General features: G+C 69.2%; 48 protein-coding genes and 1 pseudogene. 19 read left to right on the top strand and 30 right to left on the bottom strand.

Annotated elements, in window-relative coordinates; genetic code table 11:
• Nucleotides 1-92: 92 nt before the first annotated feature.
• From DER72_RS00005 to DER72_RS00020, 4 genes and pseudogenes are all read left to right on the top strand, one after another.
• Nucleotides 93-560, top strand: a pseudogene (locus tag DER72_RS00005) (ABC transporter permease); the annotation flags it as partial.
• Nucleotides 561-626: 66 nt separating this feature from the next.
• On the top strand, nt 627-1625 hold the full coding sequence (gene yejK / locus DER72_RS00010; protein ID WP_110067964.1) for a nucleoid-associated protein YejK: 999 nt from the start codon (nt 627-629) through the stop codon (nt 1623-1625).
• A gap of 168 nt (nt 1626-1793) precedes the next feature.
• Nucleotides 1794-2270, top strand: coding sequence for a hypothetical protein (locus DER72_RS00015; protein ID WP_110067965.1), 477 nt, complete (start codon nt 1794-1796; stop codon nt 2268-2270).
• The gene (locus tag DER72_RS00020) at nt 2231-3124 is read left to right on the top strand and encodes a GGDEF domain-containing protein (RefSeq protein WP_110067966.1); all 894 of its coding nucleotides are present in this window, start codon (nt 2231-2233) and stop codon (nt 3122-3124) included. Before DER72_RS00015 ends, DER72_RS00020 begins: the two co-directional genes overlap by 40 nt.
• On the opposite strand, the gene trxC is transcribed toward DER72_RS00020, so the two are convergent.
• The 5 genes from trxC to DER72_RS16100 all read right to left on the bottom strand — a co-directional run bounded on the left by trxC (nt 3039) and on the right by DER72_RS16100 (nt 6984).
• Entirely contained in the window at nt 3039-3476 is a 438-nt protein-coding gene (gene trxC, locus DER72_RS00025) for a thioredoxin TrxC (protein ID WP_110067967.1), read from the bottom strand. The two genes, DER72_RS00020 and trxC, sit on opposite strands and share 86 nt — an antisense overlap.
• Before the next feature lie 18 nt (nt 3477-3494).
• Nucleotides 3495-3740 carry a rhodanese-like domain-containing protein gene (locus DER72_RS00030; RefSeq protein WP_258306125.1) on the bottom strand — a complete coding sequence of 82 codons (246 nt, stop codon included), beginning with the start codon at nt 3738-3740 and terminating at the stop codon, nt 3495-3497.
• 75 nt (nt 3741-3815) lie between these two features.
• Nucleotides 3816-6221, bottom strand: coding sequence for a DNA polymerase II (locus tag DER72_RS00035; protein ID WP_258306126.1), 2406 nt, complete (start codon nt 6219-6221; stop codon nt 3816-3818).
• A 5-nt stretch (nt 6222-6226) separates the two neighbouring features.
• The gene (locus DER72_RS00040; protein ID WP_110067969.1) at nt 6227-6529 is read right to left on the bottom strand and encodes a DUF1294 domain-containing protein; all 303 of its coding nucleotides are present in this window, start codon (nt 6527-6529) and stop codon (nt 6227-6229) included.
• Nucleotides 6530-6738: 209 nt separating this feature from the next.
• Nucleotides 6739-6984: a hypothetical protein gene (locus DER72_RS16100; protein WP_181395570.1), complete on the bottom strand. Its 246-nt coding sequence runs from the start codon at nt 6982-6984 to the stop codon at nt 6739-6741.
• A 282-nt stretch (nt 6985-7266) separates the two neighbouring features.
• On the opposite strand from DER72_RS16100, the gene acnB reads away from it, so the two are divergent.
• The 3 genes from acnB (at nt 7267) to DER72_RS00060 (ending at nt 12554) form a co-directional block, all read left to right on the top strand.
• A complete protein-coding gene (gene acnB, locus DER72_RS00050) occupies nt 7267-9870 on the top strand; it encodes a bifunctional aconitate hydratase 2/2-methylisocitrate dehydratase (protein WP_110067970.1) in 2604 nt (867 codons plus the stop codon).
• Between the two features lie 216 nt (nt 9871-10086).
• Entirely contained in the window at nt 10087-10575 is a 489-nt protein-coding gene (rraA, locus tag DER72_RS00055) for a ribonuclease E activity regulator RraA (protein ID WP_110067971.1), read from the top strand.
• Between the two features lie 95 nt (nt 10576-10670).
• The gene (locus DER72_RS00060; protein WP_110067972.1) at nt 10671-12554 is read left to right on the top strand and encodes a glycerophosphodiester phosphodiesterase family protein; all 1884 of its coding nucleotides are present in this window, start codon (nt 10671-10673) and stop codon (nt 12552-12554) included.
• A gap of 96 nt (nt 12555-12650) precedes the next feature.
• Here the strand turns inward: DER72_RS00060 and ggt are convergent, their stop codons facing one another.
• Nucleotides 12651-14486 (bottom strand): gamma-glutamyltransferase, encoded by a 1836-nt coding sequence (ggt, locus tag DER72_RS00065; RefSeq protein ID WP_110067973.1) that lies wholly within the window; start codon nt 14484-14486, stop codon nt 12651-12653.
• 233 nt (nt 14487-14719) lie between these two features.
• On the bottom strand, nt 14720-17092 hold the full coding sequence (ppsA, locus tag DER72_RS00070) for a phosphoenolpyruvate synthase (protein ID WP_110067974.1): 2373 nt from the start codon (nt 17090-17092) through the stop codon (nt 14720-14722).
• A gap of 270 nt (nt 17093-17362) precedes the next feature.
• On the opposite strand from ppsA, the gene DER72_RS00075 reads away from it, so the two are divergent.
• On the top strand, nt 17363-18196 hold the full coding sequence (locus DER72_RS00075; RefSeq protein WP_110067975.1) for a pyruvate, water dikinase regulatory protein: 834 nt from the start codon (nt 17363-17365) through the stop codon (nt 18194-18196).
• Here the strand turns inward: DER72_RS00075 and DER72_RS00080 are convergent.
• A complete protein-coding gene (locus tag DER72_RS00080; protein WP_110067976.1) occupies nt 18193-19398 on the bottom strand; it encodes a CaiB/BaiF CoA-transferase family protein in 1206 nt (401 codons plus the stop codon). The two genes, DER72_RS00075 and DER72_RS00080, sit on opposite strands and share 4 nt — an antisense overlap.
• A 173-nt stretch (nt 19399-19571) precedes the next feature.
• Nucleotides 19572-20753 (bottom strand): acyl-CoA dehydrogenase, encoded by a 1182-nt coding sequence (locus DER72_RS00085; protein WP_110067977.1) that lies wholly within the window; start codon nt 20751-20753, stop codon nt 19572-19574.
• Nucleotides 20754-21076: 323 nt separating this feature from the next.
• Between DER72_RS00085 and DER72_RS16105 the strand changes: the two genes are divergently transcribed.
• The 3 genes from DER72_RS16105 to DER72_RS00095 all read left to right on the top strand — a co-directional run bounded on the left by DER72_RS16105 (nt 21077) and on the right by DER72_RS00095 (nt 23342).
• Nucleotides 21077-21220, top strand: a complete 144-nt coding sequence (locus tag DER72_RS16105) for a hypothetical protein (RefSeq protein ID WP_181395571.1) — start codon at nt 21077-21079, stop codon at nt 21218-21220.
• A gap of 73 nt (nt 21221-21293) precedes the next feature.
• Nucleotides 21294-22148 carry a MoxR family ATPase gene (locus DER72_RS00090; protein WP_110067978.1) on the top strand — a complete coding sequence of 285 codons (855 nt, stop codon included), beginning with the start codon at nt 21294-21296 and terminating at the stop codon, nt 22146-22148.
• 3 nt (nt 22149-22151) lie between these two features.
• Entirely contained in the window at nt 22152-23342 is a 1191-nt protein-coding gene (locus DER72_RS00095) for a VWA domain-containing protein (RefSeq protein ID WP_110067979.1), read from the top strand.
• A 29-nt stretch (nt 23343-23371) separates the two neighbouring features.
• Here DER72_RS00095 and DER72_RS00100 read toward each other — a convergent pair whose 3' ends face one another.
• The gene (locus tag DER72_RS00100; RefSeq protein ID WP_110067980.1) at nt 23372-23824 is read right to left on the bottom strand and encodes a hypothetical protein; all 453 of its coding nucleotides are present in this window, start codon (nt 23822-23824) and stop codon (nt 23372-23374) included.
• A gap of 242 nt (nt 23825-24066) precedes the next feature.
• Between DER72_RS00100 and DER72_RS00105 the strand changes: the two genes are divergently transcribed.
• The 3 genes from DER72_RS00105 to DER72_RS15995 all read left to right on the top strand — a co-directional run bounded on the left by DER72_RS00105 (nt 24067) and on the right by DER72_RS15995 (nt 26721).
• Nucleotides 24067-25788, top strand: a complete 1722-nt coding sequence (locus DER72_RS00105) for a proline--tRNA ligase (protein ID WP_110067981.1) — start codon at nt 24067-24069, stop codon at nt 25786-25788.
• Nucleotides 25789-25801: 13 nt separating this feature from the next.
• Nucleotides 25802-26455 carry a lytic transglycosylase domain-containing protein gene (locus DER72_RS00110; protein WP_309064146.1) on the top strand — a complete coding sequence of 218 codons (654 nt, stop codon included), beginning with the start codon at nt 25802-25804 and terminating at the stop codon, nt 26453-26455.
• 89 nt (nt 26456-26544) lie between these two features.
• Nucleotides 26545-26721 carry an EAL domain-containing protein gene (locus DER72_RS15995; protein WP_146209022.1) on the top strand — a complete coding sequence of 59 codons (177 nt, stop codon included), beginning with the start codon at nt 26545-26547 and terminating at the stop codon, nt 26719-26721.
• Here DER72_RS15995 and DER72_RS00115 read toward each other — a convergent pair.
• The 5 genes from DER72_RS00115 to rfaH all read right to left on the bottom strand — a co-directional run bounded on the left by DER72_RS00115 (nt 26705) and on the right by rfaH (nt 29790).
• Entirely contained in the window at nt 26705-27862 is a 1158-nt protein-coding gene (locus DER72_RS00115; RefSeq protein ID WP_181395572.1) for a PqqD family protein, read from the bottom strand. The genes DER72_RS15995 and DER72_RS00115 overlap by 17 nt on opposite strands.
• Before the next feature lie 44 nt (nt 27863-27906).
• Nucleotides 27907-28236, bottom strand: a complete 330-nt coding sequence (locus DER72_RS00120; protein WP_110067984.1) for a hypothetical protein — start codon at nt 28234-28236, stop codon at nt 27907-27909.
• A 228-nt stretch (nt 28237-28464) separates the two neighbouring features.
• On the bottom strand, nt 28465-28578 hold the full coding sequence (gene ccoM / locus DER72_RS16550; RefSeq protein WP_309064147.1) for a cytochrome c oxidase subunit CcoM: 114 nt from the start codon (nt 28576-28578) through the stop codon (nt 28465-28467).
• Between the two features lie 128 nt (nt 28579-28706).
• Nucleotides 28707-29216, bottom strand: coding sequence for a peptidylprolyl isomerase (locus DER72_RS00125; RefSeq protein ID WP_110067985.1), 510 nt, complete (start codon nt 29214-29216; stop codon nt 28707-28709).
• A 37-nt stretch (nt 29217-29253) separates the two neighbouring features.
• On the bottom strand, nt 29254-29790 hold the full coding sequence (rfaH, locus tag DER72_RS00130) for a transcription/translation regulatory transformer protein RfaH (protein ID WP_110067986.1): 537 nt from the start codon (nt 29788-29790) through the stop codon (nt 29254-29256).
• A gap of 174 nt (nt 29791-29964) precedes the next feature.
• On the opposite strand from rfaH, the gene DER72_RS00135 reads away from it, so the two are divergent.
• Nucleotides 29965-31332 (top strand): MFS transporter, encoded by a 1368-nt coding sequence (locus DER72_RS00135; protein ID WP_110067987.1) that lies wholly within the window; start codon nt 29965-29967, stop codon nt 31330-31332.
• Between the two features lie 37 nt (nt 31333-31369).
• On the opposite strand, the gene DER72_RS00140 is transcribed toward DER72_RS00135, so the two are convergent.
• Nucleotides 31370-33202 (bottom strand): SEC-C metal-binding domain-containing protein, encoded by a 1833-nt coding sequence (locus DER72_RS00140; protein WP_110067988.1) that lies wholly within the window; start codon nt 33200-33202, stop codon nt 31370-31372.
• Between the two features lie 308 nt (nt 33203-33510).
• Between DER72_RS00140 and DER72_RS00145 the strand changes: the two genes are divergently transcribed.
• The 3 genes from DER72_RS00145 to DER72_RS00155 all read left to right on the top strand — a co-directional run bounded on the left by DER72_RS00145 (nt 33511) and on the right by DER72_RS00155 (nt 37108).
• Entirely contained in the window at nt 33511-35454 is a 1944-nt protein-coding gene (locus tag DER72_RS00145) for a DNA topoisomerase III (protein WP_110067989.1), read from the top strand.
• Nucleotides 35451-36467 carry a ketopantoate reductase family protein gene (locus tag DER72_RS00150; RefSeq protein ID WP_110067990.1) on the top strand — a complete coding sequence of 339 codons (1017 nt, stop codon included), beginning with the start codon at nt 35451-35453 and terminating at the stop codon, nt 36465-36467. The genes DER72_RS00145 and DER72_RS00150 overlap by 4 nt, the downstream gene beginning before the upstream one ends.
• A 74-nt stretch (nt 36468-36541) precedes the next feature.
• Entirely contained in the window at nt 36542-37108 is a 567-nt protein-coding gene (locus DER72_RS00155) for a hypothetical protein (protein ID WP_181395573.1), read from the top strand.
• Between the two features lie 111 nt (nt 37109-37219).
• On the opposite strand, the gene ppc is transcribed toward DER72_RS00155, so the two are convergent.
• The 5 genes from ppc to cysM are packed head-to-tail and all read right to left on the bottom strand — an operon-like array spanning nt 37220 to nt 45430.
• Nucleotides 37220-39868: a phosphoenolpyruvate carboxylase gene (gene ppc, locus DER72_RS00160; protein ID WP_110067991.1), complete on the bottom strand. Its 2649-nt coding sequence runs from the start codon at nt 39866-39868 to the stop codon at nt 37220-37222.
• Nucleotides 39865-40794 (bottom strand): nucleoside triphosphate pyrophosphohydrolase, encoded by a 930-nt coding sequence (mazG, locus tag DER72_RS00165; protein ID WP_110067992.1) that lies wholly within the window; start codon nt 40792-40794, stop codon nt 39865-39867. The genes ppc and mazG overlap by 4 nt, the downstream gene beginning before the upstream one ends.
• A complete protein-coding gene (gene relA, locus DER72_RS00170; RefSeq protein WP_110067993.1) occupies nt 40791-43067 on the bottom strand; it encodes a GTP diphosphokinase in 2277 nt (758 codons plus the stop codon). Before relA ends, mazG begins: the two co-directional genes overlap by 4 nt.
• The gene (gene rlmD, locus DER72_RS00175) at nt 43060-44532 is read right to left on the bottom strand and encodes a 23S rRNA (uracil(1939)-C(5))-methyltransferase RlmD (RefSeq protein WP_110067994.1); all 1473 of its coding nucleotides are present in this window, start codon (nt 44530-44532) and stop codon (nt 43060-43062) included. The genes relA and rlmD overlap by 8 nt, the downstream gene beginning before the upstream one ends.
• A 1-nt stretch (nt 44533) precedes the next feature.
• Nucleotides 44534-45430, bottom strand: a complete 897-nt coding sequence (cysM, locus tag DER72_RS00180) for a cysteine synthase CysM (protein WP_110067995.1) — start codon at nt 45428-45430, stop codon at nt 44534-44536.
• 116 nt (nt 45431-45546) lie between these two features.
• Here cysM and DER72_RS00185 point away from each other — a divergent pair, with 116 nt between their 5' ends.
• Complete coding sequence (locus DER72_RS00185) at nt 45547-48228, top strand: ATP-binding protein (RefSeq protein WP_110067996.1); 2682 nt, start codon at nt 45547-45549, stop codon at nt 48226-48228.
• Here DER72_RS00185 and acpS read toward each other — a convergent pair.
• The 9 genes from acpS to DER72_RS00230 form a co-directional block, all read right to left on the bottom strand.
• The gene (gene acpS, locus DER72_RS00190; RefSeq protein ID WP_110067997.1) at nt 48225-48602 is read right to left on the bottom strand and encodes a holo-ACP synthase; all 378 of its coding nucleotides are present in this window, start codon (nt 48600-48602) and stop codon (nt 48225-48227) included. The genes DER72_RS00185 and acpS overlap by 4 nt on opposite strands.
• A gap of 3 nt (nt 48603-48605) precedes the next feature.
• Nucleotides 48606-49424 (bottom strand): pyridoxine 5'-phosphate synthase, encoded by an 819-nt coding sequence (gene pdxJ / locus DER72_RS00195; protein WP_110067998.1) that lies wholly within the window; start codon nt 49422-49424, stop codon nt 48606-48608.
• Nucleotides 49425-49461: 37 nt separating this feature from the next.
• Nucleotides 49462-50163, bottom strand: a complete 702-nt coding sequence (recO, locus tag DER72_RS00200; RefSeq protein WP_110067999.1) for a DNA repair protein RecO — start codon at nt 50161-50163, stop codon at nt 49462-49464.
• A gap of 6 nt (nt 50164-50169) precedes the next feature.
• A complete protein-coding gene (gene era, locus DER72_RS00205; RefSeq protein WP_110068000.1) occupies nt 50170-51069 on the bottom strand; it encodes a GTPase Era in 900 nt (299 codons plus the stop codon).
• Nucleotides 51066-51770, bottom strand: a complete 705-nt coding sequence (gene rnc, locus DER72_RS00210; RefSeq protein WP_110068001.1) for a ribonuclease III — start codon at nt 51768-51770, stop codon at nt 51066-51068. Before rnc ends, era begins: the two co-directional genes overlap by 4 nt.
• 79 nt (nt 51771-51849) lie before the next feature.
• Entirely contained in the window at nt 51850-52653 is an 804-nt protein-coding gene (lepB, locus tag DER72_RS00215; RefSeq protein ID WP_110068002.1) for a signal peptidase I, read from the bottom strand.
• 27 nt (nt 52654-52680) lie between these two features.
• Entirely contained in the window at nt 52681-54498 is a 1818-nt protein-coding gene (gene lepA, locus DER72_RS00220) for a translation elongation factor 4 (RefSeq protein ID WP_110068003.1), read from the bottom strand.
• 158 nt (nt 54499-54656) lie between these two features.
• Complete coding sequence (locus tag DER72_RS00225) at nt 54657-56081, bottom strand: DegQ family serine endoprotease (protein WP_110068004.1); 1425 nt, start codon at nt 56079-56081, stop codon at nt 54657-54659.
• Nucleotides 56082-56191: 110 nt separating this feature from the next.
• Complete coding sequence (locus DER72_RS00230; protein WP_110068005.1) at nt 56192-57184, bottom strand: MucB/RseB C-terminal domain-containing protein; 993 nt, start codon at nt 57182-57184, stop codon at nt 56192-56194.
• Nucleotides 57185-57187: the final 3 nt, after the last annotated feature.

Genomic DNA, 57187 nt, shown 5'->3' on the forward strand with positions numbered 1-57187 from the left:
ATGACCTGCCTCCCTCAATAGTGGCTCTGTGTTGTTGCCCTACCTCAACATAACCCACGACGTTGAGGTGGGGCAGGTCAATCCATGATGTCTACTGGGAGATCGTGCTCGGCTACGTGGGGGCGGCGGCCACCAAGTCCATCGTCCTGGGGCTGATCGTGCTGGCCACCGCGCGGCTGTTCGTGCCCTACTCCATCGCGCATCCGCTGATGATGGTGCTCTTCCTGCTGCTCACCGCGGTCACCTTCAGTCTGCTGGGCTTCATCATCGGCATCTGGGCCGACGGCTTCGAGAAGCTGCAGCTGGTGCCGCTGCTGGTGATCACCCCACTCACCTTCCTCGGCGGCACCTTCTACTCCATCGACATGCTGCCGCCCTTCTGGCAGGCGGTGACCCTGGCCAACCCGGTGGTCTACCTGGTCAGCGGCTTCCGCTGGAGCTTCTACGGCATCAGCGACGTCAGCCCGGTGATCAGCCTCGCCATGATCCTGCTGTTCCTGACCGCGGCACTCGCGGTGGTGGAGCGGATCTTCCGCACGGGGTACCGGCTCAAGCCGTGATCGGGTATCGACTCGCGAGCCGGCCGGGTATCATCGCCGCCCTCGCCCACTCTCGCAGGAGGCCCCATGCCGATCCTCAACGCCATCGTCCATCGTATCGAGAAACCCGGTGACGCCACGGCCAGGCTGGTCGCGGCCGAGGCGACGCTGCCCCACACCGATACCCTGGACGCCCTGCTGGAGGGACTCAACAAGGCCTACCACGGCAAGGGCAAGGCGTGGGGCCACTTCGCCGTTGAAGGCACCGAACAGGCGTCGCCGCTGGCCGCGGAGCTGGCCGACTACCTGGCCGATGGCCGCGACTTCGTCGCCCTGACCCGGGCCATCGGCGAGCGCCTGACCACCCTGCTCGATGCCCACCTCTCGGTATCCGGTGACCTGGTCGTGCTGGAGACCCGATTCGGTGACGGGCACTTCCTCACCCTCGCCCTGCTCCACCACCGCGAAGGCTTCGCGGTGGACCCGCAGCTGGCCCTGGTGCCGGCCCGCCAGCTCAACCTGGCCCAGATGAGCCTGGCGGCCCGCATCGACCTCGCCCAGTGGCAGGCCGGAGACTCGCGACAGTACCTCTCCTGGACCCGCGACCGGGGAGGCAAGGCCCTGGCCGAAGGATTTGCCGCCCTGCTCGGCGCCGTGGAGGGCGTGGACGCCTCCGGCGAGACGCGCACCCTGCTCAAGGCGTTCAGCGACTACGTGGAGAAGGAGGACCTGGCCGAGGAAGCGAGCCGCGAAAAGACGTCTGCGCTGATCGACTATGCCAGCGACCAGGCCAGCCGCGGCGAGCCCATCACCCTGGAGGAGCTCTCGGAGGTGCTCGATGAGCAGCAGCCCAGGGCCTTCTATGACCACATTCGTCATGCCGACTACGGCCTCTCTCCGGAGATCCCGCCAGACCGCAAGACCCTCAACCAGTTTCGCCGCTTCACCGGCCGCGCCGCGGGGGTCTCGATCAGCTTCGATTCCCACCTGCTGGGCTCCAGCGTGGAGTATGACGAGGCCACCGACCGGTTGATCATCAAGCAGGTACCCAAGCAGCTGAGGGAACAGCTCAAGCGCCAGGGCTGAGCGCTCTCATCCTCCCTCTGTAGGCGATGGCTTACAGCCAATGTAGGCAATTGCTGGCACTTGCCGTCCACCGCTGGCAGCCCCGGGCTTTCAGGGCCAAGCTGCACCAGATAACCAAGCGATGAGGCCACGGTGCTCGTGACGAGCCCGGTACGCGAGGCATCTGGCATGCGGCAACTGGTCGGAGAAGCAGGTCTGCTGAACTGGCAGGCGGAGTTCAGGGACCCGGCACTGGAGGCACTGTTCAAGCGCTCGATCCTGGCACACCACGCCTGCCAGCTGCGCCTGGCACTGTGCCTGATCGCCGGGCTCTTCCTGGCCTTCGCCGTGGCGGACTACAGCGTGCTGGGGCTCGGGGGGGACTTCGCCACCCTGCTCATCGCTCGCCTGGCCACCGTGGCCGCCTGCCTGGCCGTAGCGCTGGCGGTGTGGCGCAGGCCGGCGGTGGCCCACCGGGTGCTGCCCATCAACCTGGTCAGCCTGCTGTGCCTCTCCGTCGTACTGATGACCATCCTGCTGCGCCCCATCCATACCGGCATCCACGTCGCCTCCCTGGTGGTGGCGAGCATGGCGTTCTACCTCTTCCTCCCAACCGGCTGCCCTGGATGCTGGTCGGCAACGCCTATCTGCTGGTCGGTTTCCTGACCGTTTCGCTGGTGGGCTCCAGCCTGCCACCGATGCTGGTGATGACCAGCCTGCTGCTGCTGCTGTTCGTCAATCTGCTGGGCTGGCTGACGATCCTCCATCTCAAGCGCCTCAAGCGCGAGCAGTTCGCACTCCTGCTGGAAGAGCGGCATATCAATCGCCGCCTCAAGGAGGAGATCCGCGAACGCAAGGAACTGGAGGCACGCCTGCGCTACATGGCCTGTACCGATGGCCTGACCGGCGTGGCCAATCGGCGGCATGTCTTCGAACTGGCCGGCCAGGAGCTGCGTCGTGCCCGGCGCGACGGCACGCCGCTGTCGATCTGCATGGTCGATGTGGACCTGTTCAAGCGGCTCAACGACCTCCACGGCCATGCCGTAGGCGACATGGTGCTCACCAGCGTGGCCGGCTGCTGTCGGTCGGTGCTGAGGGAGTGCGACATTCTCGGCCGCTACGGCGGCGAGGAGTTCGTGATCGTGCTGCCGCTGGCCGACCTCGCCACCGCGGCGGCCGTGGGCGAGCGGCTGCGCCGCAGGGTCAGCGGCCTGGCGCTGCCGATGCTGGGCCAGCAGGCCCAGCTGAGTGTCACCGTGGGCATCAGCCAGATCGCGCCTGGAGAGTCACGCCTTGACCCTGTGCTGCTGCGCGCCGACCGGGCCCTCTATGCCGGCAAGGCGCGCGGCCGCAACCGCGTGGTGGTGGCCGGCTCCCCCCCGAAGGGCAGGCACTTTGACTTCCCCACCACGCTGTGGCTGCCGGAGCTAGCCGCTATGCCAGATGCGGAGATAGCCACTGACGAAGCTGAGGCCCCTGTAGCAATCCCGGCTGACGAGCCACCTCCTGGCCGTTCCTGAACACGATCAGGGTGGGAATGCTGCGGATGCCGAAGCGCCCGGCCAGGGGCTGCTGGGCCTCGGTATCGAGCTTGGCGAAGCGCATGCGCGGCTCCAGTTCGCGAGCCGCCTCGGCAAAGATCGGCGCCATCATCTTGCAGGGGCCGCACCAGGCGGCCCAGAAGTCCACCACCACCGGCAGCTCGCTGCGCTCCACCAGGGCGCGGAAGTTGGCCGACGTCAGCTCGACCGGCTCGCCGGTAAACAGCGCCTGCTTGCACCGACCGCACTTCGGGCCGTCGTGCAGGCGCGCCTGGCTGACGCGATTGATGGCGCCGCAGTGCGGGCAGCCGAGGGTCAGGGCGTCGGACATGGGGGCTCCGGGTCGGGGTCATTGATCTCGACTATGGCACTTGGCTCCTCCCCCTTCAAGCGTCACCGCATCGTGCCGCGGGCCATGAAGCCTGCCATGCCCGACGAGGGCCGCCAGCGCCCCACGATTGCCGCCACCGCAGTGGCAAACGATGGGAGCCTGCTTGTCGGGAGCCACCTCGCCGATGCGCATCTCCAGGGTGCCGCGACTGACGTTCGTGGCCCCTTTCATGTGCCCTGCCTCGAACTCCTCCCTGTCACGCACAGGCGGTAGTGGCGCTGCTCGCCGGCGGCGGCATCCTGATCGCTCTCTGACATCCAACCTGACGGCCCTTCCGGCTCAGAACAGCCCCAGCTGGCGGTCGATCAGGCTGGCGAAGTCGTCGCCGACGAAGGGCAGGATGGCGTCGGCCACCGGCTGGAGCTGGCGGGCCAGGTAGTGGTCGGTGTCGATGGGCGAGCGGTGGGCCTCCAGGGGCTCGGGGCCGGCCAGGGTCATCACGTAGCGGATCCAGCCGCCGTGCTGGTACTGGCGCGGCCTGCCCAGGCGGTCGTTCTCGGCATCGGCGAGCCTGGCCGCCCGCACGTGGGGCGGCACGTTGCGGCGGTAGTCATCCAGGCGCCGGCGCAGCCGCTTGCGATAGACCAGCCGCTCATCGAACTCCCCCGACCGGGCCCGCGCCAGGAAGGCCTGAACGTAGTCGCGCACGTACTCCCGCCAGGGCTCGCCGGTGAAGACCCGCCGGTAGAGCTCCTGCTGGAACGCCTTGGCAAGCTCCGTCCAGTCGGTGCGCACCGTCTCGAGCCCCTTGAACACCAGCCGCTTCTGGCCCTCCGCATCCCGCACCACCCCCGCATAGCGCTTCTTGCTGCCCGCCTCGGCGCCGCGGATGGTGGGCATCAAAAAGCGCCGATAGTGGGTCTCGAACTGCAGCTCCAGGGCACTCGCGAGGCCATACGCCTCGGCCAGGTGCTCACGCCACCAGGCGTTGACCTGTTCCACCAGCCGATGGCCGATCGCGGCCGCCTCCGCTTCCTCGCAGGGGCGCCCCAGCCAGACGAAGGTGGAGTCGGTGTCACCGTAGATAACGGTATACCCTTCACCCTCGATCAGCTCCCGGGTGCGGTGCATGATGGCGTGGCCGCGCATGGTGATCGAGGAGGCCAGCCGCGCATCGAAGAAGCGGCACCCCTTGGAGCCCAGCACCCCATAGAAGCTGTTCATGATGATCTTGAGCGCCTGGGAGAGCGGCGCATTGCCGGCACGCTTGGCGGCCTCGCGCCCGACCCATACCCCCTCGACGATGGCCGGCAGGGCGTGGCGGGTGCGCGAGAAGCGCGCGCCGCGAAAGCCCGGCACCGAGGCGGCGTCCGAGGGGTCGGCGAGCCCCTCCACCAGCCCCGCCGGGTCGATCAGGAAACTGCGGATGATCGAGGGGTAGAGGCTCTTGAAGTCGAGCACCAGCACCGAATCGTAGAGGCCTGGGCGGGAGTCCATCACGAAGCCGCCCGGGCTCTCGGCGTCCTCTCCCTCGCCGAGGCTCGGCGCCACCAGGCCCAGGCGATGCAGCCGCGGCAGGTAGAGGTGGGTGAAGGCCGCCACCGAGCCGCCGCTGCGGTCGGCGGGCAGGCCGGTCACCGCGGCCCGCTCGAGCAGGAAGTCCAGCAGTTCGGCCCTGGCGAAGATCCGCGTGACCAGCTCGCAGTCCTGGAGGTTGTAGCGGGCCAGCGCCGGCTTGTCCTCGGCGAACAGGCGCAGGATCTCGTCCAGGCGCTGGTAGGGGTTGTCGATCGCCTTGCCCTCGCCGAGCAGTTCCCGGGCCACGCTCTCCAGGCTGAAAGAGGGGAAGTGCCAGGTGGCCGAGCGCAGCGCCTCGATGCCGTCGATGATCAGCCGCCCGGCGGTAGCGGCGAAGAAGTGGTTGGGCTGATGGCCATGGGCGCGCCATTCGAGCTCGCTGCCCCCGCGGCCGAGCCTGAGCGGCACGCCGAGCCGCTCGGCGTGGTCGCGCAGCACCCGCAGGTCGAACTGCACCAGGTTCCAGCCGATGATGGCGTCGGGGTCATGCTCGGCGAACCAGGCGTTGAGGCGCCGGAGCAGCTCGGCGCGACTCGCGCAGTACTCGAGCGCAAAGTCACGCTCGCCCTCCCCGCCGTTGGCCGGCCCCAGCATATAAACCTGGCGCTGCCCGCACCCCTCAAGGGCGATGGAGTAGAGCTCGCCCCGGGCACTGGTCTCGATATCCAGCGATACCGTGCGCAGCCGCGGGCGATAGGCCGGGGCCGGGCGCAGGCGCGCCTCCACCAGGCCGCCCTGTCCATCTACCTTGCCCGTGACCTCGACGGGGGCGGTGATAAAGCGCTCCATCAGGTAGCGCTCCGGCGGGCGGATATCGGCCTCGTAGAGCGCAAGGCCGGCCTCCCCCAGGCGCCGCTCGAGCCGGAGCAGCTGCCGGTACTGTTCGCAGTAGAGCCCCAGCACCGGGCGGTGATGGAAGTCGCGCAGCTCGAGTTCGCGCAGGGTGACGCCTGCTTCGCCGGCCAGCAGCGCCTCAGCCGCCGCGCGCTGCTCGACAGGCAGGAAGGCTACCGAAGGCTGCACCGGCAGGCGCACCTTGAGCGGCCCCTGGTCGGTGGCAAGCCACAGGGTGACCTCGGTGCCCCGGGGGGTCTCCTCCCAGTGGCGGGTCAGGATAAAGCCTTGATAGGTGATGCCCTCACCCCGGGTGCTGCCATGGTGCGTCAACTGCCCTACTCCAGACCCGCCAGCCGACGCAGGCCCAGGGTGGCCTCCGCCGTGGCCAGCCATGCCATCAGGCTGACATTTACCACCACGCAGCCCCACAGGATGGCACCAAAGGGCTGCTTGCGGGTCTTGTGGCGGAAGGCGCGTCGCGCCAACAGCGCCCCGGGCCAGCCCCCTGCCAGGGCCACCAGATGCAGGGTCGACTCGCGAATGCGGCGGCGATCGCGCCGCGCCGCCGCCTTGTCGATGCCGTAGAGGGCCGCGGCCACCAGGCTAGCCGACAGATAGAGCGCCATCAGCAGCAGCATGGGAGAGCCCACTTGGCGTGGCGCCGCCACGACTGCACCACCCGCTGTCGAGGGTCGCGGCGCAGGATAAGCGTATGAGGCCTCTGTGGCATGGTGCCTGTCTCCCTGTCGGCGGTCATTAAGGCCACCATTGTCCTATACAGCAGGGCCGGGCTCTACTGCCCGATCAGCACCTCGAGAACACCCTGCATGGCCTCCCTGATACCGGATCAATCGTAGTGCACCGCCAGCCATATGGTCGCCTCGTCCGGCACCTCATGGCCGCGCACCCGCTCCCAGAGCCAGGTGCGCCCGAAGGGGGCATAGACCAGCACGCCGATGCCGCGGTCACGGGCCAGGGGCAGGATGCGCTCCTCCATGAAGCGATTGTCGATGGCGTAGTCGATGCCGACGGTGTCCAGCGGCAGGCGCTCCTCGGGTCGCACATTGAACAGGCGCTGAAGGAAATCGGGCATCCAAAGGGCCCTTTAGGGCTCCTCTGACCTTAGCAGGCATCCACCGGGGCTTCTTTTCGGGCCCGCCCACACCCGCCTGTGTAACCCGACCCACACGGCGCCGACCAAAGTGCTAGGCCCCATGGGGCGGGGCTTGCTTAACATTGTCGACAGTCTCGCGTAGAATCGCGGCCATCCTGGATGGGGGTATTTGCACCCCCGATTCCCGTGCCAGAGGCATGTTTCGGCGAGGATGGTGCCGATTCGCGTCACTCTGGCTCCACTAGCAATGAGGGCCACACCGTGCTTGAAGCCTATCGCCAACATGTCGAGGAACGCGCCACCGAGGGCGTGCCGCCGAAGCCGCTGAACGCCGAGCAGGTCGCCGCCCTGGTCGAGCTGCTGAAGGCTCCGCCGGCAGGCGAAGAGGAGTTTGTCCTCGACCTGATCACCAACCGCGTTCCGCCGGGTGTTGACGAGGCCGCCTACGTGAAGGCCGGTTTCCTCACCGCCATCGCCAAGGGCGAGGCCGAGTCGCCGCTGATCGACAAGGTTCATGCCGTCAAGCTGCTGGGCACCATGCAGGGCGGCTACAACATCGCCACCTTGGTCGAGCTGCTGGACGATGCCGAGCTCGCCAAGGAGGCCGGCGAACAGCTCAAGCACACCCTGCTGATGTTCGATGCCTTCCACGACGTGGAAGAGCGCGCCAAGGCCGGCAACGCGGTGGCCAAGGAGGTCATGCAGTCCTGGGCCGACGCCGAGTGGTTCCTCGCAAAGCCCAAGCTGGAAGAGAAGATCACCCTCACCGTCTTCAAGGTGCCGGGCGAGACCAACACCGACGACCTCTCCCCCGCGCCGGACGCCTGGTCGCGCCCCGACATTCCGCTGCATGCCAACGCCATGCTCAAGAACGAGCGTGAGGGTATCGAGCCGGAGGAGCCGGGCGTCAAGGGCCCGCTCAAGCAGATCGAGGAAGTGAAGGCCAAGGGCTTCCCGGTCGCCTACGTGGGCGACGTGGTCGGCACCGGCTCCTCGCGCAAGTCGGCCACCAACTCCGTGCTGTGGTTCTTCGGCGACGACATCCCCTACGTGCCCAACAAGCGCGCCGGCGGTTTCTGCTTCGGCGGCAAGATCGCCCCGATCTTCTTCAACACCATGGAAGACGCCGGTGCCCTGCCCATCGAGATGGATGTCTCCAAGCTCGAGATGGGCGACGTGATCGACGTCTACCCCTATGAAGGCAAGGTGTGCAAGCACGGCACCGATGAGGTGCTGACTACCTTCGAACTCAAGACCCAGGTGATCCTCGACGAGGTGCGCGCCGGTGGCCGTATCCCGCTGATCATCGGTCGTGGCCTGACCGGCAAGGCACGCGAGTCGCTGGGCCTGGCGCCTTCCGACGTGTTCCGCCTGCCCGAGCAGCCCAAGGACACCGGCAAGGGCTTCACCCTGGCCCAGAAGATGGTGGGTAAGGCTTGCGGCATGGACGGCGTACGCCCGGGCATGTACTGCGAACCGAAGATGACCACCGTAGGCTCCCAGGACACCACCGGCCCGATGACCCGCGACGAGCTGAAAGATCTTGCTTGTCTTGGTTTCCAAGCCGATCTGGTGATGCAGTCGTTCTGCCACACGGCGGCTTATCCGAAACCGGTCGACGTGGAAACCCACCACACCCTGCCCGATTTCATCATGAACCGCGGCGGCGTCTCGCTGCGTCCGGGCGACGGCATCATCCACAGCTGGCTGAACCGCATGCTGCTGCCCGACACCGTCGGCACCGGCGGCGACTCCCACACCCGCTTCCCGCTGGGCATCTCCTTCCCGGCCGGCTCCGGCCTGGTGGCCTTCGCCGCCGCCACCGGCGTGATGCCGCTGGACATGCCGGAGTCCGTGCTGGTGCGCTTCAAGGGCAAGCGTCAGCCCGGCGTCACCCTGCGTGACCTGGTCCACGCTATCCCCTACTACGCCATCAAGCAGGGGCTGCTGACCGTGGCCAAGGCGGGCAAGAAGAACGCCTTCTCCGGCCGCGTGCTGGAGATCGAGGGCCTCGAGGACCTCACCGTCGAGCAGGCCTTCGAGCTCTCCGACGCCTCCGCCGAGCGCTCCGCCGCGGGCTGTACCATCACCCTCTCCGAGGAGAGCGTCGCCGAGTACCTGAAGTCCAACATCACCCTGCTCAAGTGGATGATCGCCAACGGCTACGGTGACGAGCGCACCATCAGCCGCCGCATCCAGGGCATGGAGGAGTGGCTGGCCAACCCGAGCCTGATGCGCGCCGACAAGGACGCCGAGTATGCCGAGGTCATCGAGATCGACCTCGAGGAGCTCAAGGAGCCGGTACTCTGCGCCCCGAACGACCCGGACGACGCCCGCCTGCTCTCTGAGGTGGCCGGCGAGAAGATCGATGAGGTCTTCATCGGCTCGTGCATGACCAACATCGGCCACTTCCGCGCCGCGGGCAAGCTGCTCGAGAAGCAGCCGGCCGGCAGCCTGAAGACCCGCCTGTGGCTGGCCCCGCCCACCAAGATGGACCAGCACCAGCTGACCGAGGAAGGCTACTACGGCATCTACGGTCGCGCCGGTGCGCGCATGGAGATGCCGGGCTGCTCGCTGTGCATGGGTAACCAGGCACGGGTGGCCGCCAAGTCCACCGTGGTCTCCACCTCCACCCGCAACTTCCCGAACCGCCTCGGTGACGGTGCCAACGTGTACCTTGCCTCCGCGGAGCTGGCGGCCGTGGCCGCCGTGGAAGGCCGCCTGCCCACCGTCGACGAGTACCGCCGCTACATGAGCGAGTTCGATGCCATGGCCGGCGAGATCTATCGTTACATGAACTTCCATGAGATCGAGGAGTATCAGAATGCCGCTTCCAACGTGATTCCCGTCACCCAGGAAGCCTGATACCCTTAGCTTCGACTCCGATGCTCGCAACATCGAATGGCCGCCTGCGCGGCGGCCTGAGCCGATGACAGAAGCGCCCCCAGCAGGGGCGCTTTTTTCATTGGAGGCCCCCATGGCGGCTTGCCAACACCCACCAAAGCCGTCCTGTCAGGGCGAACCGGCTGTGGCATCATCGAGGCATCACGCTTTCCCGCAACCCGAGCAAGGAGCCCCGACGTGAGCCATATCATCACTCCCGATATCTGCGACGCCCATCCCGAGGTCCGCGTCCTGGATCCGATCTTCATCAACTTCGGCGGGCGCGATGCCTTCTGCGGTCCGATCCGCACCGTGAAGTGCTTCGAGGACAACTCCCTGGTCAAGGAAGCGGTGGCCGAGCCCGGCGAGGGCGCCGTGCTGGTGGTGGACGCCGGGGGCTCCCAGCGCTGTGCGATGCTGGGCGACATACTGGCCGAGCAGGCCGCCGACAACGGCTGGTCGGGCGTCATCATGTACGGCTGCGTGCGTGACGTGGACGTGCTGGCCGAGACCGAGCTCGGCGTGCAGGCGCTGGGCGCCCACCCGCGCAGGAGCGAGAAGCGCGGCGAGGGCCAGCGCGACATCCCGGTGACCTTCGCCGGTGTGACCCTCTCGCCCGGCGAGTGGCTCTACGCCGACAACAACGGCATCTTGGTGGCCGATGCGCGCCTGCCGCTGGAGGGCTGAGGCCCGTCTTCTCCCTTACTCCCGGCGGGCGGCCCCTTGCCGCCCGCTGCCCGAGGGTGTCACCCTAGGGCCATGTCCATGACGCCGAACGCCCCATGCTGGCCCTCTCCCAGCTGAGCCGGGACGTGCTGCGCACCCTGCGCGAGCACCTGCGGCCGCTGATCGTCTACCACCTCTTCTTCATCCTGCTGGCCTCGCTGCTGCTGCTGCCGGCGGTGGCCTGGAGCCTGACGCGGCTGCTCGGCCAGTTCGGGCGCCCGGTGATCACCAACGCCGAGCTCATCGACATCCTGATGAGTGCCGGCGGTGCCCTCTGGCTGCTGGCCGCCACCGGCCTCACCTTCCTCGTGCTCTACCTGCAGCAGGCCGGGATGATCCTGGTGGCGGCGCGCCCCAGGGACAACCACGTGCGCCTGGCCTTCGAGGCGCTCTGGTGGACTCTACGCCGCCTGCCGCAGCTGGCGGCCCTGGTGGTGGTCCAGGTGGGCAGCCACCTGCTGCTGGTCACTCCAGTGGCCTTTGCCATCGCCTGGCTCTATGGCACCTTCCTCGGCGGGCTGGACCCCTACTACGTGCAGCGGGTGCGCCCCCCGGCGCTGTGGCAGTTCCTCGCCATCGGCCTGCCGCTGGTGGTGGTCTGGGCGGCCATCGCCGCGACCCTCTACTTCCGCTGGATCCTCGCCCTGCCGCTGGTGGCGCTGGAGGGCCTCTGGCCCCGCCAGGCGCTCCAGCGCAGCCACCGGCTGACCCATGGCCGCAAGGGCCCCATCGCCCTGGCGGTGATCGCCCTGCTGCTGGTCATCATCGCCCTGCCGCTGCTCGCCACCCTGCTCTTCGACCGGCTCTTCACGCCGATGCTGGGGTGGCTGCCCGAGCGCAACGCCGTGCTGGTGCCGGCCACCCTGGCCTACCTCACCGCCTACGTGCTGGTGACCCTGGCCATCACCTTCGTGGGTATCGCCGCCAACGCCCTGCTCTCCGCCTGCCTCACCCTGCGCCTGGCCCACCGCGAGCCGCGCCCCGCGCCACCGCCCAAGGGCGCCCACCCGGGGCGACTGGCCTGGGCGCTGGAGATCGGGGTGATCGCCTTCGCCCTCTCCCAGGCGTGGCTGATCGTCAACAGCTTCGAGCTGCGCGACGAGGTCGCCAACATCGCCCACCGCGGCAGCTCCATGGCCGCCCCGGAGAACACCCTGGCAGCGGTGGAGCGGGCGATCCAGGACGGCGCCGACTATGTGGAGATCGACGTGCGCCTCACCGCCGACGACGAGGTGGTGCTGTTCCACGACCGCAGCCTGACCCGCCTGACCGGCGATCCGCGTAACCTCGGCGAGCTGACCCGGGAGGAGCTGGCCGTCTTCGACGTGGGCAGCTGGTTCGGCGATGCCTTCCAGGGAGAGCGCATCCCGGGGCTCGACGAAACCCTGGCCGCGGTGCGCGGTCGCAATGCCCTGATGATCGACATGAAGCCGGACCCCGGCCGCGAGGTGGCCCTGGTGGAGGGAGTGATCGCCACCCTGCGCGAGGAGTCGGCCCGACGCCAAGCCTGCCACGACGAGGCCGCGGACGCCGAGGCGGCGGCAGCCTGCGGAAGCGTGGACGTGATCGGAGAGACCCGTGTGGCCACCATGTCGGCGGCCCTGGTGGAGGAGATACGCGCCCGGGAGCCCGAGCTCAGGGTGACCCTGCTGGCCCAGCTGATCCTGCCCGGCACCCTGAACCGGCGCGGCTTCGATGCCCTGGGGCTGCGCCATAATCGCATCAGCCAGGCGGAGGTGCGCCTGGCCCGCGACCACGGCTACGAGATCCACGCCTGGACGGTCAATGACCCGGCGCGGATGTCGCAGCTGATCGACCTGGGCGTCGACGCCATCATCACCGACCGCCCCGACCTGCTGGCGACCCTGCTGGCCGAGCGCCGCGAACTCAGCGACGGCGAGCTGCTACTGATCAAGCTGCGCAACTGGCTACGCAGCTAGTCGCAAGCCACAAGCAGTACCCGCCAGCGCCTAGAAATCATCTTGTCGCTGGCCAAAGGCCACCGGGGTTCCTTGTGGCTTGCTCCTTGTAGCTGATCAATCCCCCATCACGATGCCTTCTCTGCGCGGGTCGGCCCCGCCGAAGAAGCCCGTCTCGGTGCGCTGGATCGCCTGCAGCCCGCTGACCAGCTCACGCTCGCTGACCTCGTGGCCACGGGCGTTGAGCGCCTCCAGGGTCGCGGCCGGGAAGCGCCCCTCCTCCAGGAATACCGGCCCGCCCAGGGTGATGGCGTGAGGCAGGTTCAGCGCCTCCTGGGCATCCAGTCCCCAGTCGAGCATCGCCACCAGCGCCTTGGCGGTGTAGTGGATGATCGCCGCCCCGCCGGGGGAGCCGAGGCTCGCCACCAGCTCGCCGCGGCTGTCGCCGTCCCGCGCAAAGACCAGGGTCGGGCTCATGCTGGAGCGCGGCCGCTTGTTCGGCTCCACCCGATTGGCGATGAGATTACCCGCCTCGTCCTCCGGGGTGAAGGAGAAGTCGGTCAGCTCGTTGTTGAGGAGGTAACCGCCGGCAAGGCCGGTGCCGCCATCGGCGAGGATCCGCGAGCCGAAGGCGGCCTCGATGGTGGTGGTCATGGCGATGGCGTTGCCGTGCTCGTCGACGATGCTGATGTGGCTGGTGCCGTACTCCGGCTGCTCGGGCTGGCTGGCCCAGGCGGTCGCGAGCTCGCCCGGATTGCCGGGCTCAGCGCCGCCGCTACCGAGGCTCTCCTCGCCGATGAGCCCCGCACGCAGCGCCAGGTAGTCGGGGGCAAGCATCACCGACCAGTCGCCGCCGGGGGCCTCCACGAAGTCCGGGTCGGCGATGTATCTGCCCCGATCGGCGAAGGCCAGCCGCGACGCCTCGAGGAACTGGTGCAGCCAGGGCTCGCCGGGCACGCCCTCCTCCAGGGGCGTCTCCACCTCGGGCAGGTGCTCCAGGATACCGAGGATCTGCATCACGGTGAGGTGGCCCGAGGAGGGCGGCGGGAAGCCGCAGATCTCGTAGCCTTGCCAGGCGGTGCAGAGCGGGGCGCGCCGCTTCGCCTCGTAGCCGGCCAGGTCCTCCGCGGTGATGGCGCCAGCGCGACTGTGGTGGCCCTGCACCCGGGCCACCAGGTCCTCGGCGATCGGCCCCTCGTGCAGGGCCCGGCTTCCGTGCTCGGCGATCTCGCGCAGGATGGCGGCCAGGGCCGGGTTCTTCAGCGTCACCCCCGCCTCGAGCGGCTCGCCGTTCGGGTAGTAGAAGGCGCCGCCCAGGGGATCGTCACGCAGCGGCTGCTCGCTTTCGAGGCTGGTGGCCAGTCGCGGGCTCACCGCGAAGCCCTCCTCGGCCAGCCGGATCGCCGGGCCGAAGAGCTCCGCCCAGGGCAGCCGACCATGCTCGGCGTGGGCCAGCTCCAGCATGCGCACGGTGCCGGGCACCCCCACCGAAAGTCCGCTGGCGGCGGCCTCCATGAAGGGCAGCGGCTCGCCCTCCTCGTCGAGGAAGAGCTCGCCGTCGACGGCGGCCGGCGCGGTCTCGCGGCCGTCATAGGCGGCCACCTCGTCCCCGTCGTGGTGCATCAAAAAGGCGCCACCGCCGATCCCGCTGGACTGAGGCTCCACCAGGGTCAGCACCATCTGCACCGCCACCGCGGCATCGATGGCGCTGCCGCCGGCCCTGAGCACCTGGTAGCCGGCGTCGGTGGCCAGCGGGTTGGCGGCGGCCACCGCGAAGCGCTCGGTGGCCCAGCCGGGCTTCTCCTGGCTCTCGGAGGCGACCTCGGGGGCGATGGCGGGCAGGTCGTACTGGAAGGCCACCTCGGCCTGGGCCGCCAGCGGCAGGCCCAGCAGGGCGGCGGCGATGGCCGGCACCAGCAGGCGGCGGCGGAAGGGAACGACGGGCAGGTTCATGGACAGGCTCCTTGTCACGATGGGGTCAACGGGAGACTGTCATCATAGACGAAAGACGCCCGGCTGACGGAGGTCGACCGGGCGAGAATAACCTATCAATGTGTTGCGCGGGCTGACCTGGCGACAAGCCCCGCAACGCCGGACCGACGAGGAGGCGCTGTGACCCCCTATATGGTCTCCTACCGGCTTGCCCCCAGCGCCCTCGCAGGCGTTGTGCTGAGCCGGTCTAGCGCTCAGCCCAGGGTTTCCCCGGCAAGCATGAACCAGGTCTCCAGCACCGCATCCGGGTTGAGAGAGACGGAGTCGATGCCCTGTTCCATCAGCCACTTGGCGAGGTCCGGGTGATCCGACGGGCCCTGGCCGCAGATGCCGACGTACTTGCCCTGGGCCTTGCAGGCCTGGATGGCCATGGCCAGCAGCTTCTTGACCGCCGGATTACGCTCATCGAAGAGGTGGGCGACGATACCGGAGTCGCGATCCAGCCCCAGGGTGAGCTGGGTCAGATCGTTGGAGCCGATGGAGAAGCCGTCGAAGTGCTCGAGGAACTCGTCGGCCAGCAGGGCGTTGGCCGGCAGCTCGCACATCATGATGACCTTGAGGTCATGCTCGCCGCGCTTCAGGCCGTTGGCGGCGAGCAGCTCGACCACCTGACGGGCCTCGTCGGGGGTGCGCACGAAGGGCACCATGATCTCGACGTTGGTCAGGCCCATCTCCTCGCGGACCCGCTTCAGCGCCCGGCACTCCAGCTCGAAGCAGGGACGGAAGGTCTCGGAGATATAGCGGGCGGCGCCGCGGAAGCCCAGCATGGGGTTCTCTTCGCCGGGCTCGTAGAGCTTGCCGCCGATGAGGTTCTCGTACTCGTTGGACTTGAAGTCCGACAGGCGCACGATCACCCGCTGGGGGTAGAAGGCGGCGGCCAGGGTGCTGATGCCCTCGACCAGCTTGTCGACGTAGAAGTCCACCGGGCTCGCGTAGCCGGCAATGCGCATGTCGATGGTCTGCTGCAGGTCGGCGGGGAGGCGGTCGTACTCGAGCAGCGCCCTGGGGTGCACGCCGATCATGCGGTTGATGATGAACTCCAGGCGCGCCAGGCCGACGCCGGCATTGGGCAGGCTGGCGAAGCCGAAGGCGCGGTCGGGGTTGCCGACGTTCATCATGATCTTGAAGGGGATCTCGGGCATGGCGTCGACGCTGGTCACGCTGCGGTCGAAGGCCAGCAGCCCCTCATAGACGTGGCCGGTGTCGCCCTCGGCGCAGGAGACGGTGACGTCGCGGCCGTCGGCGAGCACCTCGGTGGCATCGCCGCAGCCCACCACGGCGGGAATACCGAGCTCGCGGGCGATGATCGCCGCGTGGCAGGTACGCCCGCCGCGGTTGGTGACGATGGCCGAGGCACGCTTCATGATCGGCTCCCAGTCGGGATCGGTCATGTCGGTAACCAGGACGTCTCCGCTCTGCACCTTCTCCATGTCCTCCGGGGAGAACACCACCTTGACCGCCCCGCGGCCGATGCGCTGGCCGATGGCACGGCCGGCCACCAGGGTGCGGCCCTTCTCCTTGAGCTGGAAGCGCTCCAGCTTGCCCCCCTCCTGCTGGGAGACCACGGTCTCCGGGCGGGCCTGGACGATGTAGAGCTCGCCGTCGTCGCCATCCAGGGCCCACTCGATGTCCATGGGGCGCTGGTAGTGCTGCTCGATGGTCACCGCCTGGCGGGCCAGGGCCATCACCTGCTCGTCGCTGATGCAGAAGCGGCCACGATCCTTGAGCGGCACGTCCACGGTTTCCACCGACTTGCCGGCGCTGGCCTCCTGGCCATAGACCATCTTGATCAGCTTGGAGCCCAGGTTGCGGCGCAGCACCGCCGGGCGGCCGGCGGCCAGCGTCGGCTTGTGCACGTAGAACTCGTCGGGGTTCACGGCGCCCTGCACCACGGTCTCGCCGAGGCCCCAGGAGGCGGTGACGAAGACCGCATCGCGGTAGCCGGACTCGGTGTCCAGGGTGAACATCACCCCGGACGCGCCGGTCTCGGAGCGCACCATCTTCTGGACGCCGGCGGAGAGCGCCACGTTCTCGTGGGCGTAGCCGCGGTGCACCCGGTAGGAGATGGCACGGTCGTTGAACAGCGAAGCGAACACCTCGTGCACCGCGCGCTTGATGTTGTCGAAGCCCTCGATGTTGAGGAAGGTCTCCTGCTGGCCGGCGAAGGAGGCGTCCGGCAGATCCTCGGCGGTGGCCGAGGAGCGCACCGCCACCTTGAGGTTGGGATGCCGGGCGAGGAGCCGGTCGTAGGCGCCGCGCAGGTGCTGTTCGAAGGCGGGCGGCAACGGCGTGTCGATGATCCACTGGCGGATCTCGGCGCCGGTGCGGGCCAGGGCGGTAACATCGTCCACGTCCAGGGTGGCAAGCGCGGCGTTGATGCGCTCGTTGAGGCCTTCGTGGGAGAGGAATTCGCGGTAGGCGTGGGCAGTGGTGGCGAAGCCGCCGGGCACGGTGACCCCGGCGCCGGCCAGGTTGGAGATCATCTCGCCGAGGGAGGCGTTCTTGCCCCCGACGCGCTCCACATCGTCCATGCCCAGCTCTTCGAACCACAGAATGTAATCGTCCACGGAACCCCCTTGGCTTTCGACGACAGGTGGTCATGCCAGGAGGCATGACGGGATGGTCGGCACTCTACCAAGCGGGGGCCATATTCGCCATTGGTCTAACAGCGAAGACACTGGAGGATTTTTACAAAAATGGGCCCTTTTCGCGGATTCCTGTAGTCGACTAACCAAGTGGCCGGACGGCCGACGCTTGTGGCAGGCGGCGCGGGCACCGACAATAGGCACCGCGTCTTCCACTACCTTTATCTCTCCATTTACCGCGATGACACCGCCATGACCCGTACCGCCTTCTTCATCTCCGATGGCACCGGCATCACCGCCGAGAGCCTGGGCCGCAGCCTGCTGGCACAGTTCGAGAACGTCGAGATCCGCATGGTCACCAAGCCCTACATCGATTCGGTCGAGAAGGCCATGAACCTGGTGGAGGTGATCAACGGCACCGCGGTCCGCGATGGCGAGACCCCGATCATCATCGACACCATCGTCGACAGCACCATCCGCGACGTGATCCGCCAGGCCGAGGGCTTCAAGGTCGACATCTTCTCGACCTTCCTGGAGCCCCTCGAACAGGAGCTCGCCACCCGCTCCAGCTATAGCGTGGGGCGCACCCACGCCATCGGGCAGGACGAGGTCTACATGGACCGCATCCACTCGGTGCACTTCGCCCTGGACAACGACGACGGCGCCCGTACCCACCAGTATGATAAGGCTGATGTGATCCTGGTCGGGGTCTCACGCTGCGGCAAGACCCCCACCTCGCTCTACCTGGCGCTGCAGTTCGGCGTCCGCGCCGCCAACTACCCGCTCACCGAGGATGACCTCGACGAGGATGGCGTCCTCAAGCTGCCGAAGGCCCTGGCGCCCCACCGCCACAAGCTGTTCGGGCTGACCATCGACCCGCGCCGGCTGGCGGCGATCCGCCACGAGCGCCGACCCAACAGCCGCTACAGCTCCATGGACCAGTGCATGCAGGAGGTCGGCCAGGCGGAGGGGCTCTACCGCCAGCTGCATATCCCCTTCATCGACACCACCCGCTTCTCGGTGGAGGAGATCTCCACCCGCATGATCGCCGAGATGGGCCTGACCCGCCGTTTCTCGCCGCGCTAACGCACCACCCCTGCTCTTCTCAGCCGGGCGATATCGTCCGGCGTCAGCCCCATCCCGGCCAGGATGGCATCGCTGTCCTGGCCGAGACGCGGCGGCGCCACCTCGCTGGTGGCGGATTCGCCATCGAAGCGCAGGGGATTGCCCACCTGGGGGACCTCAAGCTCGCCGCGCCGGAGGGTGCGGCGCATGGCGCGGTGCTGCACCTGGGGATCGTCGAACACCTCGGTGAGGGTGTTGATGGGCCCGGCGGGAATGCCGCGCGCCTCCAGCTCGGAGAGCCACTCGTCCCGACCGCGGGTCATCAGGATCGCCTGGATCATCGGCACCAGCACCTCGCGGTTGCCGACCCTCGCCGCGTTGGTGGCGTAGGCCGGGTCATCGGCCCACTCGGGGTGGCCGAGCAGGCGGGCGAAGCGGGCGAACTGGGCGTCGTTGCCCACGGTGAGCACCAGGTGACCATCGGCGCAGGCGAAGGCCTGGTAGGGGACGATATTGGGGTGAGCGTTGCCGTGGCGTTCCGGGTCGCGGCCCGAGACCAGGGCGTTGAGGGCCTGGTTGGCGAGCGTCGCCACCTGGACATCGAGCAGGGCCACGTCCACATGGCGCCCGACCCCGGTGCGCTCACGATCCTGCAGCGCCGCCAGCACCCCCACGGTGGCGTAGAGCCCGGTCGTGACGTCGGTGATCGCCACGCCGGTCTTCATCGGCATGCCGTCGGGCTCGCCGCCGAGGCTCATCAGTCCGCCCATGGCCTGGATCATGAAGTCATAGCCGGCGCGATGGGCGTAGGGGCCATCCTGGCCGAAGCCGGTAATCGAGCAGCCGATCAGCCGCGGGTTGAGGGCCTTTAAGCTCGGGTAGTCGAGGCCGTACTTGGCAAGCCCGCCCACCTTGAAGTTCTCCAGCAGGATATCGGCGCCCTCGGCCAGCCGGCGCACCAGCGCCTGCCCCTCCTCGGTGGCGATATCCACGGCCAGCGACTGCTTGCCACGGTTGGCGCAGAGGTAATAGGCGGCGACCTGCTCCAGGGCATCGCCCTCGGCAAGCCACGGCGGCCCCCAGCCGCGGGTGTCGTCGCCGCGCTCGGGGTGCTCGATCTTGATCACCCGGGCGCCCAGGTCGGCGAGCAGCTGGCCCGCCCAGGGGCCGGCCAGCACCCGCGACATGTCGAGCACCGTAATGCCTTCCAGCGGTCCACTCATCGTGAGCTCCTTGCTACCGTGTACCGATTAGTGGCACCACTCGGGGCTGCCCCGGCGTCAGGACTTCGAGGAGGCGCTGTGAATACCTCCCTGTACGCTACCTCGGCCATCCCTGGTCCTCGGACCTCCTCTACGCCCTGCCCCCGGCGCCCCGCGTTTTCATCCGCCTTTTATCAACCGGTAAAGGCCTGCAGGCCGGTCTGGGCGCGCCCCAGGATGAGGGCGTGGACGTCGTGGGTCCCCTCGTAGGTGTTGACGGCCTCGAGGTTCATCACATGGCGAATCACGTGGTACTCGTCGCTGATGCCGTTGCCGCCGTGCATGTCGCGGGCCACCCGGGCGATGTCCAGCGCCTTGCCGCAGTTGTTGCGCTTGATCAGCGAGATCGTCTCGGGCACCAGCTGGCCGTCGTCGATCATGCGCCCCACGCGCAGCGCCGCCTGCAGGCCCAGGGTGATCTCGGTCTGCATGTCGGCGAGCTTCTTCTGGATCAGCTGGTTGGCAGCCAGCGGGCGGCCGAACTGCTTGCGCTCCATGGTGTAGTCGCGTGCCGCATGCCAGCACGCCTCGGCCGCGCCCATGGCGCCCCAGGCGATGCCGTAACGGGCGCGATTAAGGCAGGAGAACGGGCCCTTGAGGCCGGTGACGTTGGGCAGGCGTTGGTCGTCGGAGACCTCCACGTCCTGCATGGCGATCTGGCCGGTGATGGAGGCGCGCAGGCTGAACTTGCCCTCGATCTTGGGCGCGGAGAGCCCCTTCATGCCCTTCTCGAGGATGAAACCGTTGATCACGCCCTCGTCATCCTTGGCCCACACCACGAAGACGTCGGCGATGGGGGAGTTGGTGATCCAGGTCTTGGTGCCGTTGAGACGCCAGCCGCTGTCGGTGCGGGTGGCACGGGTGATCATGCCGCCCGGGTCAGAACCGTGGTCGGGCTCGGTGAGGCCGAAGCAGCCCACCCACTCGCCGGTGGCCAGCTTGGGCAGGTACTTCTCGCGCTGGGCCTCGCTGCCGAAGGCGTGGATGGGGTACATCACCAGGCTCGACTGCACGCTCATGGCGCTGCGGTAGCCGGAGTCGACCCGCTCCACCTCGCGGGCGACCAGGCCGTAGCTGACGTAGTTGAGCCCGGCGCAGCCGTAGCCGTCGATGGTGGAACCCAGCAGGCCGAGCTCGCCCATCTCGTTCATGATCTCGCGGTGGAAGATCTCGTGGCGGTTGGCCTCCAGCACCCGGGGCAGGAGCTTCTCCTGGCAGTAGTCGTGGGCGGTCTGGTAGACCATGCGCTCGTCTTCGCTGAGCTGGTCGATCAGACGGAAGGGGTCTTCCCAGGTGACGGGAGTGATCTGGCTCATGGGGAGGGCTCCGTGGCGTTGGTGATGAGCAATTTCTACATTTTCAACAAATGTAGACCACGAGACCCCGCCTGCCAAGCATAAAAAAGGCCCCCCGAAGGGGGCCAGGTGGAGCACGCCAGCTCACTCGTGGATCGCCAGGTGGTTCAGCGATCATGCTCAACACGATGCGAACGGCGGGCCACATACGACAATATCCCTTAAATATTAAGGGTTTATATTTAAAAAACTCCAGCAGGGGCCGCGCCACGTCCTTAGAGGCCATGCCGCACTGCACCATCCAGGCGCCCCGCGGGGGGCGAAATGCGCCATGGCGAGGCACAGTGCCACGTCAGCTCACCCCTCCCCCCTGGCGCTCCTGTTCGCTGAGTGGCGCCATGGTGATGCGCGTCCATGTCACCCGCGGCCACGTCGAGCACGACCCGGCGATCCGGGTGGAGGCCTACCGCCCGCCGCAGCGAGGGTGATTTGTCGCCATCGCTGCCCTTCCGTACACTTGTTCGAATATCCCCATCCCGACGATCTGCCGAGGCATGACCCATGGCGTTTGATTCCACCTCCACCTACGTGGCCACCGAGGCCCTCAAGCAGGCGGTCAACGCCGCCGTGACCCTGGAGCGCCCGCTGCTGATCAAGGGCGAGCCGGGCACCGGCAAGACCCTGCTGGCCGAGGAGCTGGCCCGCTCCCTGGGCACGCGGCTGATCACCTGGCACATCAAGTCCTCCACCAAGGCCGCCCAGGGGCTCTACGAGTACGACGCGGTGAGCCGCCTGCGCGACTCCCAGCTGGGCGTCGAGGGCGTGGAGAACGTCGCCAACTACATCAAGCCCGGCAAGCTGTGGGAGGCCTTCACCGCCGACGAGCGCGTGGTGCTGCTGATCGACGAGATCGACAAGGCGGACATCGAGTTTCCCAACGACCTGCTCCAGGAGCTGGATCGCATGGAGTTCCATGTCTTTGAAACCGGCGAGACCATCCAGGCCCGCCACCGCCCGATCATCGTCATCACCTCCAACAACGAGAAGGAGCTACCCGATGCCTTCCTGCGCCGCTGCTTCTTCCACTACATCGAGTTCCCCGACCGCGCGACCATGCAGGCTATCGTCGACGTGCACTTCCCCGACATCGCCCCGAAGCTGGTGGGCGAGGCGCTGGAGGTGTTCTTCGCGCTGAGGGAGGCCCCGGGCCTCAAGAAGAAGCCCTCCACCTCGGAGCTGGTGGACTGGCTGAAGCTCTTGATGGCCGACGAGCTGGCCCGGGAGGCGCTCTACCAGCGCGACCCGGTGAAGGCGATCCCGCCGCTGGCCGGGGCGCTGGTCAAGAACGAGCAGGATACCCAGCTGCTGGAGCGGCTGGCGTTCATGATGCGCCGCCAGGGCAACGCGAGGCGCTGACCCATGTTCATCGGCCTGTTCGAGACCCTGAAGCGTGCCGGGGTGCCGGTGTCGCTGCGCGAGCTGCTCGATCTCCACGCCGCGGTGGAGCGTGGCGTGGTGTTCGCCGACATGGAGGCCTTCTACCGGCTGGCGCGCACCGTGATGGTCAAGGACGAACGCCACTTCGACCGCTTCGATCGCGCCTTCGCCGCCTGGTTCGAGGGGCTAGAGAACCTCGACGCCGCCATCGAGGCGCTGATTCCGGACGACTGGCTGCGCCGGGAGTTCGAGAAGCAGCTCTCCGAGGAGGAGAAGGCGCAGATCGACTCCCTGGGCGGGCTCGAGAAGCTGATCGAGACCTTCAAGCAGCGCCTCGCGGAGCAGAAGGAGCGCCACGCCGGTGGCAACAAGTGGATCGGCACCGGCGGCACCAGCCCCTTCGGCGCCTACGGTTACAATCCCGAAGGCATCCGCATCGGCCAGGAGGGCTCCCGCCACCGCCGGGCGGTGAAGGTGTGGGACGAGCGGCGCTTCCGCGACTACGACGACTCCCTGGAGCTTGGCACGCGTAACATCAAGATGGCGCTGCGAAGGCTCAGGAAGTTCGCCCGTCAGGGGGCGGCGGAGGAGTTCGACATCGACGCCACCATCCGCGAGACCGCGCGCGACGCCGGCCTGCTCAACGTGCAGATGCGCCCGGAGCGCCACAACGCGGTCAAGGTGCTGCTGCTGCTGGACGTAGGCGGCTCCATGGACGACCACATCCGCACCTGCGAGGAGCTCTTCTCCGCGGCGCGTTCGGAGTTCAAGCACCTGGAGGCCTACTACTTCCACAACTGCCTCTATGAGGGGGTGTGGCGCAGCAACGCACAGAGCCAGTCGCGTCGTCACACCGAGCGCATCCCGACGATGGACGTGCTGCACACCTACGGCGAGGACTACCAGGTGGTGATCGTCGGCGATGCCGCCATGTCGCCGTACGAGATCACCCACCCAGGGGGCAGCGTCGAGCACTTCAACGACGAGGCCGGCGCGGTGTGGCTCAGGCGCCTGGTCGACACCTTCCCCCGCCTGGCCTGGCTCAACCCCATGCCGCGGCACGCCTGGGAGTTCACCCACTCCACCCAGCTGATTCGCCAGCTGATCGACGACCGCATGTACCCCATGACCCTCGAGGGGCTGGAGAGCGCCATGCGGGAGCTGGCAAAGTAGGGAGGCAGGGAGTGGGCGGTACGCTGCCCTCAGGCCTCGCCGTCGGTGGCGGTGCCGAGCCGCACCTCGTCGTCGATGCCGGCCATGCGCACCAGGGCCAGCGCCTCGTCCAGGCTCGCGACCTCCTCGACCCTCATCAGCTCGCTGTCCAGGCTCACCGCCTTGCCGGTCTTCTCGGAGAGCAGCCGCTCCAGGGTGGCGACGTCCATGCCCTCCTCCAGCCGCATGGCATCGACGCCGGCCGAGGCGTGCCCGCTGGGCAGGTAGATGGTGCCGTTGGAGAAATCGACCGCGTAGGCGACCACGCCGGGGACGATGAAGAAGAGCAGGCCGACGCCGTTAGCGATCGCCACCACCGGGTCGATGCGACCGCTCTGCTGGCCCTTGCGCTCGGGGTGGAAGACGGTACCGCAGCCCACCAGGGCGGTGATGGACACACCGAGGAGAAGGCCGGTCAGGCCGCGACGGAGAGCGGGAGTCATGCGGAATTCTCCATGGAAAAAGGGAGCCGTGGCGCCGAGCGAGGACATGCGTGGCTCGGCATCACCTGACAAACCAGCGAGAGTCTACCACACCCCGCCCGCAGGCCCAGTCGCGGGAAAACCCGACGGGTGACGCCCTTTTCACAGTCGCTTTTGCCGCCTCCCGCGCTTGGCCGTACAATGCGCCCATTCGCCGCCACGACGGCGGCCCGCCATCTGCTGACCGAGGAACCCCGGGACCCATGCGCGCCACTCAACTGCTGATCGCCACCCTCAAGGAAACCCCCGCCGACGCCGAGGTCATCAGCCACCAGCTGATGCTGCGGTCGGGAATGATCCGTCGCCTCACCTCCGGCCTTTATACCTGGCTGCCGGTGGGCCTGCGCACCCTGCGCAAGGTCGAACAGATCGTGCGCGAAGAGATGGACCGTGCCGGCGCCCAGGAGGTGCTGATGCCGGCGGTGCAACCGGCCGAGCTGTGGCAGGAGTCTGGCCGCTGGGAGCAGTACGGCCCGGAGCTGCTGCGCCTCAAGGATCGCCACCAGCGCGACTACTGCGTCGGCCCGACCCATGAAGAGGTGATCACCGATCTGGTGCGCCGCGAGATCGCCAGCTACAAGCAGCTGCCGGTCAACTTCTACCAGATCCAGACCAAGTTCCGCGACGAGATTCGTCCGCGCTTCGGGGTGATGCGCTCCCGCGAGTTCATCATGAAGGATGCCTACTCCTTCCATGTCGACGAGGCCTCCCTGAAGGAGACCTACCAGGCGATGTACGATGCCTACACCCGCATCTTCACCCGCCTGGGCCTCGAGTTCCGCCCGGTGCTGGCCGACTCCGGCGCCATCGGCGGCGACCGCTCCCACGAGTTCCACGTGCTGGCCGACTCCGGTGAGGACGCCATCGTCTTCTCCAGCGACTCCGACTACGCCGCCAACATCGAGAAGGCCGAGGCGCTGCCGGCGCCGCTGGGCACCACCCCCGAGCGCGCCGCCCCCACCGAGGAGCTGCGCCTGGTCGACACCCCCGATGCCCGCACCATCGCCGCCCTGGTGGAGCAACACGGCCTGCCCATCGAGAAGACCATCAAGACGCTGATGGTCCACGCCGCCGAGGGCGGCCTGATCGCCCTGCTGGTGCGCGGCGACCATGAGCTCAACGCCATCAAGGCCGAGAACCTCCCGGAGGTGGCCGAGCCGCTGACCATGGCCAGCGAAGAGGAGATCTGCGCCGCGGTGGGCGCCGGCCCCGGCTCGCTGGGCCCGGTGGGCCTCGAGATGCCGATCATCGTGGATCGCAGCGTGGCGCTGATGAGCGACTTCGGCGCCGGCGCCAACGTCGACGGCAAGCACTACTTCGGCATCAACTGGGAGCGTGACGTCGCCCTGCCCCAGGTCGCCGACCTGCGCAACGTGGTGGAGGGCGACCCCTCCCCTGATGGCCATGGCATTCTCTCCATCAAGCGTGGCATCGAGGTGGGCCACGTCTTCCAGCTGGGCCGCAAGTACAGCGAGGCGATGGACGCCAACGTGCTCGGCGACGAAGGTCGCGCCCTGCATCCCTGGATGGGCTGCTATGGTATCGGTGTGACCCGGGTCGTGGCCGCCGCCATCGAGCAGAACCACGACGAGGCCGGCATCATCTGGCCCGACGCCATCGCCCCCTTCCAGATCGCGCTGGTGCCGATGAACGCCCACAAGTCGCAGCGAGTCCGCGAGGAGTCCGAGAAGCTCTACGAGACGCTTACCGCCGCCGGCTTCGAGGTGCTGCTGGATGACCGCGACCTGCGCCCGGGCGCCAAGTTCGCCGACCATGAGCTGATGGGCCTGCCCCACCGCCTGGTGGTCGGCGATCGTGGCCTGGACAAGGGTGAACTGGAGTACAAGGGACGCCGTGACAGCGATGCCACCATGGTACCGGCCGAGCAGATCCTCGACTTCCTGCGCGAGCGCATCAGCCCCTGACGCGCGCCGCCGCGTGAAGCGCGCCATCGCGCTCGCCGCGCTCTGCCTGGCCGCCGCCTCCACGGCGGCGGCCAGCGACGACAGTTTCCTGGCCGCCCTGGGCGCCGACCGACGCCCCCTGGTGGTCCAGGCGCTGCCCCCCACGCCCGCCTCCCTGCGCTCCACCCTCGACGACAGCCTCGCCACGCCCCGCGACCCGACCGAGATCTGGGCGGCGCGTCAGTGGCAGAGCGCCATGGCGCCCTCGCTGGCACGCTTCGTCAAGGACGAGGCCCGGCGCGGCGAGCTGCTGCAGCGGGTCTACCTGGAGGCGCGCCTGGCCAACCTGCCGCCGGAGCTGGTGCTGGCGGTGATCCAGGTGGAGAGCGCCTTTCGCGCCGACGCGGTCTCCTCCGCCGGGGCCGTGGGGCTGATGCAGATCATGCCCTTCTGGGTCCGCGAGCTGGGCCTGCCCGCCGACGACCTCAAGGACCCGTGGCGCAACCTGCGCTACGGCACCACCATTCTGGCCCACTACCTGGCGGTGGAGCGCGGCGACTTCACCCGGGCACTGGCCCGCTACAATGGCAGCCTGGGCCAGACCTGGTACCCGGAGCGGGTGATGCGCGCCTGGCAGCGCCACTGGCGCGGGCCCGCGGAGAACGGACGGGTCACCGTGCAGCGCTGACGCTGCAACGCCCCCGCCGCAAGGAACCAAGGAAGGAGTCACCATAGCGCCGCAGGAGCGCACCCCCACCCTCACCGGTCAACGTCACCGTGCAGGACTTCCGCCGCCTGCGGCGTGGCCTGGCGCTGCAGCTGGTGACCGAGGGGGTGGAGATAGAGGGGGTGGAGATAGAGGGGGTGGAGACCGAGGCCCAGGCCGATTTCCTGCGTCGCCATGGGGTAACGCTGATGCAGGGCTACCTGGCCAGGGTCAAAGGCAGTCGCTGACCGCGCCGGCCGGGCTCACCAGCCCGGCGGCGGCGAGCCCCGCCAGCAGGGCCTGGACATCCTCGAGCATCCTGGCCCACGGCAGCCCGAAGTGCTCGCCCAGCAGCTCCGCCAGCTCCTCCGGGCTCAGGGGTTCATGGCGCAGCAGCTGCCAGATCAGCCGACCGGTGGGGTTGAGCCGGTGGATCGCCCCACTGGCCACCTCCACCAGGAAGAGTTCGTCGCCCAGCGGATAGTCGAGCACGCCCTGCTCGGGCACCCAGGGGCCGCCCGGCAGCCCCTCCATCGACGGCGTGGGGCGCGCCACCAGGCTGGCCGCCGGCAGCGCTGTCGGCAGGGGCCCGCTCAGGGCCTCACCCAGGGCCCTAGCCGCCGCGAGCGGCTCCGAATAGCGCAGCAGCAGACAGGGTATCTGCCCCATCAGCGGCAGGAAGCGCTCCACCAGGGTCTCGCTCGCGGCCTCGGAAGCGAAGTTCTCGCACAGCAGCCGCAGCAGCCCCTCCCCCGGCGCCAGCCGGCTGAGCGCCGGGGCCACGGCCTCCTCGTCCCGCGCCAGCAGCACCACGGCACCCAGCGGGCGCACCTCGCCGTGGGACGCCAGCCGGCCACGCGGCGGCACCACGTAGCGGTAGCGCCTGTCGGCAGGCCCGGCATGGCGCTCGACGTAGTCGAGGAAGCCGGGCGCGAAGCTCTCTGGCAACGGCAGGCGCAGGCGGGGAGCGATGCCCAGCGCCATGCCCTCGCCCTCGGGCGTCAGGGCCAGCACATCATCACCGAACACCCGGAAGCCGGCGGCGGCGAAGGCGGCCGCCAGAGTGCTCTTGCCCGCCCGGTGGGAGGCCGGGAAGATCACCAGGCGCCCGTCGATCTCTACCGAACCACCATGCAGCCCGATGCTGTCGGGATGGCGGTCGAAGTATTCGCCGACCAGGTCGGCAATCAGGCTGCAGGCGGCCTCGGCAGGGGTGGCAAGAAAGAGGCCGTCCGGCAGGGCCGGCGAGTGCTGACGGTACCCCCGCCCTTCGCGACCAAGCCGGATCGGCGGAACCGCCCCCTCGGCCTCGAGCACCTCGACAGGCCATCCTGCCATCGCCGCCCGCAGGGCCTCGAGCACATCGGGGGAGTCGCTCAGACGCAACACCCGGCCGAGGCCGGCCAGGCATAGGTCACGTGATACGGCGGCCCTCACCATCGGGGGGGGACGGAGACGATCAGTCGGATTCCGCTGCGCTCATCATCGCGGCGATAATCGCGATAGACGCCATCGCGGCGGTCACGACGATAGCCACCGCTGGGTCGCGAATAGCTCGGGCGGGAGTAGCTCGGACGGGAGTAGCCGGGACGGCTGAAGCTCGGACGGGAGCGTCGGGAGTGCTGGGCCTGGGCCTGGCCAAGGCTGAAGAGGGTCGGGGCGACGTAGGCGCCGGCGATCCCGATGCCCAGGCTCGCCAGCAACCGGCGTCGACTCTGGCGCTTGCGCTCGTTCGGGTTCTCGGTGTCACGCTGGGTGGTCATGGCGGTCTCTCCAAGTTATCGAACAGCGTTCATTCTAGCGCTGCCCAGACCCGCTTCACCAGCCGACCGGGGGGACCTGGCGATGATCGCGGCCGGGTTCCGCGAAGCCTGCACATTCTGCCCGACGCTGTCGGTCAAGAACGACAGGCGAAAAAAAGCCGACCCAGGTGGGTCGGCCACAGGGGGGATGACTCCCCCCTCCCCTGACGACTCTTGATGCAGCTGGCTTCAGCGATTCTTCTTGCGATGATCCCGCACGATGAAGGTAATCCAGCCACCCATGAAAGCGATCATCATCGCGACGGTGACCAACCCGAAGATTACGGCGTCATCCAGATACATGTGCGTGCCCTCCCGTCTCGATGTGTTGAGAGGACTTTAGCCCGGGGAGGCGGGAAAAAGCCTGACCTGCATCAAGATTCGTCCCGCCCCCGCGGGGCGGCGGAGGCGAATTTGATGCAGGTCAGTTTTCACAGCACCTTCTTGTCTTCGACGCTGGCGTGATCGGTGCCGGGGGGCAGCGGATGGCCCTTGGCCAGCTCCGCACGGGTGGCATCGCGCACCTCGAGCACCTCCAGACGATAGCGCAGGGTGCGGCCCGCTAGCGGATGGTTGGTGTCGATCAGCACGCTGTCATCGCGCACCTCCAGCACCGTGACCACCTGGGGGCCGGCCTCGCCGGGGGTCTGGAAGCGCATGCCCGGCGCCAGATCGCTCACCGGGAAGGCGCCGCGGCCGACCTCGCGCACCAGCGCCTCGTTGCGCAGCCCGTAGGCCTCCGCCGGCATCAGGGTCACGCTCAGTTCGGCGCCTGCGACCTGGCCCTCCAGGGCACGCTCTAGCCCCTCGACGATATTGTGGTGGCCGTGGAGGTACTCCAGCGGCTGCTGGCGGGCACGGGAGTCATCCAGCAGCGCGCCGTCGGCGGTATCGGTCAGGACATAGTGCAGGGTCACGACCCGCTGGGGGGCGATCGTCATGGCAGTCTCCTCGGACAGGAAAAAGGGGGCGCGATGCTCAGCTGCGGCGCAGCTGGGCCACCGGTACCTCCAGGCGCTGCTGGCGATGCAGCAGGTTGAGCAGCACGATGGCGCGCTCCTCCCCCTTGTGGCTGGCAAAGACCGCCTGCAGGTCCTTGAAGGGCCCCTCGGTGATGGTGACCGGCTCGCCGGTGCGGAAGTAGAGGTTGACGGTGGCGTCGTCGCGCTCGCTGCCGTGCTCGCGCAGGGTGGTGATCAGCGCATCGCTCACCGCCACCGGCATGTCTCCGAAGCCGACCAGCTTCAGCACGCCGCGGGTCGAGCGGATCGGGCGCCAGTTGCTGACCAGCCGATCGAGGTGAATGAACAGGTAGTAGGGGAACAGCGGCTCGCTGACCCACTCGAGCTTGCCGCGGCGCTTCTTCTGCACCTCGAGCACCGGGTGGAACACCTCGTAGCCCTGGTTGGCCAGGTGCTCGGCGGCACGGAACGACTCACCGCCCTTGCACTGGATCACGTACCAGCGGGGGACGGCCTCGTCGCCGGACTCAAGGGTCGCATCGTTCTCGTTCATGGGACTCCTGACAGGTAAGGCTGGACGCTGGTATCACCGCCCGGGCTCTGCAACAATCGGCGCGATGTCCGGGCCCCCGGCCCGGCAGCCGGATTCTACCATCGATGGTGACCGCCTGTGACGGCCCGCCGTCCGGGTGGCTCGCAAGGAGTGCCCTGCCCGATGCCAAGCCCCATGCCCAGCCCAACGCCCCATCGCAGCTGGCGCGACGCCCTGGCGATCTACCTGCGTGCGCCGGTGATCACCATGCTGTTCCTCGGCTTCTCGGCCGGCCTGCCCTTCCTGCTGGTGTTCTCGACCCTCTCGGCCTGGCTGCGCAGCGACGGGGTCGAGGTGGCCGCCATCGGCTTCTTCTCCTGGATCGGCATCCTCTATTCGATCAAGTTCTTCTGGGCGCCGGTGGTGGATCGCCTGGCCCTGCCGCTGCTGACCCGCACCTTCGGCCAGCGGCGCGGCTGGATGCTGCTGGCCCAGGCGATGATCGCCGCCGGCCTGGTGGGGCTGGCCAGCCTCGACCCGACCCGGAACCTGGCCATGGTGGCGGGCTTCGCACTGCTGGTGGCCTTCGGCAGCGCCACCCAGGACATCGCCATCGACGCCTTCCGCATCGAGTCGGCCCCGGACGATATCCAGGCGGCCATGGCCTCCACCTACATCATCGGCTACCGCGGCGGGCTGCTGGCCGCCGGTGCCGGCGCCATGTACGTGGCCTCCTGGCTCTCCTGGGAGGCGGCCTACCTGACCATGGCCGCCCTGGTGGGCATCGGGGTGGTCACCGTGCTGCTGCGGCCTGAGCCTGCGCGCCTTTCGCTCACCACCCAGCTGATCCACGAGCCGAAGGTGCGCGCCTTCCTGCGCGCAAGCCGCGGCAAGCCGCGCCAGCTGCGCCGCCTGGGCGCCTGGGTGATCGGCGCCATCGTCTGCCCCTTCACCGACTTCTTCAGCCGCCACCGCCTCAAGGCGCTGTGGCTGCTGGTGTTTATCGCCGTGTTCCGGATCAGCGACCTGGCCATGGCCTCCATGGCCAACCCGCTCTATATCGACATGGGCTTCTCCCTGGCCACCATCGCCAACGTCACCAACGTCTTCGGCATCGCCATGAGCGTGACCGGGGGGATCCTGGGGGGGCTTCTGGTGGCGCGCTACGGCATCGGGCCGATCCTGGTGCTGGGGGCGGCGTCTGCCACCCTGACCAACCTGCTGTTCGCCGCCCTGGCGCTGGCCGGCCAGAGCCTGCCGATGCTGGTGATGGCGATCGTCGGCGATAACCTCGCCAACGGCCTGGCCAGCGCGGTGTTCATCGCCTTCCTCTCCAGCCTCACCTCAAGGGCATATACCGCGACCCAGTACGCGCTCTTCTCGTCGCTGATGACCCTGCCGGGCAAGTTCCTCAGCGGCTTCGGCGGGCTGGTGGTGGCTGCCGAGGGCTACGCCACCTTCTTCGTCATCGCCACGGCCCTGGGCCTGCCGGCGATCGCGCTGGCGATCTGGATCAGCCGCGACCGCGACCTGGTGCCGGCCCCGCTGGCCCGCGGGACCTGACAGCTTAAGCACGGCTGGCCCTGCGGGCGCCGGGAGACTAGCGCTCGTCGAGCCAGGCCTGCAGCCAGGCCAGCGCCCCGGGGGTGGCTCGCCACTGGTCGCGCATCAGGGTGCGATACTGCCACGCCTCTGCCCGGGAGCCCGGCTCGGCCACCCCGTCGCCGCCGACGGCGGGCAGCGGGCGGGGGCTGTCGGCGCACAGCAGGGCCAGGGCATGGCCGTTGTGTCGACGGGCCTCCTCCAGCGCCTCGGCGGCCTCGGCCTGACGCTCGAGACGATAGAGCGCCAACGCGCGGCCCAGCAGCAGGCCCAGCGCCGCCTCGCCCAGCTCCTCTCCCGCCGGCGGGTGGCTGACGGCGAGCGCCTCGTCGTCGCGCCCGTCGCGCAGCAGCTGGTCGAGCACCAGCTCCCGGAGCCCCAGGCTATCGTGATCATCCAGCGCCAGCAGGCGCTCGGCGAGCCGCCGGGAACGCTGGCGTGCGCCGCGCTCCATGCCCACCACCAGCGCCAGGCCGGTGCGCAGCAGCAGGGCGTTGTCGGCATCGTCCCAGGCCAGGGTGCCGGGCCCCTCCCCGGCCGCCTGGTCAAGCCAGCGCTCCAGCCGCTCGGCCAGGGGCACGAAGAGGCTCGGGGCCATCCAGGGTAGGCTGCCGAACCGGGTGGTGAGCGCCAGGGCCAGGCCCTGGAGCACCGCCGGGGCATCGAGCCACTCGGGGTGGGCACAGAGCTCGGGCAGCCACTCGCCGGCCGCCGGCCAGGGGTCATCCTCCAGCCCCAGCGGCGACTCGCTGACTGCCTCCGCCGGGAAGCAGGCGAGCCATGCCGCCGTGAGGGCCCGCTCACGCTCGCCCTGGTGGTATTCGAGACGCCCCTCGTCGCTGCGAGTGATCCGCAGCCGAGGAGCGGTGGGCAGCACCTCCAGCAGGGCCTGCAGCGACGCCAGCGGACCGGCCAGGTCCTCCTCGGCGTTGAGCAGCTGCTCGGCCAGGGTGGCCCCGGGGTTGTCGGCCAGGTCGGCCAGGAACTCCAGCTGGTCGGGATCCAGCTCGCCCTGGCGGGCGAGGCGGCGGAACCAGAAACGAGCCCGCTCGGCGGCCTCCTCCTCGTGCCCCTCGTGGAGCAGCAGCATCGCCTCGATATAGGCCAGGGTCGGTGAGTCCGGCAGCGCCTGCTGGGCACGCACGAAGGCGGCCCGGGCGCTGTCGAGGTCGTCGGCGTCGAGATGCATCAGGCAGAGGCGCTCCAGGGCCACTCCCCTCAGGAACAGCGGGCCCTGCTCGAGCACGGCGTCGAGGAGGGCCTCACGCTTGTGACGGAAGCCGCGCTCCTGATAGAGGTCGATGAGGATCTCGAAGGCGGGCTCGGCCTGCTCGGGCAACCGCGACCAGTCGCCGCGCTCGAACAGCGATTCGAGGATCTGCTGGGCGCGGCCGCGCTGGCCGGTCTCGGCGGCAATCAGCCCCGCCTCGAGCAGCGCCTGGGCCGGGGCGCGACCGCTCTCCAGAGCCGCCTTGAGGGAGTCGCCCTTCCACTCCCGCAGCGACAGCATCCACATCAGGTGGTCGGGCACCGGACCGGGCAGGCGCACCGCCCCGCAGCACTGCTTGGTCTTGCGGCCGGAGTCGCACCAGCAGGGCTCGTTGCGGCCCGGGCGCGCCAGGGGTTCGCAGGCGAAGCCGAGGCGTTCCAGCGGCGTCTGGGACCACAGCTCCGGTGCCAGCGCCTGGGCCATGGGCAGATTGCCACCCACCAGCGCCGGGCCTTGCTCGCGGGCCCAGGTCATCAGCGCCGGATAGCGCTCGTCGCGGCGAATCGCCTTGAGGGCTCCCGAGGCAAACCCCAACAGCTGTTCGACCCATACTGCCAGCATGGCACTCTCCACCGTCCGGAAAACGGCACAGTCTACCAGTCCGCCTGGCGGCTGGGCAGCCGCTCAGCGCCTCGTCCATGGCCCGCCAGTCCGCCTGACCGCCCAGCCGGGTGCGGGATCAGTGCCCCGCCGGTCCGGGCCCCCAGCCCCAGCAGCCGTCTCGTCCTGCCTCGTTCACGCATGCTGTCGCTCCGCTCGTTGGGGTCGAAATATCGATACAAGCATTGCACACAAAAACCATCTCGTGACACCTGGCCAGGGACACCGCCGGCTGGAAGAATATCCAGACTACCGCCGAAGAGCCTGCCATGCGCCTGATCATCGCCGAGAAACCCAGTCTCGCCCGCGCCATCGCCGACGCCCTGCCCGGCGCCCCCCGCAAGCAGGAGGGCGCCATTGCCGTGGGCGACACCGTAGTGACCTGGTGCCTGGGCCACCTGCTGGAGCAGGCGCCGCCGGACGCCTATGACCCGGCCCTCAAGCAGTGGCGGCTCGATAGCCTGCCGATCCTGCCCAGCCGCTGGAAGCTGACGCCGCGCCCGAAGGCGCGTGGCCAGCTGGCGGTGATCCGCGGCCTGCTCAAGTCCGCCCGGGAGGTGGTCCACGCCGGCGACCCGGACCGCGAGGGCCAGCTGCTGGTGCAGGAGGTGATCGAGCACCTGGGCTGGAAGGGGACGGTCCTGCGTCTGCTGGTCAGCGACCTCAACCGGCCGGCGGTGCAGCGCGCGCTGGCCCGGCTGGAGGACAACGCCCGCTATCAGCCGCTCTATCGCGCCGCCGAGTCGCGCTCCCGGGCCGACTGGCTCTACGGCATCAACCTCACCCGAGCCTGGACCCTCACCGGGCGCCAGGCGGGCCACGACGGAGTGCTCTCCGTGGGCCGGGTGCAGACGCCGGTGCTGGGGCTGGTGGTTCGCCGCGACGCCGAGATCCGCGACTTCACCCCCCACCCCTTCTACGTGCTGTGGGCGGACCTCGCCGTGGCGCGCGGGACGCTGCGCGCCTGGTGGGCGCCCGGCGAGGGCCAGCCTCTGGACGACCAGGGGCGACTGCTCGAGCGTGCCCCCGCCGCTGCCCTGGCCGAACGGCTGCCCGGCGCCGAGGGGCGGCTCACCTCGCTCGAGACCCAGGAGAAGCGCCAGGCCGCCCCGCTGCCCTACTCCCTCTCCGCGCTGCAGGTAGACGCCGCACGCCGCTACGGGCTCTCCGCCAAGGCGGTGCTGGATACCTGCCAGGCCCTCTATGAGCGCCACCAGCTGATCACCTACCCGCGCTCCGACTGCCGCTACCTGCCCCAGGAGCACTTCGCCACCGCCAGAACCACCCTGGAGAGCGCCTGCCGGGCGGACGACACCCTGCGCCAGTGGCTGGCCGGGGCCGACTTCACGCGGCGCTCGCGGGCCTGGAACGACAAGCAGGTGGGCGCCCACCACGCCCTGGCCCCCACCGGCCGGCCCATGGACCCCACCCGCCTCTCGGCCACTGAGGCCAACGTCTTCCGGCTGATCGCCCGCAACGTGCTGGCCCAGTTCTATCCCCCACTCGCCACCCGGGAGGTGAAGGCGGAGTTCCAGATTCTCGGCGAGGCCTTTCGCGCCCGCGGCCAGGAGATTCTCGAGGCGGGCTGGAAGCCGCTCTTCACCACCCGCGACGAGGCGCCGCCGCTGCCGGCGCTCAGCGAGGGCGAAGCGTGCCGGGTCGTCGAGGCCGCCGTGGAGGATCGCGAGACCCGCCCGCCGGAGCCCTTCAACGACGCCAGCCTGATCAAGGCGATGATGAACATCGCCCGCTACGTGGACGACCCGGCGGTGAGGCGCACCCTGCGCGAGCACGACGGCCTGGGCACCGAGGCCACCCGCGCCGGCATCATCGAGACCCTGGTGGAGCGCGGCTACCTGGTGCGGCGCGCCAAGGCGCTGCGTGCCACGCGCCTCGGCAGCGCCCTGATCGCTTCGCTGCCCGAGGCGGCCAGCCGCCCGGAGCGCACCGCCCTGTGGGAGCAGCGCCTCTCGGCCATCGCCGAGGCGGGCGCCGACCCCGCCCCCTTCCTCGGCGACCTGATCCGCGACCTGCACGGCCTGCTGGCCAGCGCCGACGCCGGCCGCCTGCGCCAGGCGCTGGCCACCGCCCGCGGCGAGGAGCCCGCCCCCGGCGGGCGCGCCCCGGCCAGACGCCGAGGCACGGCCTCCCGTCGCCGCAGCGGAACCGGTAGCGGCACCCGTCGCCCGAGCCGCAAGCGGAGCGGCTCATGAACCGGCAGGGCACCCACTGGATCGTCGGCCCCGGCGCCCTGGGCCGGCTGATCGGCCTGCGCCTGGCCACCCGCCCGGGCCTGCCCGTGGCGGTGGCCCTGATCGGGCGCCGTCGCCTCCCCAAGGAGCAGACGCTGGTCACCCCCCAGGGGGAGGCCCTGAGCGTCAGCGTGGCAACCGCCACCCTGGGGTCGCTGCCGACCGACCCGCCCGGCGTGGTGCACCTGACCACCAAGGCCTACGGCGCCGAGGCGGCCCATGTCGCCCTGGCCTCCCACCTGCCTGCCGGCACGCCGCTGGTGCTGTGGCAGAACGGCTTCGGCTGCCAGCCACGCCTCGCCCAGCGCCACGACGGCCCGGTGCTGTGTGCCACCACCACCGAGGGCGCCTACCTCGAGGCCGGGCCGGCGAGCGACGGCCGGGTGGTCCATGCCGGCCACGGCGAGACCCTGATCGGGACGCTCGACGACGCCAGGGACACCCGGCATGCCGCACTCGCCAGGGCCCTGGCCGGCGAGCTCGCCACCGCGCTCACCGACGCCGGCCTGGCCGCCCGGGCGGTCGACGATATCCACCGGCGGCTGTGGCACAAGCTCGCCGTCAATGCCGCCATCAACCCGCTGGTGGCACGCTTCGGCATCCGCAACGGCCAGCTGCGCGACCGCCCCTTCCGCCCCATGGTGGAGGCGGTCATCGCCGAGGTGGCGACGATCCTGGCCGCCGAGGGCATCGCCCCGCCCGACGGGGCGGGGGGCGTGATGGCGCGAGGGGAGGAGCATGCCCGGGACCTCGAGGCGTGGCGAGGCCTGGTATGGCGAGTGGTGGAGGGCACCGCCGGCAACCGCGCCTCCATGCTGCAGGACGTGCTGGCCGGACGGCCCACCGAACACGAGGCGATCCTCGGTCCGCTGCTGGCCGCCGCCGATGCCCATTGGCTGCCGGCCCCGCGCCTGACCGAACTGGCGGACTGGCTCAAGGCCCGGGAAGTGGCGGGCTCGAGCGACACTTGCTAGGCTATCTTGACACCAATCACTCGCCCTGAGGCTCTTGCCGAGGTCGGCCGGGCCCCAGCGCAAGGACAGGGATCATGAGAACGCGTTCCCTCTGCGCCTGCCTGCTGGCCTGCCTGGCCGCCACCGCCACGACCGTGGCGCTGGCCGATGGCGCCCCCTCCTTTGCCGGCAAGGACAGCGACCTGATGCGCCTGGACAACGGCATGGTGATCGAGGGGCGCGACATCGAGACGCCAGACGGCTACACCTCCGGCTTCCGGCTCATCGCCGGCTTCACCCCGCTGCGCCTTCCCCGGCTCGACCTGGCCGCCGAATTCAGCTATCGCGAAAGCGACGAAGTGCCCACCCGGATGGGTGACAACAGCCTGCTGGTCAACTCGGTCAGCCTGGGCGGCAGCCTGATGGCCGGCGTGCGCATCGGCCAGCTCGGCCTCTACGCCAAGTCCGGCCTGGCGGGCTGGGAGGGCGACGCGGTGATCCCCCGGGATGCCCTCAATACCGCCGGCACCACCCGAGTGACTGGCCTCGGCGCCCGCCTGGAGTTCAACCACCTGGTCAGCCGCCTGGAGTTCGAGGAGTTCGACGCCCCGGACATGGCGCATCTCAACCTGTTGACCGCCTCGCTGCACTTCCCCTTCTAGAAGCAAAAAACAAGAAGCAAGAAGCTAGACAGATAAGGTGTCCGCGCAGGCACAAGCCGCAAGGGGTTTCCTTGCCGCCTGTGCCTTCTCGCTTGATGCGGGCCGAAGACCCTAGCCGGTATTGCGCAGCCCCGCCGCGATGCCCGCCATGGTGACCATCAGCGCCCGGGACAGGTCGGCGCTGATCGCCCCGTCGGCATCCCGGTTGCGCTGCAGAAGCTCCGCCTGCAGGCCATGCAGCGGATCGATATAGGGGTTGCGTACCGCGATGGCCTGGCGAATCAGCGGGGTCTTCTCCAGCAGCTCCTGCTGTTCAAGGACCTGCAGCACCACCTGATGAAGCCGGCCGAAACGCTCGCGCAGCCGCTCGCCCAGCGCCTTGAGCGCCGGCTCGTCCACAAGGCGATGCTCATAGTAGGCCGCGATGCCCACGTCGGCCTTGGCCAGCAGCATCTCCAGCATGTCCAGGTAGGTGCCGAAGAAGGGCCAGCTATCGCGCATCTCCTGGAGCACCTCCAGGCCACCCTCCTCCTCCAGGCGCCGGGCGAAGGCCTCGCCGCTGCCCAGCCAGGCGGGCAGCATCAGCCGGATCTGGGTCCAGGCGAAGATCCACGGGATCGCGCGCAGCGTCTCGACGCCACCGTCCTGGCGGCGCTTGGTGGGACGCGAGCCCAGCGGCAGCCGCCCCAGCGACCCCTCCGGCGTCACCGCCCGGAAGTAGGGCACGAAGTCGGGATCCTCGCGCACCACGCCGACATAGGCACGGTGGGCCACCTCGGCCAGGCGATCCATCTCCTCGCGCCAGCGGGGCTGCGGCGCCGGCGGCGGCAGAAGGGTCGCCTCCAGCACCGCACAGGCGTAGATCTCCATGGAGCGCAGGGCGATCTCCGGCTGGCCGAACTTGAAGCGGATCATCTCGCCCTGCTCGGTCACGCGAAGGCTGCCGTTCACCGACCCGGGCGGCTGGGAGAGAATCGCCGCGTGAGCCGGGCCGCCGCCGCGCCCCACGGTGCCGCCGCGGCCGTGGAACAGGGTCAGGTCGACGCCATGCTGGCGGCATACCTCAACCAGGGTCTCCTGGGCGCGATACTGGGCCCAGGCCGCGGCCAGCTGCCCGGCATCCTTGGCCGAGTCGGAGTAGCCGATCATCACCTCCTGGCGGTCGGCGACGAGGGCGCGGTAGCCGGGCAGCGACAGCAGCCGGTCGATGACGTCGCCGGCATGGTTGAGGTCGTCCAGGGTCTCGAACAGCGGCGCGATGGGCAGCTTGACCTCGCCCCCCACCTCCTTCATCAGCAGCGCCACGGCCAGCACGTCGGAGGGTTGCCCCGCCATGGAGATGATATAGGTGCCCAGCGCCTCGGCCTGCTCGCTGGCGATGACGCGGAAGGTATCGATCACCTCCCGGGACTCCGAGGAGCACTCCCAGCGGCGAGGAATCAGCGGACGCCGCGAGGCGAGCTCCTCGAGCAGGAAGGTCTGGCGCTGCTCCTCGCTCCAGTCGCGGTAGTGGCCAAGGCCCAGGCCATCGGTGAGCTCCTCCATCACCTGGGCGTGACGCCCCGCCTCCTGGCGGATGTCGAGTTTGGTCAGGGTCACCCCGAACACCGCCACCCGACGCAGGGTATCGAGCAAGGCGCCGTTGGCGATGGTGTCGAGGCCCACATCGCACAGCGAGCGGTAGCAGGTCAGCAGCGGCGCGAAGAGCTGGTCGCGGCTCTCGATGACCGGCCCACCGTCGAAGGGCTTGCCGTCCAGGCACGCCTTGGCCCAGTCGCGGGTCGCCTCGACCCGGGTGAGCAGCCGGCGCAGCAACTCGCGATAGGGTTCGGCGACATCCCCCACCTCGGCCTTCAGGGCGCTGTTGGCCTTCCACATGGAGAGCTCGGCTTTGAGCTGCTCCAGGTCACGCAGGTAGAGGTCGGCGGCCATCCAGCGTCCCAGCAGCAGCACCTCGCGGGTGACCCGGGAGGTGACGTTGGGATTGCCGTCACGGTCGCCCCCCATCCAGGAGGCGAAGCGGATCGGCGCCGAATCCAGCGGCAGCCGCTCGCCGGCGGTCTCCAGCAGCAGGTTGTCGAGGTCGCGATGGAAGTCGGGCACCGCCTGCCACAGCGAGTTCTCGATCACCGCGAAGCCCCATTTCGCCTCGTCCACCGGGGTGGGACGCTCGTGGCGGATCTCGTCGGTATGCCAGGCCTGGCTGATCAGCTCCTCCAGGCGCCCCTTGGCCCGGACGCCCCGCTCGGGGTAGTCGCCGGAGGACTCGATGGCGGTGAGGCAGTCGTCGATGGCATCGTACTTCTGGATCAGGGTGCGGCGGATGACCTCGGTGGGATGGGCCGTGAGCACGAGCTCGACGCGCATGGCGGCCAGGGTCTCCACCAGCTTGCGCGGCGTGTTGCCGGCCTCGCGGGCGCGGGCCAGCAGTTCACTGAGCACCGGCTGGCTGCCGGGGCGGTAGTCCTCCACGCGGCGAAAGCGCGCCCGATAGTGCTGCTCGGCGATATTGGCCAGGTTGAGAAACTGGTTGAAGGCGCGGGTCACCGGCAGCAGGTCGCGGTCGGGCAGGCGACGCAGGTAGTCGATCAGTTCGCGCTGGCTCGTCTCGTCGCCCTGGCGGCCGCGCTTGGCGAAGCCGCGGATGGTCTCGATCTTGTCGACGAAACCGGCACCCAGGTCATCGGCGATGGTGCGCCCCAGGCTATCGCCCAGGACACGAACGTTGTCGCGCAGGGATTCATGCAGGTCGTGGCTCATGGCCCAGAGTCTCCCGGAGTCGCTCCCGCCGTCGCGGGAGATGAGAAGGGGGTGGTGGAGTCGGCGGCGGAGCGCTCGGCGGCCTTGGCGGCCTGCCAGTGGCGCTCCATGAGGTCGAGGCCGGCCTCCTCGAGGGCCACGCCCTCGGCGATCAGGGCCGCCTCCAGATGGCGGAAGCGGCGCTCGAACTTGGCATTGGTGGCGCGCAGGCACTGCTCGGGGTCGGCCTTGAGGGTGCGCGCCAGGTTGGTCACCGCGAAGAGCAGGTCGCCCACCTCCTCGGCGGCGTGGTCGCGGTCGCCGGCGGCCAGCGCCTCCTCGACCTCGTCGAGCTCCTCGCGGATCTTGGCGATCACGCCCCGCGCATCGGGCCAGTCGAAGCCGACCCGGGCGGCGCGCTTCGAGAGCTTGGCGGCCCGGGAGAGCGCCGGCAGGCTGCGCGGGACGTCGTCCAGCACCGACGCCGCGGCGGGTTCTCGCCTCGCGGCGGGCTCGGCCTGAACGCGTTCGGCGCGCTCCTCGGCCTTGAGGCTCTCCCAGCGGGAGTGGACCTGGGCCGTCTCGATCTCCTCGGCGGTCACACCCGGCGGGCGACGCGAGGCCAGGGTGCCGTCGGGGAAGACATGGGGGTGGCGGCGCAGCATCTTCTCGGTCAGAACGTGCACCACGTCGCCGAAATCGAAGCGCCCCTGCTCGTCACCGAACCGGGCGTAGTAGACCACCTGGAAGAGCAGGTCGCCGAGCTCCCCGGGCAGCTCATGCCAGGCCCGCCGCTCGATGGCATCGGCGACCTCGTAGGCCTCCTCGAGGGTGTGGGGGACGATGGAGTCCCAGTCCTGCCGGAGGTCCCAGGGGCAGCCCTGCTCGGGGTCGCGCAGCACGGCCATGAGGGTCAGCAGGTCGTCGAGGTCATGGCGGCGACTCATGAGCCCTTCCCCTTGCGCTTGCCCGCCTTGGCGCCGCTGCGCAGCCGGCGCACCTCGATCACATTAGAGAGCTGCTGGATGCGCGAGAAGAGCCGCCCCAGGGTCTCCAGGCCGTCCACCTCCACGGTGATCTGCATGCGCGCGATGCCGTCGTCGGTGTCGGTCAGGGTGTTGACCGCCAGCACGTTGACCTTCTCGTTGCCGAGCACGCCGGTGACGTCGCGCAGCAGGCCGGAGCGGTCCCAGGCCTGGACCTCGATATTGACCGGGTACTGGGTGCGCGCCCGCTCGCCCCACTCCACCTCGATGATGCGCTGGGGCTCCTCCAGACGCAGCTGCAGGATGTTGGGGCACTCCTGGCGGTGCACGGTGACCCCGCGCCCCTGGGTGATGAAGCCGACGATGGGCTCCCCGGGCACCGGGTGGCAGCAGTTGGCCATGCTGGTCTTGAGGTTGCCCACCCCGAGCACGGTGATGTCGCTCTGGCCCGCCTTGCCCGGCGAGCGCTTCGGCTTGGCCAGCAGGCGGTCGAGCTGCTCCTGGTCGTCGTTCTCGCCGAACAGCTGCTGGGCCTGGTGCAGCACCTGGCCGATGCGCAGGTCGCCGGCGCCCAGCGCCGCGTACATGTCATCGGGGGTCTGGTAGTTGACCTTGCGCGCCAGGGTCTCGAGGTCCATGTCCTCGAGGTCGAGGCGCTTCATCTCGCGCTCGAAGAGGGCGCGGCCCTCCTCCAGGTTCTGGTCGCGGGCCTGGTGCTTGAACCAGGCCTGGATCTTGGCCCGGGCGCGGCTGGTGCGCACGTAGCCGAGGCTGGGGTTGAGCCAGTCGCGGCTGGGGCCGCCCTTGCTGGCGGTGAGGATCTCCACCTGCTGACCGGTCTTGAGCCGGTAGGTGAGCGGCACGATGCGGCCGTTGACCTTGGCGCCGCGGCAGCGGTGGCCCACCTCGGTATGCACCCGGTAGGCGAAGTCGATGGGGGTGGCGATGCGCGGCAGGTCGATGACGTGGCCGTCGGGGGTGAAGACGTAGATGCGATCCGGGGCCACGTCGCTATTGAGCCCCTCGCTGAGGTTGCCGATGTCGCCGACCTCCTCCTGCCACTCGAGCACCTGGCGCAGCCAGGCGATCTTCTCCTCGTAGCTGGAGCTCTTGGCCTTGGTGTCGTGGCCCTTGTAGCGCCAGTGGGCGCAGACCCCGAGCTCGGCTTCCTCGTGCATGGCGAAGGTGCGGATCTGGATCTCCAGCACCTTGCTCTCGGGGCCGAGCACCGCGGTGTGCAGCGACTGGTAGCCGTTCTTCTTGGGGTTGGCAATGTAGTCGTCGAACTCGTTGGGCACGTGGTGCCAGCGCGAGTGCACCAACCCCAGCACGGTGTAGCAGTCGGCCACCTCTGGCACCAGGATGCGCACCGCGCGTATATCGTGCACCTGGGAGAAGTCGATGCGCTTGCGCTTCATCTTCCGCCAGATGGAGTAGATATGCTTGGCGCGGCCATCGACGTCGTAGCGGGTGATGCCCTGGGTCTCCAGCATGTCCTTGAGGGCCTCGACCACCTCGGCGATGTAGCGGTCGCGATCGACACGCTTCTCGGCCAGCTGGCGGGCGATCGCCTTGTAGTCATCCTCGTGGAGGTAGCGGAAGGAGAGATCCTCCAGCTCCCACTTGAGGTGGCCGATGCCCAGCCGGTGGGCCAGGGGCGCATAGATGTCGAACACCTCCCGGGCCACGCGCAGCTGCTTCTCACGGGGGGCGTCCTTGACCTGGCGCAGGGCACAGGTGCGCTCGGTGATCTTGATCAGCGCCACCCGCACGTCGTCGATCATGGTCACCAGCATCTTGCGCAGGTTGTCCTGCTGGTCGTGCTGACCCATCTCGTGGCTGGGCGTCTGGGAGGCGCTGATCGCCGCCATCTGCAGCACGCCGTCGATCAGGCCGGCGACCTCGCGACCGAACTGCCGGGTGATGGCCGGCAGATCGATCAGCCCCTCGCGCACCGCCCGGTAGAGCACCGCGGCCACCAGGGTGGCCTGGTCGAGCTTCAGCTCACCGAGGATATCGGCCATCTCCAGGCCCATGCGGAAGCTGGAGCCATCGGCCAGCCAGCGACGGTGGGGCCGGCCGGACTCGCGCTCCAGGCGCTCGGCCAGCAGGCAGGCCTCGCGCAGCTCCCCCGGGTCACGCAGCTTGACGTCTTCCTGCAGGCGCTCGATCCAGCGCTCGATGTCGACGCACCCCGTGTCGGTCAGCGGCTGGTCCTCACGGACTTTAACCATCGGGCGTAGCTCCTTGCGGCTGCCGTTCTGCAGACGGGTACTCGAACAGCAGCATCGATTCCAGGTGTGAGGTATGCACGAACATGTCGGCCACCGCGAGTCGCGCCAGCCGATAACCGCCATGCACAAGGCGTGCCGCATCCCGCGCCAGGGTGGCCGGATCGCAGGAGACATAGAGCACCCGCGGCACCGGGGCGGCCACCAGCGCCGCGCAGACGGCATCGGCGCCATCCCGCGGCGGGTCCAGCAGCAGGGCGTCCGGCGCGGCCTCGGCCAGCAGGGCCTGCACCACCGCGGCATCGTTGAGGTCGGCCTGGCGGACCGTCACCGACTGGACCCGCAGCGACGGATTGAGGCGGACGTTGTCGGCCAGCCGCTCGACCATGGCCGGGCTGCCCTCCACCGCCGTCACCCGGGCCCCGGCGGAGGCCAGCGGCAGGCTGAAGTTGCCGACACCGGCGAACAGATCCAGCAGCGAGGCGCCGTCAAGCCCCTCGAGCCAGGCCAGGGCGGTGGCCACCATCTGCCGGTTCACCTCGGCGTTAGCCTGCAGGAAGTCGCCCGGGGCGAAGCCCAGGGTCAGCTCTCCCTCGTCGCCAGACGCGCCAGCGGCCGATGGCACGCGACAGCTCAGCGCCGGCGCCGGGGTCAGCCAGGTGAGCGCCGGCGACTCGCGCCCCGCCAGCCAGGCCAGGTGCAGGCCATGCTCGGCGGCGAAGGCCTGCCAGGCCTCGCGGTCCTGAGCATGCGCCTTGAGCTGGCGAACCACCAGCACCGGCCCCTGGTCGCTGTCGAGCAGTTCCAGATGTCCCACCTGGCGCGGCGCCGAGAGCGACGCCACCTGCTGGTGCAGGGGCGCCAGCAGGGCGTCGAGGGCTGGCACCAGGATGGTGCAGTGATCGATATCCACCAGGCGATGGCTGTGGCGAGCGCGGAAGCCGAGGTGCACCTGCCCCGCGGCGTCGACCTTGACCCCGAGCCGGGCGCGGCGGCGATAACCGCTGGCCTCCCCTGTCAGCAGCTCCGGCGCGGTGGGCGCCTCGATGCCCTGGCGGGCGAGCAGGTCGAGAAGCACCGCCTGCTTGTGGCGACGCTGGGCAGACACGGCCAGATGCTGGAGGTCACAGCCGCCGCAGCGGCCGAAGTGGGCACAGGGAGGCACGACCCGGTCGGGCGAGGCTTCGAGCAACTCGCGCACATGGGCCTCATCGAAACGCTTGCGGGTGCGGTGTACCGCCGCCTCGACCCGCTCTCCGGGCAGCGCCCCCTCGACGAACAGCGCCTTGCCGGCGGCGTCATGAGCCAGCCCGCGGCCGTCGTGGGCCAGGCGCTCGATGGTCACCCCCGGGGACGGCTCCTCGCTGCCCGCGTGCTCACCGGGAATACCCCGGGGCGCCTGGCGCCCCTGCAGGCCCGAGACCCCAGACCGTTCACGGCGCGGCCGCCGCTTGCCCAGCATCGCCATCTCAGGCCTCCGGGGCGAACAGGCCGGTGGAGAGGTAGCGGTCGCCGCGGTCGCAGACGATGAACACGATCACCGCGTTCTCCACCTCCTCGGCGACGCGCAGGGCGCCGGCCAGAGCACCGCCGGAGCTGACCCCGGCCAGGATGCCTTCCTCCCGGGCCAGGCGGCGCATGTGCGCCTCCGCCTCGTGCTGGCCGATGTCCAGCACCCGGTCGACCCGGGAGGCATCGAAGATGCGCGGCAGGTACTCCGCCGGCCAGCGGCGAATGCCGGCGATGCTGGCCCCGTCCTCGGGCTGCAGGCCGATGATCTGCACCTCGGGGTTGCGCTCCTTGAGCGCCTGGGAGACCCCCATGATGGTGCCAGTGGTGCCCATGGAGCTGATGAAGTGGGTCACCGTGCCGCCGGTCTGCTCCCAGATCTCGGGGCCGGTACCTCGGTAGTGGGCCAGCGGGTTGTCGGGGTTGGCGAACTGGTCCAGGCGCTTGCCCTCGCCGCGGGCCAGCATCGCCTCGGCCAGGTCGCGGGCCTCCTCCATGCCTCCCGCCTTGCTGACGGTGATCAGCTCGGCGCCGAAGGCCGCCATGGCCTGCTTGCGCTCCTCGGAGGCGTTCTCGGGCATGATCAGCACCATGCGATAGCCCTTGATGGCGGCCGCCATGGCCAGCGCGATGCCGGTATTGCCCGAGGTCGCTTCCACCAGGGTGTCACCGGGGCGGATCTCGCCGCGCGCCTCGGCCTGCTCGAGCATGGAGAGGGCCGGGCGATCCTTCACTGAGCCGGCGGGATTGTTGCCCTCCAGCTTGGCCAGCAGGATGTTGTTGCGGCCGGCGGTGATGCGCTTGAGGCGGACCAAGGGCGTGTTGCCGACGACCTCCTCGATGGTGGGAAAATGCATGCAACCTTCCTTGTGGAAACGGGTTTTCGGCCATTATATCCCTGCCGCCCCGGGGTGGACAGGCATCCGCCGCGGCTGTGTCATACTGGGGACTGCCACCTGCAGAGAGCCTGTCGATGTCCCTGAAGTTCCGCCTGCTGATGACCGGCCTGGTCGTCCCCTGGCTGCTGATGCTGCTGCTTGCCGCCACGACCCTGTCGCTGCACCGCTCGCACCACAGCGATCAGCTGCGGGCCCGCCTCGATCACGCCGTTGACCTGCTAGCGCCCCAGCTGGGCAGCCCCGATGACGCCCTACAGCGGGAGGCCACGGCGGCGCGACTGCTGGAACTCGACGAGGTTCGCGCACTCGGCATCATCGATGCCCGGGGCGAGACGCTGCTGGAGCTGGGCCGGCTGCGCTCACCGTCCGGCCTGCCGCGCGACGGCCACCGCCACCTCGAACAGCAGGCCACCGAATGGCGACTGCAGACGCCGCTGTCCGGCACCGAACCGACCTGGCTGGTGCTCGACGTGGATGCCAGCCGGCTGCTGCTCGACCACTATCGCCAGATCGGCCTGACGGCCCTGCTGCTGGGGATCGCCGCCCTGCTGCTGGGGGGGCTGACCTTTGCCACCCACCGGCGCCTCGTCCTTCCCCTGCGAGCCGTGGATGAGGCCCTCTCCCAACTGGCCCGCGGCGAGAGCCCCCCCGAGCTCGCCCCCTCGCCCGGCGAGCTGGCCGGCCTCACCGAACGGGTCAACGCCCTGGCCAGCCACCTGGCCCGGGCGCACCTGGAAACGCAGCGCCAGATCGAGCAGGCCACCGCCGAGCTCGAGGAGTCCATGGAGACCATCGAGGTCCAGAACATCGAACTGGACATCGCCCATCGCCGTGCCGTGGAGGCCAACCGCATCAAGTCGGAATTCCTGGCCAACATGAGCCACGAGATCCGTACCCCGCTGAACGGCATCATCGGCTTCTGCCGCCTGCTCGACCGCTCGCAGCTGGAGCCGCGTCAGCGCGAATGGCTGGAACACGTCCAGCGCGCCTCCAGCAACCTGCTGATGCTGGTCAACGACGTGCTCGACTTCTCCAAGCTCGAGGCCGGGCGCCTGGAACTCGAGCGCCTTCCGCTGGACATGGTGGCCCTGGTGGATGAGGTGCTGGGCCTGCAGGCACCGCTGGCCCATCAGAAGGAGCTGCAGCTGCTGGGCCTGGTCTATGACGATGTGCCCAGCGTGCTCACCGGCGACCCGATGCGCATCCAGCAGGTGCTCACCAACCTGGTGCACAACGCGGTGAAGTTCACCCACCAGGGCGAGGTAGTGGTACGGGTGATGGTGGAACAGGCTGACCCCGGCCGCGTCATCCTGAGGATCAGCGTCACCGACACCGGTATCGGCCTCTCCCCGGAGCGCCAGCGCCGTCTCTTCCAGGCCTTCCACCAGGCCGAGCCCAGCCACTCCCGGGAGTTCGGCGGCAGTGGACTGGGGCTAACCATCTGCCGCCAGTTGGTCGAACAGATGGGCGGCGAGATCGGCGTGGAGAGCGAGCCCGGCCAGGGCGCCACCTTCTCCTTCACCCTGCCGCTGGAGGGCAGCGACCTCAGCGAGCGCCCCCCCGAGCTTGAGCTCGACGGGCAGAGGGTCCTGATCGAGGAGCCCCACCCCGCCACTCGCCGCGCCCTGCACCATCTCTTTTCCCGCTGGGGCGCCCAACCGCTGGGCGACACGACCCCGCCAGCCCAGAACGGCCCCCCGGCCCTGCTGGTCGCCAGTCTACCCCACACGCCGCTGACCCCGGAGGAGGCGGCGGCCTGGCAGCGCCGACTGGCCGAGCTGGACTGCCCGACGCTGTTGCTGGCCAATGCCAGCCCGCTCGACCTGCCCAGCCTGCCGCTGCCCCACGGCGGCGAGATCCTCGCCAAGCCGGTGGCCAGGGGCACCCTGGCCAGCGTCGTGGCGGGCCTCCTGGACGCAGGCGAAGGCTCGACATCGGCCGCCCCGCGGGAGCTGTCGCCCCCCTCGGTGCTGCGCCTGCTGGCGGTGGATGACACCGAGTCGAATCGCCTGCTGCTGCGCGAGCTGTTGGCAGGCCCCGGCATCGAGGTAAGCCTGGCCGCCAGCGGCGAGGAGGCCCTGGCCCTGGCCCGACAGCACCCCTTCGACCTGGTGCTGATGGATATTCGCATGCCCGGCATGGACGGCGTGGCCGCCACTCGGGCGCTGCGCCGCCTGGGCGGCCCCTGGCGCACCACCCCGGTGGTGGCGGTCACTGCCCACATGCTGGAGGAGGAGCGCCACCGGCTGTTGGCCAGCGGGCTGGATGATGTGCTGGTGAAGCCGCTGGACGCCACCGAGCTGCGCAGCGCCCTGCACCGGCATCTGGATGTCGCCCTGCCGGAGGGCGACGAGGCCGCCTCGCCACCGCGGGAGGAGGCGCCCGTGCTGATCGCCGACGACGGCGAGCTGCCCACGGTGGACCTGGAACTCGGCACACGGCTGGCGGGGGGGCGGGTCGCGCTTGCCAGGGAGCTGCTGGTGCGCCTGGCGGGGGGGCTCGACGACAATGAAGCCGCCCTGCGCCGCGCCCTGGAGGAGGGCGACGACGAGGCGCTACTGGACGGCATCCACGCCCTCAACGGGGCCTGCCGCTACTGCGGGGCCCCGCGGCTGGGGCTGATCGCCGAGTCCCTGGAGACCCGGCTGCGCACCCGTGGCCGGGAGGCGGTGATACCGCTGATGGACGACCTCTTCGCCGCCATGGCGGACCTGCGCGCCTGGGCGAAGCCACAGGCCAGGCCCGGCGACAGCTAGCCTTCCAGGACCACGAAGGCGATCGCCAGCGCCTCCTCGTCGCTGATCGACAGGTGGGTCGCCCGCACCCCGGCGGCCAGCGCCATCTTGTGGGCCTTGCCCGACAGCAGCAGTGAGGGCCGGCCCAGGGCATCGTTGGTGACCTGGATCTCGGTCCAGCGCATGCCCAGCCGTAGGCCGGTTCCCAGCGCCTTGACGAAGGCCTCCTTGGCGGCGAAACGCTTGGCCAGGAAGGCCGCCGGCGCCGGATGCCCCGTCAGGCGTTCACGCTCCAGTTCGCCCAGCAGCCGCAGCGCCAGCCGCTCGCCGTGTCGCGCCAGCGCCCGCTCGAAGCGCTCGACCCTGGCGATGTCGGTACCGATGCCGAGGATCATGGCTCAGTGCTGATGATCGTGGTGAGGGTCATGATCATGGTCATGGTCATGGTCGTGGTCATGCTCCTCCAGCGAGGCCACGAAGCCCGCCTCCTGGCCGGCGATGGCCAGCCGCTTCATCTCGGCCACCGCCTCCTTGAGCCCGACGAAGAGCGCACGGGCGATGATCGCATGACCGATATTGAGCTCGTGCAGACCGGGGATGGCGGCGATGGCCTCCACGTTGTGGTAGTTGAGGCCGTGGCCGGCATTGACGGTGAGCCCCAGCTCCAGCGCCATCTCCACGGCCGCCGCGAGCCGCGCATGCTCCTTGACCGCCGCCTCGCCGGTCACCTCGGCATAGGCGCCGGTGTGCAGCTCGATCACCGGGGCGCCGGCGCGAGCCGCCGCCTCGATCTGTGACGGTTCGGGGTCGATGAACAGCGACACCTCGCAGCCGGCCGCGGCCAGGCGCTGGCAGGCGGCCTGGATCGCCGCGAAGCCCCCCACCACGTCCAGGCCGCCCTCGGTGGTCAGCTCCTCGCGCTTTTCGGGCACCAGGCAGACGTGGGCCGGGCGGACCTCCTCGGCCAGGCGGATCATCTCCTCGGTGACCGCCATCTCCAGGTTCATGCGGGTGTTGAGCACCTCGGCCAGCAGGCGCACATCGCGCTCCTGGATGTGCCGGCGATCCTCACGCAGATGCACGGTGATGCCATCGGCGCCGGCCTCCTCGGCCAGCAGCGCCGCCTGGACCGGGTCGGGGTAGCGGGTACCGCGGGCCTGACGCAGGGTGGCGATATGGTCGATATTGACGCCGAGCAGGAGTCGGGGGGGATGCATGGCACGATCCTTGAATAGGCGGGAAATCAGGAGGTAATCAGTGTGGCCCAGCCCGGCGGCGCTCGACAAGCTGGGCCATCAGCTCCCGGGAGCGCAAGGGGCGGGCGCCCAACAGCGGCGCCAGCGCCGCCCGGGTGACCGCCTTGGCGGGGCCCGCGAGGCCCGGGGCGTCCCAGTCCCCGGCCGCCAGCAGGCGCAGGGTGCGGCCATCCAGGCCCGGCTTGCTGGGGCGAAAGGCACGGCTGGCCGCATCCAGCACATAGCGCGACTGGGGGTCCAGTTCGCCGCCGTCCGGGGTAGTGAAACGCGGCAGGGCGTCGAGCGCCTCGAGCAGCGCCACCTCGAGGCGACGCAGGCCGGCGGCGCGGGCATCCGGCCTGGGCAGGGCCTCGAGCAGCGCCGTGTAGAAGGCGAACACCTCGGCCACCGGCAGCTCCACCGGCAGGGTGCGGGTGAGCAACTCGTTGGCATAGAGCCCGCAGAGCAGCCCCTCGCCGGCCAGCAGCGCCGCGGAGCCGCGGCTCTCCATCAGGCGAAGGCGCTTGAGCTCCCCCTCACCCGCCCAGGTGAGGTAGAGCGGCGCGAAGGGCTGCAGGCGCCCCCGGGAGCGGGAACCGGGGCGCTGCACCCCCTGGGCCACCGCCCGCACCCGCCCGTGGTGCAGGGTCAAAAGCTCCACCAGGGCGCTGGTTTCTCGGTAGGGGCGCCGGTGCAGCAGGAAGGCCGGTTCAGGCGTCATGGCGCCTCAGTCGAGGTTGTAGCCCAGGCTCTTCAGCGCCCGCTCGTCGTCAGACCAGCCGCGCTTCACCTTGACCCAGAGGTTGAGCATCACCTTGGCACCGAAGGCGCGCTCCATGTCCAGGCGCGCCTCGCGGCCGATGCTCTTGATGCGCTCGCCGTTCTCGCCGATCAGGATCTTCTTCTGCCCGGGCCGCTCCACCAGGATCAGGGCGCTGATGTGCACCACCCGCCCCTCGTCGCGGAACTCCTCGATCTCCACGGTCATCTGGTAGGGCAGCTCGTCGCCGAGCTGGCGCATCACTTTCTCGCGCACCAGCTCCGCGGCCAGGAAGCGCTGGCTCTTGTCGGTGACCTGGTCCTCGGGGAAGAAGTGCACGCTCTCGGGCAGGTGCCTTGCCACCTCGGCCTCCAGCTCCGGCACGTTGGTGCCGTGCTTGGCGGAGATCGGCACGATGGCGGCGAAGTCGCGCTTGGCACCGATCTCCTCGAGCCAGGGCAGCAGGCTCGCCTTATCCTGCAGCCGGTCGACCTTGTTGACCGCAAGGATCACCGGCGCGGTGACGTGCTCGAGGCGCTGCAGCACGATCTGGTCCTCGTCGCTCCAGCGGGTACGGTCGATGATGAACACCACGCAGTCCACGTCGCGCAGGGCCTGGGTCGCCGCCTGGTTCATAAAGCGGTTGATCGCCTTGTTGCGATCCTTCGCCATGATATGGATGCCGGGCGTGTCGACGTAGATGAACTGCGCTTCCCCCTCGGTCTTGATGCCCATCACCTGATGGCGGGTGGTCTGGGGACGCCGCGAGGTGATGGAGATCTTCTGGCCGAGGATCCGGTTCATCAGCGTCGACTTGCCGACGTTGGGGCGACCGACGATGGCCACGAAGCCGCAGGTCTGGGTCATGGTCGTGCTCCCGGTGCGTTGGCCCTGACGGGTTCCAGCAGGGCCAGGGCCTTCTCGGCGGCCTGCTGCTCGGCGTGGCGCCGACTGGCCCCTTCGCCGGTGGTGTGCTGCTCGAGCATCTCCACGTGACACTCCACGGTGAAGGTCTGAGCGTGCGCCTCGCCCTCCACGTTGACCACCTCGTAGCGGGGCAGCGGCACCTGACGGGACTGCAGGAACTCCTGCAGGCGGGTCTTGGGATCCTTCTGGGTATCCTGCAGGCTGGTGCTCTCCAGCCGCGGTGCATACCAGGAGAGCACCCGGGCGCGCACCGCCTCCATGCCGGCGTCCAGGTAGATGGCGCCGATCACCGCCTCCACGGCATCGGCGAGGATCGACTCGCGGCGATGACCGCCGCTCTTCATCTCGCCGGAACCGAGCCGCAGGTGCTCGCCGAAGCCCATCTCGCGGGCCAGCTCGGCCAGGGTCTGGCCCTTGACCAGGCGCGCACGCAGGCGCGAGAGCTGCCCTTCGCGGGCGTCCGGGAAGCGCCGGAACAGCGCCTCGGCGATCACGAAGTTGACAATGGAGTCGCCAAGGAACTCGAGGCGTTCGTTGTTCTGCCCGCCGACGCTGCGATGGGTCATGGCCAGTTCCAGCAGGGCGGGATCCCTGAAGGCGTGGCCGAGGCGTCGGCTGAAGGCGTTGAGGGAGTGGCTCACGGATATCCTGTTGTCTGATGTCTTATCGGCGCCGAGGTGGCCCGCGGACGGCGGCCCTTGCCGCCGGCGGCATGGAGGCTCACTGGATGCGGCGCACGCTTGAGAAGCTGGGCAGGCCGCCGTCCCAGTGCATCCACACCGCGAACGCCCGGCCGACGATGTTCTCCTCCGGCACGAAACCCCAGTAGCGGCTGTCGTTGGAGTGGTCGCGGTTGTCGCCCAGGGTGAAGTAGTGGCCTTCCGGCACTACCACCTCGCGCATCTGCGGGCCCGGGTCTCGGGGGTTATTGTAGATCCGGTACTCGACATCGCCCAGCCGCTCGGCCAGCAGCAGTTCGCCCGGCGCGCCGGCGGGGCTATCCTCCAGCAGCCGCTTGGGCACCGGCTCGCCGTTCACGTAGAGCTGCTTGCCCTCGTAGCGCACGGTGTCGCCCGGCAGGCCGACGACCCGTTTGATGAAATTCACCGACGGCTCGTTGGGGAAGCGGAACACCATGACGTCGCCGCGCTCCGGCTCGTTGAACTCGACGATGCGGGTGTGCACCACCGGCAGGCGCAGGCCGTAGGTGAACTTATTGACCAAAATGAAATCGCCTACCTCGAGCGTCGGGCGCATGGAGCCGGAGGGGATCTGGAAGGGCTCCACCACGAAGCTGCGCAGCACCAGCACCACCAGCAGCACCGGGAAGAAGGAGCGCGAGTAGTCCACCGGCCAGGGCTCCTTGAGCACCTTCTCGCGGGCGACGGGATCGAGCCCCTCGGTGGTGCCGGCCTCGGCGTTGGCCGCAGCGCGGCGGCGGGCGGGGCGCCACCACACGAGATCCAGCAGCCAGATCAGGCCGGTGATGGCCACGGCCACTACCAGCAGCAGGGAGAAATCCATGGGGGTATGCGTTCCTAGCGGTTAAAATCAGTCATTGACCTTGAGCACGGCGAGGAAGGCATCCTGGGGAATCTCCACCCGGCCGACCTGCTTCATGCGCTTCTTGCCCGCCTTCTGCTTCTCGAGCAGCTTCTTCTTGCGGCTGACGTCGCCACCGTAACACTTGGCGGTGACGTTCTTGCGCAGCGCCTTGACGGTGGAGCGGGCCACCACCTGGCCACCGATGGCCGCCTGGATCGCCACATCGAACATCTGGCGCGGAATCAGCTCCTTCATCTTCTCGACCAGGATGCGCCCCCGGGAGTGGGCATGATCGCGGTGGATGATCACCGCCAGGGCATCCACCCGGTCGCCGTTGATCAGCACATCCAGGCGCACCAGCTTGGCGGCCTCGAAGCGCTCGAAGTTGTAGTCCAGGGAGGCATAGCCCTTGGAGATCGACTTCAGGCGATCGAAGAAGTCCATCACCACCTCGGACATGGGCAGCTCGTAGATCAGCTGGATCTGGCTGCCGAGGAACTGCATGTCCTTCTGGGTGCCGCGGCGATTCTCGCACTCGGCGATGACGTTGCCAACGAACTCCTGGGGCACCAGGATGCTGGCGCGCACGATGGGCTCGCGCATCTCCTCCACGTCGGCCATGTCGGGCAGCTTGGAGGGGTTGGAGACGTAGATGACGTCGCCGTTCTTCAGCGCCAGCTCGTAGACCACCGTGGGCGCCGTGGTCAAAAGGTCCAGGTTGTACTCGCGCTCGAGGCGCTCCTGGATGATCTCCATGTGCAGGGTGCCGAGGAAGCCGACCCGGAAGCCGAAGCCCAGCGCGTCGGAGTTCTCGGGCTCGTACTCCAGGGAGGCGTCGTTGAGCGCCAGCTTCTCCAGAGCGTCGCGGAAATCCTCGTAGTCGTCGGCGCTGACCGGGAACATGCCGGCGTAGACCTGGGGCTTGACCTTCTGGAAGCCGGGCAGGCGCTCGACGTCCGGGGTCTTGGCGTGGGTGATAGTATCCCCCACCGGGGCGCCGTGGATGTCCTTGATGCCGGCCACCACGAAGCCCACCTCGCCGGCACGCAGGATCCCGGTTTCCTTGCGCAGCGGGGTGAAGATGCCCACCTCGTTGGCCTGCCAATCGCGGCCGGTGGACTTGATGCGGATCTTCTCGCCCTTCTTCAGGGTGCCGTCGAAGATCCGCACCAGGGAGACCACGCCCAGGTAGTTGTCGAACCAGGAGTCGATGATCAGCGCCTGCAGGGGGGCGTCGGGGTCCCCCTTGGGCGGCGGGATGTCGCGCACCAGGCGCTCCAGCAGAGCATCGATGCCCAGGCCGCTCTTGGCCGAGACCTGGCAGGCATCGGTGGCATCCAGCCCGATGATCTCCTCGATCTCATGGGCGACCTTGTCGGGGTCTGCCTGGGGCAGGTCCATCTTGTTGAGCACCGGCAGCACCTCGAGCCCCTGCTCGATGGCGGTGTAGCAGTTGGCCACCGACTGCGCCTCGACGCCTTGGGCGGCGTCGACCACCAGCAGCGCCCCTTCACAGGCGTAGAGCGAGCGCGAGACCTCATAGGAGAAGTCCACGTGCCCCGGGGTGTCGATGAAGTTGAGCTGGTAGGTGTTGCCGTCCTGGGCGTGGTAGTCCAGGGTCACCGACTGGGCCTTGATGGTGATACCGCGCTCGCGCTCCAGGTCCATGGAATCGAGCACCTGCTCCTTCAGCTCGCGCTCGGACAGCCCGCCACAGCTCTGGATCAGACGGTCGGCCAGGGTCGACTTGCCGTGGTCGATGTGGGCGATGATCGAGAAGTTCCGGATATGCTTGAGCTTGTCGGATGCGGTGTCTTGGGACATCGAGTGTGTTCTGCCTGAATAGGGTTCTGGCCGGGCCAGGCGGCACGCGACCGCCGGCAAAGGGCCGGGTTCGGGCGACATTGTACCGGCATGCGCCGTCCAGATACAGCGAACCCGGCGGCCATGGCCGCCGGGTCCGGGTGGCGCCCAGGGAGGACTCAGTCGGCGGCCAGGCGCAGGGCCACGAACAGCGAACGGCCGGCGCGGTAGAGGCGCACCGGCACGGCACGATCGGTGGGCAGTTCGCTGACCAGCTCGACCAGTTGGGAGGCGCCGGTGATGGCCCGATGGTCGATGCTGACCAAGATGTCGCCGGGACGGATGCCGGCCGCGGCGGCGGCACCGCGGGGGTCGACCTCGAGCACCCGCACGCCGCCCTCGATGCCGATCTGTTCACGCTCGGCGCGCTCGAGCTCCCCCACCGAGATACCCAGGCGGGCCTGGCGACTCTCCTGTGGGCGGCTGGCGGTGGCCCGCTCGGCGTCGGGCCAGTCACCCACGGTGACGGTGAACTGGCGACGCTGGCCGTCGCGCATCAGTTCGAGCTCCACCTCGCTGCCCGGCGCGGTGCGGCCGATCAGGCGCGGCAGGGTGCTGGAGTCGTGCACGCGGCTGCCGTCCACCTCGAGGATGACATCGCCGGCCTGCAGGCCACCGCGGGCGGCCGGGCCCTCGGGGTCCAGGTCGGCGATCAGCGCCCCGCTGGGGCTGTCCATGCCGAAGGATTCGGCCAGGTCCCGGGAGACCGGTTGGATCATCACCCCGAGCCAGCCGCGGCGCACCTGGCCGTCATCGCGCAGCTGGTCGGCCACGTCCATGGCGACGTTGATGGGAATGGCAAACGAGAGCCCCATGAAGCCACCGCTGCGGGTGAAGATCTGGGAGTTGATACCGACCACCTCGCCGTCGAGATTGAACAGCGGGCCGCCGGAGTTGCCGGGGTTGATCGCCACGTCGGTCTGGATGAAGGGCACGTAGGCGTCTCGCGGCAGGGTACGCTCGATGGCACTGACGATGCCGGCGGTCACCGAGTGGTCGAAACCGAAGGGCGAGCCGATGGCGGCCACCCACTCCCCCACCCGAAGGGTATCGGAATTGCCCAGCTTGAGGGGCGGCAGGCTCTCGGCCTCCACCTTGAGCAGCGCCACGTCGGTGCGCTCGTCGCTGCCCACCAGCTCGGCGGCCAGCTCACGCCGGTCGTTGAGGCGCACCACGATCTCGTCGGCGCCATCGACCACGTGGGCATTGGTCATGATGTAGCCGTCCTCGCTGATGATGAAGCCGGAACCCAGCGACTGGCGCTCCTGGTAGCGGCCGGGGCCCTGCTCCATGCCGGGCGGCATGGGGAAGCGGTCGCCGAAGAAGTGGCGGAAGATCTCCGGCAGCTCCTGACCGCCGAAGCCCTGCAAAGGGTTGTTGCGGCTCTGCACCATGCGCGTGGTGGAGATGTTGACGACGCCAGGAGCGGCCTCTTCCACCAGCTCGGTGAAGTCGGGCAGCCCCCGGGCCGCAGCCGACTGCCAGGCCAGCAAGGTCGCGGCGAGTAGCATCCACAGGGAAAGGGGTCGGATCATGCGCTTCATGAAGGGCTCCTGCGATGGGTCGGAACGACGGATATCCAAGATATCGGTTGGCGATGAGGGTCATGTCATAACAGGAAGATAGGAGCGATGAGCGGCCTTCACAAGCCTCATCAGGGCGCCTCCCACACCAGGCTGTCGGCAACCCGCAGCAGCACACGGGGCGGCAGCTCGCCCATCACCACCAGCTGGCGCGGCTCACCACCCAGGTCGCGATGGCGCACCGCGGCGTTGGAGACGCCCAGGCGATGCAGGCCCGGCGCCAGCAGCTCCACCTCGTCGATGGGCGCCACGAACAGGCTGAGGGTGGCGAGCCCATCGCTGTAGAGGCGATGGATGACACCTTCGCCATGGCGGGCACTGCGGGTATCCGTCGGCTGGGGGGCGAAGCCGTCGGGCAGCCAGCCCAGCCGCCAGGGGTCTGCCGGGGCTTCGCGCAGGCGGTCGAGACGCACCTCGCCCTGATAGAGGCGGGGACGCTCCAGCGCCGTCAGCTGAAAGGTCTCAAGGGGGCGCCCGGTCTCGTCGAGCAGCGACTGCTTGAGCGTCAGGCCGGTGGCCTGGTCGAGCCACAGACGATGCCCGAAGCGGAAACTGTCCAGGGGGGCGATGTCCAGACGCAGGACGCGGCGGTTGGCGATGCGCTCCTCGCCACCGAGCTGCAGGCGGTAGAGGCCGTCGACCCGCTCGGCGATGCCGGCCGGGGACGGCAGCGCCTCGCCGCCCTCCCCCGACCCGCCCAGCCGCCCGATGCGCCCGCGACGCTCGAATACCATGGGCGGACCATCGAGGTAGCTGGCCACGCCACGCTCGATGCCATCACGCACATCGTGGCTGAGGGTCAGGGTACGCACGCCATCGTGGCCGATGCGCACGGCATGAGCATCGTAGAGGTAGCAGTGGCCCGCCCACAGGCTGCGCTCGAGCCACTGCCGGGCCGTCTCGGGGGCCTCGGCCTCGGCCAGGCTCCGGCAATCGAAGGCTTCCTCCCCGGGCCCATTGGTCTCTGTCATCGGGGCGGCCATCGGGGCGGCCAGCAGGGCGCTGCTGAACAGCAGGCCACTCAGGCAGCTCGCGGCGAGGAGGCACAGACGTGACGCACTCATCGT

Origin of the sequence: Halomonas sp. A11-A (assembly GCF_003182195.1) — a bacterium.
Lineage (GTDB): Bacteria > Pseudomonadota > Gammaproteobacteria > Pseudomonadales > Halomonadaceae > Halomonas > Halomonas alkalicola.

Excerpts from the sequence above, each read along its gene's own strand:
- DER72_RS00140 (WP_110067988.1), bottom strand. The coding sequence starts at position 33,202 with ATGCTGGCAGTATGGGTCGAACAGCTGTTGGGGTTTGCCTCGGGAGCC.
- ppc (WP_110067991.1), bottom strand. The coding sequence starts at position 39,868 with ATGAGCCACGACCTGCATGAATCCCTGCGCGACAACGTTCGTGTCCTG.
- DER72_RS16100 (WP_181395570.1), bottom strand. The coding sequence starts at position 6,984 with ATGCCCGATTTCCTTCAGCGCCTGTTCAATGTGCGACCCGAGGAGCGC.
- DER72_RS00085 (WP_110067977.1), bottom strand. The coding sequence starts at position 20,753 with ATGAGCCAGATCACTCCCGTCACCTGGGAAGACCCCTTCCGTCTGATC.
- ccoM (WP_309064147.1), bottom strand. The coding sequence starts at position 28,578 with ATGTATCTGGATGACGCCGTAATCTTCGGGTTGGTCACCGTCGCGATG.
- trxC (WP_110067967.1), bottom strand. The coding sequence starts at position 3,476 with ATGTCCGACGCCCTGACCCTCGGCTGCCCGCACTGCGGCGCCATCAAT.
- DER72_RS00090 (WP_110067978.1), top strand. The coding sequence starts at position 21,294 with ATGGCGTTTGATTCCACCTCCACCTACGTGGCCACCGAGGCCCTCAAG.
- DER72_RS00015 (WP_110067965.1), top strand. The coding sequence starts at position 1,794 with ATGCGGCAACTGGTCGGAGAAGCAGGTCTGCTGAACTGGCAGGCGGAG.
- DER72_RS00125 (WP_110067985.1), bottom strand. The coding sequence starts at position 29,216 with ATGACGATCGCCCCCCAGCGGGTCGTGACCCTGCACTATGTCCTGACC.
- DER72_RS00095 (WP_110067979.1), top strand. The coding sequence starts at position 22,152 with ATGTTCATCGGCCTGTTCGAGACCCTGAAGCGTGCCGGGGTGCCGGTG.
- lepA (WP_110068003.1), bottom strand. The coding sequence starts at position 54,498 with ATGTCCCAAGACACCGCATCCGACAAGCTCAAGCATATCCGGAACTTC.
- DER72_RS00080 (WP_110067976.1), bottom strand. The coding sequence starts at position 19,398 with ATGAGTGGACCGCTGGAAGGCATTACGGTGCTCGACATGTCGCGGGTG.
- DER72_RS00225 (WP_110068004.1), bottom strand. The coding sequence starts at position 56,081 with ATGAAGCGCATGATCCGACCCCTTTCCCTGTGGATGCTACTCGCCGCG.
- DER72_RS00145 (WP_110067989.1), top strand. The coding sequence starts at position 33,511 with ATGCGCCTGATCATCGCCGAGAAACCCAGTCTCGCCCGCGCCATCGCC.
- DER72_RS00155 (WP_181395573.1), top strand. The coding sequence starts at position 36,542 with ATGAGAACGCGTTCCCTCTGCGCCTGCCTGCTGGCCTGCCTGGCCGCC.
- DER72_RS00060 (WP_110067972.1), top strand. The coding sequence starts at position 10,671 with ATGCTGGCCCTCTCCCAGCTGAGCCGGGACGTGCTGCGCACCCTGCGC.
- DER72_RS00120 (WP_110067984.1), bottom strand. The coding sequence starts at position 28,236 with ATGACCACCCAGCGTGACACCGAGAACCCGAACGAGCGCAAGCGCCAG.
- pdxJ (WP_110067998.1), bottom strand. The coding sequence starts at position 49,424 with ATGCATCCCCCCCGACTCCTGCTCGGCGTCAATATCGACCATATCGCC.
- DER72_RS00075 (WP_110067975.1), top strand. The coding sequence starts at position 17,363 with ATGACCCGTACCGCCTTCTTCATCTCCGATGGCACCGGCATCACCGCC.
- DER72_RS00105 (WP_110067981.1), top strand. The coding sequence starts at position 24,067 with ATGCGCGCCACTCAACTGCTGATCGCCACCCTCAAGGAAACCCCCGCC.
- DER72_RS00185 (WP_110067996.1), top strand. The coding sequence starts at position 45,547 with ATGTCCCTGAAGTTCCGCCTGCTGATGACCGGCCTGGTCGTCCCCTGG.
- recO (WP_110067999.1), bottom strand. The coding sequence starts at position 50,163 with ATGACGCCTGAACCGGCCTTCCTGCTGCACCGGCGCCCCTACCGAGAA.
- lepB (WP_110068002.1), bottom strand. The coding sequence starts at position 52,653 with ATGGATTTCTCCCTGCTGCTGGTAGTGGCCGTGGCCATCACCGGCCTG.
- rfaH (WP_110067986.1), bottom strand. The coding sequence starts at position 29,790 with ATGAACGAGAACGATGCGACCCTTGAGTCCGGCGACGAGGCCGTCCCC.
- era (WP_110068000.1), bottom strand. The coding sequence starts at position 51,069 with ATGACCCAGACCTGCGGCTTCGTGGCCATCGTCGGTCGCCCCAACGTC.
- ggt (WP_110067973.1), bottom strand. The coding sequence starts at position 14,486 with ATGAACCTGCCCGTCGTTCCCTTCCGCCGCCGCCTGCTGGTGCCGGCC.
- mazG (WP_110067992.1), bottom strand. The coding sequence starts at position 40,794 with ATGAGTCGCCGCCATGACCTCGACGACCTGCTGACCCTCATGGCCGTG.
- DER72_RS00135 (WP_110067987.1), top strand. The coding sequence starts at position 29,965 with ATGCCCAGCCCAACGCCCCATCGCAGCTGGCGCGACGCCCTGGCGATC.
- DER72_RS00040 (WP_110067969.1), bottom strand. The coding sequence starts at position 6,529 with ATGCTGCTGCTGATGGCGCTCTATCTGTCGGCTAGCCTGGTGGCCGCG.
- DER72_RS00020 (WP_110067966.1), top strand. The coding sequence starts at position 2,231 with ATGCTGGTCGGCAACGCCTATCTGCTGGTCGGTTTCCTGACCGTTTCG.
- DER72_RS00100 (WP_110067980.1), bottom strand. The coding sequence starts at position 23,824 with ATGACTCCCGCTCTCCGTCGCGGCCTGACCGGCCTTCTCCTCGGTGTG.
- yejK (WP_110067964.1), top strand. The coding sequence starts at position 627 with ATGCCGATCCTCAACGCCATCGTCCATCGTATCGAGAAACCCGGTGAC.
- acpS (WP_110067997.1), bottom strand. The coding sequence starts at position 48,602 with ATGATCCTCGGCATCGGTACCGACATCGCCAGGGTCGAGCGCTTCGAG.
- cysM (WP_110067995.1), bottom strand. The coding sequence starts at position 45,430 with ATGCATTTTCCCACCATCGAGGAGGTCGTCGGCAACACGCCCTTGGTC.
- rlmD (WP_110067994.1), bottom strand. The coding sequence starts at position 44,532 with ATGGCGATGCTGGGCAAGCGGCGGCCGCGCCGTGAACGGTCTGGGGTC.
- DER72_RS00150 (WP_110067990.1), top strand. The coding sequence starts at position 35,451 with ATGAACCGGCAGGGCACCCACTGGATCGTCGGCCCCGGCGCCCTGGGC.
- relA (WP_110067993.1), bottom strand. The coding sequence starts at position 43,067 with ATGGTTAAAGTCCGTGAGGACCAGCCGCTGACCGACACGGGGTGCGTC.
- DER72_RS00230 (WP_110068005.1), bottom strand. The coding sequence starts at position 57,184 with ATGAGTGCGTCACGTCTGTGCCTCCTCGCCGCGAGCTGCCTGAGTGGC.